This window comes from Streptomyces sp. BB1-1-1, assembly GCF_031597775.1.
Lineage (GTDB): Bacteria > Actinomycetota > Actinomycetes > Streptomycetales > Streptomycetaceae > Streptomyces > Streptomyces thinghirensis.
Genome location: NZ_CP134203.1, coordinates 1,025,842 through 1,081,348, shown reverse-complemented (window position 1 = coordinate 1,081,348; position 55,507 = coordinate 1,025,842). Strand labels below are relative to the sequence as shown.

Here is a 55,507-nt window from a genome sequence, read left to right as displayed (position 1 = left end):
TGATGTGCGGGCGACTACTGTCAGTGTCCGTCGGGCGACGTAGACCGGATCCCCCGGTCCGCTCGGTCGACACCGCGACGACGCGTGCCCGCGTGGCGTCGCGTGTCCGCGTGGCATTCGCCACCACGCGCGAGCATCAGGGCCCGATCCGGGCCCGACGGACCAACGGACCAGTACGAGGACCCCCGATGTCTCACCTCCGCGCCCCGGCCGCGCGAGCAGACCGCCGCGAGGGCGGGCGGCACGGCCGGCCGGCCTCCCGTACCGCTCCCGCGCTGCCTGAGACCCACATACGCCCCCAACTCCTGCGTCTCGCCGTGCTGCCGCCCGTCGCGGTGGCCCTCGGCGCCTGCGCGGTCGTCCTGTTCACCATCCGGTCCACCGGCGCCCGGCCCGGCCTCGTCCTGTGGGGCGTGCTCGCGGGGGCGGTCTCGGTGACCCTCGCGGCCGTCGTCATCGCCGCCGTCGCCGCCGACCGCGCCGCGCGGTCCGTGCACGACCGCGTCGGCGCCCTGCGCCGCAGCACCGCGCGCTCGGAGGGCGATCTGCGCGCCGTGGTCGAGGCGTTGCGCCGCGGCGATACCCCGCCCCAGCGCAAACCGCGGGGCGGACCGCCGGACGACGCCGACGACTTCGAACTGCTCGCCGCCGACCTGTCCCGCGCCCACGACGGCGCCGTCACCGCCGTCGTCCGGGCCGCCCAGCTCTCCAGCCAGGCGGGCAGCGAACAGAAGCTGGAGGTCTTCGTCAACCTCGCCCGGCGCCTGCAGTCGCTGGTGCACCGGGAGATCTCCATCCTGGACGAGCTGGAGAACGAGATCGAGGACCCCGACCTCCTCAAGGGCCTCTTCCACGTCGACCACCTCGCCACCCGCATCCGCCGCCATGCCGAGAACCTCGCGGTGATGGGCGGCGCCGTCTCGCGCCGGCAGTGGAGCAACCCCGTCGACATGACCGAGGTGCTCCGCTCGGCCATCGCCGAGGTCGAGCAGTACTCGCGCGTCCGGCTGGTCCCGCCGATCGACGGCACCCTGCGCGGCCACGCCGTCGCCGACGTCATCCACCTGCTGGCCGAACTCGTCGAGAACGCCACCCTGTTCTCCGCCCCGCAGACCCAGGTGCTGATGCGCGCCAACCTCGTCACCTCGGGCCTCGCCGTCGAGGTCGAGGACCGCGGACTCGGCATGCCGGTCGGCGAGCAGAGCCGGATGAACGCCCTCCTCGCCGACCCCGACCAGGTCAACGTCGCCCGCCTGCTCGCGGACGGCCGCATCGGGCTGTACGTCGTCTCCCAGCTCGCCAAGAGGCACGGGATCACCGTCCGCCTGCAGACCAACATCTACGGCGGTGTCCAGGCCGTACTGGTCGTGCCGCAGGCCCTGTTGGGCACGGAGCCGGGAGCGCTCCCCGGGGGCGGGGCCCGGCCGGCGGAGGCCGGCGGGGCCGAACCCGTGCCGCTGCCGCCGCCCCGGCAGCAGCCGCGGACCGACGCCCCCGCGACGCCGCCGGCCGCCGCCACGCCCGCAGCCACGCCCGCTCCCGTCCCCTTCGCGCCCGCCCCCACGGTGCCCGCGCCGGCCCCGGCCCGCCGGGCGGACGCAGGCGAACCCGTGCCGCTGCCCGTGCGCGGCGCCCACCGGGACCGGCCCACTCCGGCAGCCGCCGTGCCCGGTGTCCGGCCCGAGGACCGGGGCGTCCTCGCCGAGCACGCGGCCACCCCGCCCGTCCCGCGCCACAGTGCGGTGCGCGGCACCATGGGCAAGCCCCAACTGCCCCGCCGCCGCGCCCAGGAGCACATCGTTCCCCAGCTGCGCGACGGCCCCGCACCGCGCCAGGAACCCGAGCAGCACGTCGGCCACGACCCCGGGCTCATGGCCGCCTTCCAACGCGGCATCGGCCTCGCGGAGGCCCAGCAGCACAGGGAGCCGACCCCCATGGAACCGACCCGCCTCGATCCGCCACCGGCCTCCATGGAACCTGCCCCCGTGGAGCCGATCCACATGGAGCCCACCCCCACGGAGCCCACCCCCATGGAACCGACCCCCATGGAACCGACCCACAGGGACCCGGCCGGATGAGCAACCCCGTGACCACCCCCCGCTTCCTCTCCACCCCCATCCCTACCCCCACCACCACGACCAGCGCTCCCGCAGACCTTCGCACCCCAAGGAGTCGATCCACCATGGCGAGCGACGCGCCGACCGGCCATGTATCCGACCTCGACTGGCTGATGAGCGGCCTCGTGCAGCGCGTGCCGCACACGTCCAGCGCGGTGCTCCTGTCCTGCGACGGACTGGTGAAGTCCGTCCACGGCCTCGACGCGGACAGCGCCGACCACATGGCGGCCCTGGCCTCCGGCCTGTACTCCCTCGGCCGCAGCGCCGGTGTCCGCTTCGGCGACGGCGGGGACGTACGGCAGGTCGTCGTCGAACTCGACTCGACCCTGCTCTTCGTCACCACCGCCGGCTCCGGCACCTGCCTCGCCGTGCTGGCCGGCCGCGAGGCCGACGCGGCCGTGCTCGGCTACGAGATGGCGATGCTGGTCAAGAGCGTCCGCCCCTACCTGGTCACCGCGCCCCGGCAGCACGCCGTCGAACCCCCGGCGATGAGGCCTTGAGGGTGGCCGCGGCCGGCGACGGGCCCTGGCTCGACGACGCGGCCGGACGGCTGGTGCGCCCCTTCACCGTGAGCAACGGCCGTACCCGGCCCACCGTCGAGCTCGACCTGATGTCCCAGGTGATGGCCACGGGGGCGACCCCCCTCGGTTACCTCGGTCCCGAACACGCGCAGGCACTCGACCTGTGCCGGGCGCCCCTCCCGGTCGCCGAGCTCGCCGCCCATCTGAGGCTTCCGGTGGCAGTCACCAAGGTGCTGCTGTCGGACCTCGTCGACTGCGGCGCGCTGACCACCAAACCCCCCGCCTCGTTCCACCACAACCCCACGGACCGGGCCCTTCTGGAGGCAGTGCTCGATGGACTACGACGACAGCTCTGACTACGGCCACGGACCCGTCCCGGGATCCGGCCACGACACCACCGACCCCTTCCCCACCGCGCTGAAGATCCTCGTGGCGGGTGGGTTCGGGGTGGGCAAGACGACCTTCGTCGGCGCGGTCAGCGAGATCGCACCGCTGAGCACGGAGGAACTGCTCACCACGGTCAGCGCCGCGACCGACAACCTCGACGGAATCGAGAACAAACTCGAGACGACCGTGGCCATGGACTTCGGCCGCCTCACCCTCGACCCGGAACACGTGCTGTACCTGTTCGGGACGCCCGGCCAGGAACGGTTCTGGTTCATGTGGGACGAGTTGTGCGAGGGCGCGCTCGGTGCCGTGATCATCGCCGACACCCGCCGCCTGGAGGAGTCGTTCGCCGCCGTCGACTTCTTCGAGGAGCGCGGACTCGGCTTCATCGTCGCGATCAACGAGTTCGACGGTGCGTACCGCTACGACCCCGAGGAGGTGCGCGCCGCCATGGACCTCCATCCCGAGATCCCCATCGTGCGCTGCGACGCCCGGATCTCCAGTTCCGGCGTACAGACCCTGCTCACCCTCGTACGCCACCTCATCGCCCACACACCGGCCCCCACGACGGGGCACGGCGCCCACAGGTGATCCCCAGGTGACCCCAGGTGATTCCCGTACCCACCGCCACGGAGCCGCACATGACGCACGCCCACAGCGACGGAGCCCGCCCATGAGCTATGACCCGCCGCGCCCGGTCGGACGGCTGCTGCTCACTCCCGAGGACCGGGAGGCCCCCGCACGGGTGCGACGGCTGCGTCGGCTCGGGCTGGCGGAACGCCCGGATCCGGCCCTCGACGCCTACGCGGCCCATCTCGCCCATCTCGCCGAGGCGCCGTACGCGATGGTCAACTTCCTGGTCGAGGGCGGGCAGTTCTTCGCGGGCCTGCGGGTGCCCGAGATCGCGCCGGTGACGCGGGGGGACGGCACCAGTCCCGAGTTCGCCCGGGTCCAGCCGCGCGACCACGGCTTCTGCCCCCATGTGGTGGTCCGGCGCAAGGCCCTGGTCCTGGAGGACGTGCGCGACTATCCGCGCTTCGCGGGCAACCCGGTCGTCGACGAGTTCGGCATCCGCTCCTACCTGGGAGCCCCGCTCATCGACAGCACGGGGACGGTGCTGGGCGCGGTGTCCGCCGCCGACGTGAGGCCTCGGACCTGGGGGAAGGCGGGCCTGGCGACGATCAAGTCGACGGCGGCCGATCTCGTACGGCGCATCGAACGCAGCGCGGAGGACGGGCTCCCGCTGTGAGCCGACGGGCGCGACCGGTGTGAGGGCGTGAAGGAAAGCTGCGACCGGGCTTAAGAAAGGCTCGATGGACCCGGGGCGGTGTCGTACGGCAGATTGCTGTGCGATTCCCCTCCCCTTCCCGGACGCGGGCTGCCTCTGCATGCCCGGTGCCGGGACCTCACCGTCAGGAGCCGTAGCGTTGAAGGCGCTGGTCAAGGAGAAGGCGGAGCCCGGCCTCCGGCTCGCGGACGTACCCGAGCCCGTCATCGGACCCGGTGACGTGCTCATCAAGGTGCTGCGCACCGGCATCTGCGGCACCGACCTGCACATCCGGGCCTGGGACGGCTGGGCCCAGCAGGCCATCCGCACCCCGCTCGTCGTGGGTCACGAGTTCGTCGGCGAGGTCGTCGACACCGGTCGGGACGTCACCGACACCAAGGCCGGTGACCGGGTCAGCGGCGAAGGACACCTGGTCTGCGGCAAGTGCCGCAACTGCCTGGCCGGCCGGCGCCACCTGTGCCGCGCCACCGTCGGGCTCGGCGTCGGCCGGGACGGGGCGTTCGCCGAGTACGTCGCCCTGCCCGCCACCAACGTCTGGGTGCACCGCGTCCCCGTCGACCTCGACGTCGCCGCGATCTTCGACCCGTTCGGCAACGCCGTGCACACCGCCCTGTCCTTCCCGCTGGTCGGCGAGGACGTCCTCATCACCGGCGCCGGGCCGATCGGCCTGATGGCGGCCGCCGTCGCCCGGCACGCGGGGGCCCGCAACGTCGTGATCACCGACGTGAGCGAGGAACGCCTGGACCTGGCGCTCAAGGTCGGCGTGAGCCTCGCCCTCGACGTGTCGAAGTCGACCATCGCCGACGGACAGCGCGAACTGGGCCTGCGCGAGGGCTTCGACATCGGCCTGGAGATGTCCGGCCGCCCCGAGGCCATGCGCGACATGATCGCCAACATGACGCACGGCGGCCGGATCGCCATGCTCGGCCTGCCGTCCGAGGAGTTCCCGGTCGACTGGGCCCGGATCGTCACCTCGATGATCACCGTCAAGGGCATCTACGGCCGCGAGATGTTCGAGACCTGGTACGCCATGTCGGTGCTGCTCGAAGGCGGCCTCGACCTCGCCCCCGTCATCACCGGCCGCTACAGCCACCGCGACCACGAGGCGGCGTTCGAGGACGCGGCCGGCGGCAAGGGCGGCAAGGTCATCCTCGACTGGACCGCGTAAGTCACCGCGTAAGCCAACTGCCTTCCTAGGAGCTACCGATATGTTCGACTCCGTGCGCGACGACCTGCGCGCCACCCTCGACGAGATCCGCGCCGCCGGCCTGCACAAGCCCGAGCGCGTGATCGGCACCCCGCAGTCCGCGACCGTGAACGTCACCGCGGGCGGCCGTCCCGGCGAGGTCCTCAACTTCTGCGCCAACAACTACCTCGGCCTCGCCGACCACCCCGAGGTCGTCGCCGCCGCCCACGAGGCGCTGGACCGCTGGGGCTACGGCATGGCGTCCGTGCGCTTCATCTGCGGCACCCAGGAGGTGCACAAGGAACTGGAGGCCCGGCTCTCCGCGTTCCTCGGCCAGGAGGACACGATCCTCTACTCCTCCTGCTTCGACGCCAACGGCGGCGTCTTCGAGACCCTCCTCGGCCCCGAGGACGCGGTGATCTCGGACGCCCTGAACCACGCCTCGATCATCGACGGCATCCGCCTCAGCAAGGCCAGGCGCCTGCGCTACGCCAACCGCGACATGGCCGACCTGGAGGCGCAGCTCAAGGCCGCGGGCGACGCGCGCCGCAAGCTGATCGTCACCGACGGCGTCTTCTCCATGGACGGCTACGTCGCCCCGCTCCGCGACATCTGCGACCTGGCCGACCGCTACGACGCCATGGTCATGGTCGACGACTCGCACGCCGTCGGCTTCGTCGGACCCGGCGGGCGCGGCACCCCCGAGCTGCACGGCGTCATGGACCGCGTCGACATCATCACCGGCACCCTCGGCAAGGCCCTCGGCGGCGCCTCCGGCGGCTATGTCGCCGCGCGCGCCGAGATCGTCGCCCTGCTGCGCCAGCGCTCCCGGCCGTACCTCTTCTCCAACACGCTGGCCCCGGTGATCGCGGCCGCCTCCCTCAAGGTGCTCGACCTGCTGGAGTCGGCCGACGACCTGCGCGTCCGGCTGGCCGAGAACACCGCCCTGTTCCGCCGCCGGATGACCGAGGAGGGCTTCGACATCCTCCCCGGCGACCACGCCATCGCGCCGGTGATGATCGGCGACGCGTCGAAGGCGGGCCGCATGGCCGAGCTGCTGCTGGAGCGCGGGGTGTACGTGATCGGCTTCTCCTACCCGGTCGTGCCGCAGGGCCAGGCCCGCATCCGGGTGCAGCTGTCCGCCGCCCACTCCACGGAGGACGTGAACCGCGCGGTGGACGCCTTCGCGGCGGCGCGCAAGGAGCTGGACGCCTGACGCGGGCGTGACCTGCGGCCACGGGCGCGGCGGGTGCGGCGGGTGAGAGAATCGATCCCGTGATCGAAGCGCGGCGGCTGCACATCCTCCGAGCGGTGGCGGACCACCGCACCGTGACGGCGGCTGCCGCCGCGCTGTACCTCACCCCGTCGGCGGTCTCCCAGCAGCTGGCCGCCCTGGAGCAGGAGACCGGCCACCGCCTGGTCGAGCGCGGCGCCAAGGGCGTACGGCTGACCCCGGCCGGCGAGATCCTGCTCAGCCACACCAACGCCGTCCTCGCCCAGCTGGAGCGGGCCGAGGCGGAACTCGCCGCGTACAGCTCGGGCGACGCGGGCACGGTCACGGTCGCCTCCTTCGCGACCGGTATCGCACTGGTCGTCGCGCCCGCGCTGGCCCGCCTCGCCGAGTCGGCGCCCGGCATCCGCATCCGCGTCCAGGACGCCGAGGGCGACGCCAGCCTGCCGATGGTCCTCGACCGGCAGGTCGACGTGGCCGTCGCCGTCGAGTACCGGGGGGCGCCACCCGCCGACGATCCGCGCCTGACCCACGTCCCCCTGTACGCCGAGCCCTTCGACGCCGTCGTCCCGCTCGGCCACCGGCTCGCCGATGCCGACGAGGTGCCGCTCGGGGAGCTTGCCAAGGACGCGTGGATCGGCCCCTACCCGGGCAACCCCTGCCATGACGTGGTGGTCCTGGCCTGCGAGCACGCCGGCTTCCAGCCCCGCATGGAGCACTCCTCGGACGACTTCCGCGCGGTCGTGTCGCTCGCCGCGGCCGACGTCGGCGTGGCACTCGTCCCGCGCTCGGCCCTGCACGGCACGGACCTCACGGGCGTGGTCGTCCGCCCGGTCGACGGGGTCGCGCCCACCCGCCGCGTCTTCGCGGCGGTGCGCCGGGGAGCCGAGGAGCACCCGCTGATCCGCCCGGTCCTGGACGCGCTGGACGAGGCGGCCCGGGCGTGAGGTCTCCGTAACACGGCCGTCTCATATCCGGGATAGCGTCCCGAATATGAGAGACACGGATGAGGAGCCGAAGGCTCCCGACCTCGTGGACGCCCGGCTCGCCGCCCGGCTGGCCGAGCTGCGCGCCGAACGCGGCTGGTCGCTAGGGGAATTGGCGGAGCGCAGCGGAGTGAGCCGGTCCACCCTGTCCCGCGCCGAACGGGCGGAGATCAGCCCCACCGCCTCCCTGCTGAACCGCCTGTGCGCCGTCTACGGACGAACCATGTCCCGGCTGCTCAGTGAGGTCGAGGCGGAACCCGCGCTGCTGGTGCGCGCCGGCGAGCAGCCGCTGTGGGAGGACCGGGCCGCCGGATTCGTACGCCGCTCCGTGTCCCCGCCGCACGCCGGGCTGCGCGGCGAACTGGTCGAGGGACGGCTCGCCGCAGGCGCCGACCTCGCCTACGACCGGCCGCCCGTGCCCGGCCTGGAACAGCACATCTGGGTCCTGGACGGAGCCCTGGAGGTGACGGCCCAGGACGTCGAGCACCACCTCGGCACCGGGGACTGCCTGCGGATGCGGGTGTGGGGGCCGACGAGGTTCCGGTGCGCCGGCCCCGAGGACGCGCGCTATGTGCTGGCGGTGGTGCTGCCGTGATCGTGACCCAAGTGGACGAGGGGCGGCTCACGGCCCTGCTGGAGGAGCTGGCCGACCTGCTGACCGACACCGTCGAGGGCGGCGCGTCCGTCGGCTTCCTCGCGCCGCTCGACCGGGCGGACGCCGTCGCCTGGTGGCGGGAGCGGGCCGCGGCCGTCGCCGCCGGGCGACTCGCCGTCTGGGTCGCGCACGACGGGGACCGGGTGCTCGGAACGGTGAGCCTCGCCCTGCCCGACAAGCCCAACAGCCGCCACCGCGCCGAGCTGGTCAAGCTGATGGTCTCGCGCGCGGCGCGCGGCCGGGGGCTGGGCCGCCGGCTCCTGACCGCCGCCGAGGAGGCGGCCGCGGCGGCCGGCCTCACCCTGCTCCACCTGGACACCGAGACCGGCAGCCCCGCCGAGCACCTCTACCGCTCCACCGGGTGGACCCGCGCCGGTACGATCCCCGACTACGCGGCGGACCCGGGCGGGCAACTGCGGCCGACGACGCTCTACTTCAAGCAGGTCGGCGGGGAGGCGGGCGCCCCGGCCGGCGCCGGGTGAATGTCAGTGGCGGCGGCTACCGTGCCTGACATGCCGGACGCAGAAGACGTACGCCGTATCGCCCTGTCCCTGCCGGAAACGACGGAGAAGGTCGCCTGGAACATGCCCACGTTCCGGGTCGCGGGGAAGATGTTCGCCACACTGCCCGAGGACGAGACCTCCATCGCGGTGCGCTGCCCCAAGGAGGAGCGCGACGAACTCGTGCTGGCCGAGCCGGGGAAGTTCTGGATCGCGGGCCACGAGGCGCAGTTCGCCTGGGTGCGGGCCCGCCTCGCCGCCCTGGAGGGCGAGGACGAGCTGCGCGACATCCTCGCCGACTCCTGGCGCCAGGCGGCCCCGACCCGGCTGCTGGAGGCCCACCCCCGGCTGGGGCTGCCGGCCGGGGGCTGAAAACCCCTCGGGCGTTGTCAGTGCCCCGTGGCATGATCCGGGGCGTGCGTGGCAGCCGGGGCCGGAGGGGGGCTCCGGCTGTCGGACGTACGACGCGCGCGGGGATCAGCAGGGGCCGCACGGGGCGGGTGGCCGGCGGGGGCCGGCCGTGGAGGGGAGAGCGCGGGATGGCCGGGACGTCGTCGCAGCCCAGGCACGAGCGGGCGGCCGGAGTGGGCGCGGCGCGAGCCGTCTGGTCGCGGGACTTCGGGCTGTTCTTCGTGGCCCGGGCCATCGCCCGGCTGGGCGACACCATGCTGCCCGTCGCGCTCGCCGCCGGTCTGCTCCAGCACGGGTATGGGGCGGGCGCGGTCGGTCTCGCCATGGCCGCGACGGCCGCCGCGTTCGCCGGCCTGGTCGTCTTCGGCGGGGTCCTCGCCGACCGCTTCAGCACCCGCAAACTGATGATCGGCGCCGACCTGGTGCGGCTCGGCACCCAGGCGCTGGCCGCCGGCCTGTTCTTCTCCGGCCACGTCGTGCTGTGGCAGATCTGCGCCATCGGTTTCGTCAACGGCGTCGCGGGCGCCGTCTTCCAGCCCGGCGTCGCCAGCACCGTGCCCCGGCTCGCCTCCGACATCCAGGGCGCGAACGGCGCGATACGCGTCGCCGAGTCCGCCGCCCAGCTCGCCGGACCCGCCGTCGCCGGCCTCCTGGTCGGCTTCGCCTCACCGGGCGGGGTCTTCGCCGCCCACGCGACCACGTACGGAATCAGCGCCCTGTGCCTGCTGCTGCTCCGGCTGCCCCCGCTCGCGCCGGGCGGCCGAGTGATGGTCGGCGGCGGGACGAAGGCCTTCCGCGCCGACCTGGTCGAGGGGTGGCGGGAGTTCCGCTCCCGGCGGTGGCTGTGGAGCGTCATCGCCGTCTGGTGCGTCTACATGATCGCCGTGTGGGGCCCGACCGTCCCGCTGGTGGCGACCGAGGTGGTGCAGGAGCACGGCCCACGCGCGTACGGCCTGGTCAACTCCGCCCTGGGCGCGGGCACCGTCGTCGGCGGGCTCCTCGCGCTGCGGCTGCGCCCCCGCCGCATGCTCCGCGCCGGCGCGATCGCCCTCGTCGGCTTCGCCGCCTTCCCCGCGAGCGTCGGAGCCGGGCTCGGCGTACCCGCCATGGCGGCCGGAGCCGCCGTCGCCGGGGCCGGGATGTCCTTCTGGGGCGTCATGTGGGCGACCAGTGTGCAGACCCAGGTCCCGCCGGACGTCCTCAACCGCATCCACGCCTACGACGTGGCGGGCTCGCTGGCCATGATGCCCGTCGGCCAGGCCCTCGCGGGACCGGCCGCCTCGGCCATCGGCGCCGACCACGTGCTGCTCGTCGCCGGCGCGACGAGCTTCGCCGTCTGCGCCGCGCTGCTGCTGATACCGGCGGTACGCGGACTGGTGCGGGTCGACGCGGCCGCGGCCGGCTCCGAGCGCACGGCGGCCACGCCCGAACCGTCCCGTGCGGAGAAGTGCTGACGGCGGACCGCGCCCCGGAAAGCGATGCGCGACCACCGGCCCGAGTGCGGTATGGTTTTCCTGCGCGTTCGGCCGGGGGAAACCCCAGGTCAGACGGGCAACGGGACGTGGCGCAGCTTGGTAGCGCACTTGACTGGGGGTCAAGGGGTCGCAGGTTCAAATCCTGTCGTCCCGACTGGAGACAGTCGTTGATCGAGGGGCGGTTTCGGAGAGATCCGAAACCGCCCCTCGATTGTCTGCCCTGCGGCGTGGCTGGGCGCGCAGGCGAGATGCCCGATATATCACTGTCGAGTGTCCGCGCTCATCCTCTGCCACTTCGCGCTCGCGCTGTTCGCCGCGCCGCTGGTGAGGTGGTGCGGGACCCGTGCCTTCATCGTGCTGGCCCTGCCGCCCGCCGCGACGGCCGTCTGGGCGGCCACCCGGTGGAGCACCACGGCCGCGGGCGGCGCCGACACCACCGAGTGGGCCTGGCTTCCCGCCTACCACGTGGACTGGGCGCTGCGGCTGGACGCCCTCGCCGAACTCATGGTGCTGCTCGCCGCGGGAGTGGGCGCCCTCGTCCTGGTCTACTGCGCCTCCTACTTCGACGACCGGTCGCGGCAGCTGGGCAGGTTCGCCGGGAACCTCCTCGCCTTCGCCGGGGCGATGCTCGGCCTGGTCCTCGCCGACGACCTGATCCTGCTCTACATCTTCTGGGAACTGACGACCGTCTTCTCCTACCTGCTGATCGGCCAGACCAGCGACCACAAGCGCAACCGGCGCAGCGCCCTGCAGGCCCTGACGGTCACCACGCTCGGCGGACTGACCATGCTCGTCGGTTTCCTGATCCTGGGTCACGAGGCGGGCACCTACCGGATCTCGGCGATCCTCGCCGACCCGCCGTCCGCGTCGGCGGCGCTGTCCACGGCGATCGTGCTGATCCTCGTCGGCGCCCTGTCCAAGTCCGCGATCTGGCCGTTCAGTCTGTGGCTGCCCAACGCCATGGCCGCCCCCACCCCGGTCAGCGCCTATCTGCACGCCGCCGCGATGGTCAAGGCCGGCGTCTACCTCATCGCCCGGCTCGCTCCCGCGTTCGCCGAGGTCACGCCCTGGCGGCCGCTCCTGCTCGTCCTGGGCTCCGCGACGATGCTGCTGGGCGGCTGGCGGGCGCTGCGCCTGAACGACCTGAAACTCGTCCTCGCGTACGGCACGGTCAGCCAGCTCGGCTTCCTCACCGTCCTGGCCGGCGCGGGCCGCCACGACACCGCCATCGCCGCCACCGCCATGATCCTCGCCCACGCCCTGTTCAAGGCCCCGCTCTTCCTGGTAACCGGGATCGTCGACCACGCCACCGGCACCCGTGACCTGCGAAGACTCTCCGGGCTCGGGCGGCGGCTGCCCGTCGTGTGCGCCGTCGCCGTGGTCGCCGCACTGTCCATGGCCGCCGTACCGCCGCTGCTCGGCTTCACCGCCAAGGAGGCCGCCTTCCAGTCCCTCCTGGACGGGGACACCGCCGACCGCTGGGCGCTCGCCATGACCGTCGTCGGCTCGGCCCTGACCACCGCCTACACCCTGCGCTACCTCTGGGGCGCCTTCGCCCGCAAGCCCGGTGTCCCGGACACCGACGCGCACGCCGTGCCGCCCGCCTTCCTCGCGCCGCCCGCCGTGCTGGCCCTGGCCTGCCTCGCCCTCGGACCCGGCGTGTCCTGGCTCCAGGGGCTCCTCGGCACCTACGCCGGGCAGTTCCCCGTGCCCGCCCACTCGTACCGCCTGGCGCTGTGGCACGGGGCGGGTCTGGCCCTCGGGCTGTCCTGCGCGGCGTGGGCGGGCGGTGTCCTGCTGTTCCTCGCCGCGAGCCCCGTCGGGCGTGTCGGGCAGGCCCTGGCCTGGCGCTCCGCCGACCGCATCTACGGACGGTTCCTGCTCGGCCTCGAACGCACCGCCCTGCAGTGCACCGGTTTCGTGCAGCGCGGCTCGCTGTCGGTGTACCTCGTGACGACCATGAGCGTGGTCCTCGCCGGGCAGATCGCCGTGCTCCTCGCGGACGAACCCTGGTCCGGAGTACCCGCCCCACGGCTGTGGGATCACCCGGCCCAGGCCGGTGTCGCGCTGCTGACCTGTGCCGCCGCCGTGCTGTGCCTCGGTGTGCGGCGCCGGATGAAGGCCGTCGTGCTCGCCGGGCTCACCGGATACGGCACCGCGCTGCTCTTCGTCGTGCAGGGCGCACCCGACCTCGCGCTGACCCAGTTCTGCGTGGAGACCGTCTCGATGATCGTCTTCGTGCTCGTGCTGCGCCGGATGCCGGTGCACTTCGAGGAGAACTACAGCCGGTCGCGGCGCGCACTGCGGATGCCGGTGGCGCTCGCGGGCGGCGCCGCCGTCGCCCTCGTCGTCTGGATCATGGCGGGGCACCGCCGGGCCGACAGCGCCGGGGCGGCGATGGTCGAGGAGACCGCCCACCACGGCCTGAAGGACGTCGTCGCGACGATCCTCGTCGACCTGCGGGCCTGGGACACGATGGGGGAGTCCGCGGTGCTCGCCGCCGCCGCGATCGGTGTCACCAGCCTCATCTACCTGCACCGCCGCACCGACAGCGCCGAGCAGCCCGTACTGCCGCTGCCCGGGGACCACCCGCACGCCGGCCTGCGCACCGCCTGGCGGGCGACCTCGTACGAGTCGGCGGGCCTGCCCAGCGGCGACGAGGGCGCACCGGAGCGGACCTGGCTCGCGGCCAGCTCCACCCTCGCCCCCGAGCGCCGCTCCGTGGTCCTGGAAGTGGTCGCGAGCCTCATCTTCCACCCCATCCTCGTCCTCTCCGTCTACCTGCTGATGTGCGCGGAGAACCTGCCGGGCGGCGGCTTCGTCGCGGGCCTGACCGCCGGCGTCGCCTTCATCGCCCGCTATCTCGCGGGCGGACGGCACGAACTCGCCGACGCCGTGCCCTTCAAAGCGGGCGTTTTCACCGGGCTCGGCCTGTTCCTGTCCACCGGGGTCGCACTGGGCGGCCTGGCCGAGGGCACCGTGCTGCACGGCTGGACCTGGCACGGCCACCTGCCCGTGTGGGGCGAAGCCCACCTGTCCACCGCCGTCCTCTTCGACTGCGGCGTCTACCTCCTCGTCCTCGGCGTGGTCCTGGACATCGTGCGGGCCCTCGGCGCCCGGATCGACCGGCAGATCGAACGGGCGGCCGCCGGCCGGACCGCCCCGCGCGGTGAGGCGGGCCCCGCATGACCGTGAGCCTCTCCCTCCTGGTGGCCGCGGCCGTCCTCAGCGCCGTCGGCGCCAGCCTGCTGCTGACCCGGTCCCTGACCCGGATCCTGCTCGGCGCGGTCGTCCTCGGCAACGGCGTCAACCTGCTGATCCTCGCCTCGACGGGCAGCGCGGGCGCCGCGCCGCTGCTCTACCCGAACGTCATCCGCAACCGGGTCACCGACCCGCTGCCCCAGGCCATCGCCCTCACCGCGATCGTCATCACCCTCGCCACCACCGCGTTCCTGCTCGCCATGGCCTACCGCAGCCACCAGGTCACCGGCTCCGACGAGATCAGCGACGACACCGAGGACCGACTGGTCGCCCTGCGCGCAGAGTTCCTCGACCGGCGCGGCGAACTGCGCGACCGCTACCGCGAGGCGCGCGCCGAGCACGGCACCGACCCCGAACTGGGCGCCCGCTACCGCGCCGCACGCAAACGGCTGCGCCGGCGGGTCCGCGAGGAACGCGCCTACCAGGCCCGCGCCAACGACGTCTCCGGCAACCTGTGGAACGACATCCTCGGCGCCGACCCCGAGGACTACCGCGAGGGCCGGGAACTGGGCTCCATCGACGCGGCGGGCCGTCCCGGACCCGCACCGGCCCGTGTCGCCGGGCCCTCCAACGACCCCGAGGAGTCCGGCCGCGAGCCCGACTCCCGCCCCGGCGAGGACTCCGGCCACCCGCCGCCCGACCAGCCCGACGACCCCGAGGGCGCCGGCACGGAAGGAACCAGGTGAACGCGCTCGTCCCCCTCCCCGTCCTGCTGCCCCTGTGCGCCACCGGCCTGAAGCTGGCCATCGGCCCCCGGCTCCAGCGGTTCAAGAACTTCATCACCCTCGCCGTGCTCGGCGCGGTCCTCGTGCTCTCCGTGCTCCTCATGGTGGCCGCCGACCGCCACGGTCCGCTCAGCGTGCACCTCGGTGACTTCCCCCCGCCGGTCGGTATCACCCTCGTCGCCGACCGGCTCGCGGGCCTGATGCTCACCGTGTCCAGCGCCGTCACCCTGCTCGTCAACCTGTACTCGCTGGGCCAGGGCATGGCCGACCGCGACGACCAGACACCGGTCGGCGTCTTCCACCCCGCCTACCTCATCCTCGTGGCAGGCGTCTCCTGCACCTTCCTGTCCGGAGACCTCGTCAACCTCTACGTCGGCTTCGAGATCATGCTCGTCGCGAGCTTCGTCCTGCTCACCATCGGCGGCACCGCGACCCGGATCCGGGCCGGGTCGACGTACGTGATCATCTCGCTGTTCTCCTCGGTGCTGTTCCTCGTCGCCATCGCCATGACGTACTCGGTCGCCGGGACCGTCAACTTCGCCCAGCTCGCGGGGCGGCTGCAGGAAGTCCCGGTCGGAGTGCGCACCCTGCTGGAGGCCATGCTGCTGACGGTCTTCGCGATCAAGGCGGCGGTGTTCCCGCTCGCGGCCTGGCTGCCCGACTCCTACCCGACCGCGCCCGCACCGGTCACCGCGGTCTTCGCCGGCCTGCTCACCAAGGTCGGCGTGTACTCGATGCTGCGCACCCAGACCCTGCTCTTCCCCGGCCACCGCCTCGGCGACCTGCTGATGCTCGCCGCGCTCGCCTCCATGGTCATCGGCATCCTCGGCGCGGTCGCCCAGACCGACCTGAAACGGGTGCTCTCCTTCACCCTCATCAGCCACATCGGCTACATGGTCTTCGGTATCGCACTCGCCGGGCGCGGCTCGATCGCCGGGGCGATCGTGTACGTGGCCCACCACATCACGGTGCAGACCACCCTCTTCCTCGTCGCCGGGCTCATCGAGCGGCGCGACGGCACCACGGAACTCACCCGCCTCGGCGGCCTGGCGAAGACGGCGCCACTGCTCGCCGTGCTGTTCTTCGTGCCCGCCATGAACCTCGCGGGCATCCCGCCGTTCTCCGGGTTCATCGGCAAGCTCGGCCTGATGCGGGCGGGCGTGGACAACGGCGGCGGCTGGGCCTGGGCGCTGGTCGCCGGGTCCGCCGCCACCAGCCTGCTCACCCTCTATGTCATGGCGAAGGTCTGGAACCTCGCGTTCTGGCGCGACGCTCCGCCCGGGTCCGAGGGTGAGGGGAGGGTGCTGGAGTCCGCCGAGGACGAGCCGGGCGACGACGGGGGCGGCGGGGACGGCGGGAACGATAAGGACAGCGCGGCGACCGCCTCCGGGAGCGGCCTGCCGGAACCGGCGGGTGCCGTGGTCTCCGCCGGCTTCCTCGGGCAGTCCATCACCACCACCAAGCGGCTGCCCTGGCCGATGGTGGCGGCGACCGGCGCCGCCGTCGCCCTCGGCCTGCTCTACACCGTGCTCGGCGGCCCCCTCACCACCTTCACCGAGGCCGCCGCCACGGAACTCCTCGCCCGCACCCCCTACATCGAGGCGGTGCTCGGCCGATGAGCAACCTCTTCCGCGACCGTTCCCCCTACAGCTGGTCCTTCCGCGTCGGCAGCGGCAGACGCGTTCTCGACCTGCCGCTCACCGCCTGGCTCACGGTCATCTGGATCCTGCTGTGGGGCACCCTGTCCTGGGCCAACCTCGTCAACGGCGTCATCGTCGCGGTGTGCCTGTGCCTCGCCTTCCCGCTGCCCGCCGTCGACCTCGGTCTGCGACTGCGTCCGCTGGGCATCCTGCGGCTCACGGTCTACCTGCTGTACGACATGTTCTCGTCGAGCGTCGAGGTCACCCGGCAGATCTTCGCCAAGGGCCCGTACCCCGCCGCGGTCGTCGCCGTCCCGCTGCGGGTGCGCAGCGACCTCATGCTCACGGCCACCGCCGTCGCCGTCTCCAACGTCCCCGGCGGTTCCGTGATCGAGGTGCGCCGGTCGACGGCCACCTTGTTCCTGCACGTCCTCGACGCCGACGATCCGGGCGAGATCGAGAGCGCCCAGCGGTCGGTGTGGCGCATGGAGGAACTCGTGGCCCGCGCCTTCGGCACCGCCGAGGACATCGCCCTCGCCGCCCAGCCCGTACCGGAAGGGGACCCCTCGCCGTGACCACCCTGCGCGCCGTCGAAGAGGCCGTGCTGGCCGCCTCGGCCGTGATGATCCTCGTCGCGGGCGCCCTGCTGCTGTACCGCGTCTGGTACGGGCCCTCGATGCTGGACCGCGCGGTCGCCCTGGACGTGGCGGCGGCGTTCATCATCGCCGGCCTCGGCGTCAAGGCCGCCCACGACGGCGACTCCTTCTACTTCCCGGTGATGCTGGTGCTCGCCTTCCTCGGTTTCACCGGCTCGGTGGGCATCGCCAGGTTCATCGCCGTACGCGACCGGCCCTCGGTGCGCGCGGACGGCACGGAGGACCACCGGTGAACGCCTGGGCCGAGGCCGCCGATCTGATCGGGGCGGTCCTCCTGTTCCTCGGCTGCCTGCAGTGCCTGCTCGGCGTGATCGGGATGCTCCGCTTCCCCGACGTGCTCTCCCGCAGTCACGCCGCCACCAAGCCGCAGACCCTCGGGATGCTTCTCGTCCTCGTCGGGGTGGCGCTGAGGCTGCGCCACGGCATCGACCTGGGCACCCTCGCCCTCATCGTCTTCTTCCAGTTCCTCACCGGCCCGGTCGCCTCCCACCTGGTGGCCCGCTCCGCCTACCGCACCGGCCAGACGGGGTCCCGGGGTCTGCTCCGGGACGACCTGGACCCGCAGTTGAGCGACGGGGAGCGGCCCGGGGAGTAGCTCCGGGGGGGCGGGACGGCCACCGGGCCCTCAGACCACGCAGGCCCCTCAGACCACGCAGCCCACATGCGCCAGCGCCTGCTTCAGCAGCACCCCGTGCCCGCCCGGCATCTCGCTCTGCACCGCCGGTGACAGAGCCTCCTGCGGGCTGAACCAGACCAGGTCCAGCGCGTCCTGGCGCGGCCGGCAGTCGCCGGCCACCGGCACGACGTAGGCGAGGGAGACCGCGTGCTGCCGCGGATCGTGGTACGGCGTGACGCCGTGCGTGGGGAAGTATTCGGCCACCGTGAACGGCTGGAGCGAGGACGGCACCCGGGGCAGCGCCACCGCGCCGAGGTCCTTCTCCAGGTGACGCAGCAGGGCGTCCCGGACCCGCTCGTGGTGCAGCACCCGGCCGGAGACCAGCGTCCGGCTGACCGTCCCGTCGGGACCGATGCGCAGGAGCAGGCCGACGCTGGTGACTTCTCCGCTGTCGTCGACGCGCACGGGCACGGCCTCGACGTAGAGGATCGGCATGCGGGCGCGTGCCATCTCGAGTTCGTCGGTCGACAGCCAGCCCGGCGTGGTTTCGGTCATGTCAGACATCGCGCGATCATACTTTCAGCCGTTCCTGCTTCCCGGGCGGCGCTCCGGGACTGTGACCGGTCCCACGTCGCTCAGCCGTCGTCCACCAGGCCCCCCGGCAGTCGGTAGACCCGGCGCGCGTTGTCCCGCCCCGCCCAGCGCGCGATGCGCAGCGCGTCCGGCAGGGCCAGTTCGTCGGCGTCCACCCGCTCCTGCAACAGCCCGGCCAGCCCCTGCCGGAAGGCCAGTGCCCCGAGGTGGTGGAACTCGGCCACACCGTAGGCGTCGGAGCTGTACAGCAGCTTGCGGAACGGGGTGATCTCCAGCGCCTCAGCGAGGATCGCGCCCGCCCGGGCGGGGCCGACGTGGTGCAGGGTGAGGCCCACGTCGAGGTGCACCCGCTCGAAGACCGCCGACAGGTAGGCCGCCTGGCGCTGGTAGGGCCAGCAGTGCAGCAGCAGCACCGGGATCGTGCCGGCGGTCAGATGCAGCCAGTCGGTGAGGTGGGTGGGGTCCACGCGGTGCATGCGGATGTCGCTGTCCCCGAACCCGGTGTGCAGTTGCAGCGGCCGCCCCAGGTCCACGGCGGTCCACAGCAGATGCCGCACGAGCACCGGGTCGTCGAGCCGGCCGCCGCGGGCGAGCCAGTGGCGGGCGGCCTCGGTGACCTCCGAGGGCGAGGGGCGGGCCGGGTCCAGGTCGAAGCCGGTGCGGTAGGCCGCCACCGACTTGACGCCCACCACGCCCGGCCGCCGCACCGCCTCCCACGCGGCGGTGCGGAACGCCGCCGCGTACGCGTCCGGCTCGACGCCCCCGGCCGCCACCGCCTCCGCGACGGCCTCCAGCCGGACCACCTCGTACGCCGTCGCGCCCGCCGCCCGGGCCAGCTCCGCGGGCGCGGTCACCTGGTGCGGCGCGTGTCCCGTGTCGACGCAGAACACGCCCGTGCCCGCGGCGCGCAGGAACCGCCGGTTCACCTCGTCGGCGCCCAGCTCGGCCCGCCGGGCCAGATACACGTCGGGCGGGGCGTGGCGCGGCAGGTCCAGCAGGGGAGCGCAGTGGCGGCGGACGGCGACGCCGACGGGGCTGTCGAAGGGGGAGACGCCGGTCCACGGCTCGCCCTCGGTGAGGAGGGACTCGAAGCCCGCCCGGTCCAGGCCGGTGGTGACGGCGCCGTGGCAGTGGTGGTCCACCAACTCCAGCGCGGCGAGCCGCTCGTGGACGGATCCGGCGGCCATGTCAGTACTTCCAGCGGTAGGCCGCCGCAACCCGGTCGTCGTCCAGCCCGTCGACCGCTGCGATCTCGCCTCGTCGTACGGCGGTCACCGCGTCGGCCAGGACCGGCCCCAGCGCGGTCCGGAGCACGTCGTCGGCGCGGAACGCCTCGACCGACTCCGCGAGCGAGACCGGCAGCCGGCGCACACCCCGGGCCGAGGCCTCGGCCGCGTCGAACCGGGCGGGGTCACCGGTGATCTCCGCCGGCAGGGACGCGGACGACGCGAGCCCGTCCAGCCCGCAGGCGATCACCGAGGCGAGCGCGAGGTAGGGGTTGGCGGCCAGGTCGACCGGCTTCACCTCCAGGTTGGCCGCCCGGTCGCGCACGCCGGTGGTGCCGGTGACGATCCGCAGGGCGGCCTCGCGGGTCTCCCTGCCCCAGGCGGTGAACACCCCCGCCCACTGCGAGGGACGGAGCCGCAGGTGACTGGCCGGGCTCGGCGCGGTCATCGCCGTGAGCGCCGGGAGGTGGTCCAGCACCCCGGCCACGAAGGACTCGGCCTCGGCGGTCATGCCGTGCCGGCCAGCGCCACCCGCGTGCAGGTTCCTCCCGTCGCGCCAGGCGGAGAGGTGGATGTGCCCGCCGTTGCCGACGCCCTGCCCGAGGACCGCCGGGGCGAAGGAGACCCGCAGCCCGTGCCGCCGGCACACCGCCCGGACGGTCTGCCGCACCAGCACACTGCGGTCCGCCGCCGCCACCGGGTCGAGCGCGCCCACCGAGACCTCGAACTGCCCCGCCGCGTACTCGGGATGGAGCTGGTCCACCTCCACGCCCTCGGCCGCGAGCGCGGCCAGCAGATCGGCCGCGCAGTCGCTCAGCTCGATCTGCCGGGCGGCACCGTACGCCGGTCCCGACACCGCCGGGACGAAGGCGTCGCCGGGCGCGTCGCCCCGGCCCACCGCCCACTCGATCTCGATGGCGGCCGCGAAGGTGACGCCGTACCGCTCGGCGGCGTCGGCCACGGTCCGGCGCAGGACGGTGCGCCCGCACGCCGGATGCGGCTCGCCCTCCTGTGTGATCCGGTCGACCGGCGCCCATGCCCAGCCGGGCTGCGCCGCCAGCACGACCAGCCGGTCGAGGTCGAGGTAGAGGCGCAGATCGCCGTCGGGGGAGCCGAGGACGTCCGTGGCGACGATCGTGTCGTCGGCGAGAAACGTGTCGAACACCGGCGACATGCCGACGCCCCAGGCCGCGGCCGAGGCGAGCTTCGCGGTGGGAACGGTCTTCACCCTGCCGATCCCCGCCGTGTCGACGTAGGACAGCACGACTCCGTGCACGCCCTGCCCGGACAGCTCCCCGCTCAGTGCGGTGGCCCGCTCGACCTCACCCGGGCGCCCGCCGGGGACGGGGTCGCTCTCGCTCACGTCTCGGCTCCCTCGCGCGTGCGCTGTCCGTCCCGCACCATTGTGCCGTCCGGTGATCACGCTGTCCGGGTTTCGCCCGAGGTGGGTGGAAGACGGGGGAGCCCTCGCGGTCAGTCCAGGTTGGTGGGCCGCGGAGAAGGGGTCCCGCCGTCCAGGATGGTCTTCAGGCGCTCGGTCCCCTGCCGCACCGCCTGCTCCACGGACGCGGCCTCGTCGCCGTCGAGGCCGCCGCCGGTGACGGTGAGGGCGGAGGTGCCGACGCGTACGGCGACGAGGTCCAGGGTGAGCGTGGCCGGGTTGTCGGCCGCGGTTCCTCGCACGGTCACGTGCAGGCCCTCACGCGCGTCGCCGACCTCGGGCACCGAGGCCTCGGTGACCTGGACCGTGCGCTTCTCGCCCGCCTCGTCGGTCGCGGTGAACTGATCGCACTTCTGCGGCAGGGAGTCCATCCACGTCAGGCTGTCGTCCAGACCGGCGCGGTCGTAGGCGGCGACCTGCTCAAGCAGACGGGAGTCGCCCTGCTCGAAGCCGGTGAGCGCCGACGGTCCCGACGGCTCGCCCAGCAGATTGTCGCGGTAGAGGCCGTCGAGGAGTCTCTGGCAGTCCGCCGCGTCGGTCTTGGCGGTGAGGAAGTCGGAGACGTCGACCTCGCCGACGAGCAGCCGGTCGCGCCACTTGTCCGCGTCCTGGACCTGGTTCCAGTCGCCCTCCAGGTCGGCCTCGGTGAGCAGGGCGGCCTTCGCATCGGACTCGGTGAGGGCGGAGGGGGACGCGGTGGGCGAACCCGTGGGCGACGTCGCGGGGGAGCCCGTGGGCTGCTTCTTCGCCGCGTCCCTTCCGGCGTCCTTCTCGGCGTCCTTCTCGGCGGCGCGGGCCTGTGCGGCGGCGGTGTCCGAGGCCGCCCCCGACCCGCCGCCGTCGTCCGAGCAGGCCGCCGTGGTCAGCAGCGCGCCCGCCGCCAGGGCGGAGGCCATGAGACGGACGGGGTGGGACGGACGACGGCTCATCGCGGATGCCTCCTGGGACGTGACACGGTGTCCTCAGCGCATCACCGCACCCGCGGACGCACCAGCGCACGGGGTCGTTCGGGTGACCGGAGGCCGGAACCCGGAAGTCTCATCCGGCGCGTTCGAGGGTGTCCCGCGCGACCTCCTTGTCCAGCGACGCGCGCACCAGCGCCGCCGCGAGGACGGCCGGTTCCGTCGTCCCGGCGAGGCCCAGGAGCCGGTCGGGGTCGCCCGGCAGGCCGAGGCGTTCCGCGCCCTGGAGGGCCTTGCGGTCCAGGTAGGGAGCCGCCTCGGGCCAGACGCGCTGCGCCTCGCGCAGGAAGATGTCCGCGCCGGTCGGGCCCACCCCGGGGAACTCCTGGAGCAGCCGCCGCTCTTCGGGCACCTCGCCGTCCGCCTCCTTCCGGAGCCGGCGCAGGTCCCCGCCCCACCGCTCGGTCAGCAGATCGGCCGCGTCGCCCAGCTGGGTGGCGGTGCGCTCGTCGTAGCGCCGGTAGCCGCCCCGGCCCAGCGCGTCCACCCGCTCCTGCCAGTCGGCGGCGGCCATGCGGCGCGGGTCGCGCAGCCCCGCCTCGTGCAGGGCACGGGCGGTGGCCACGGCGATCGAACCGCTGATGCGGGCGCTGAGCAGATGGGCGAGGACGAGCAGCCGGTACAGCGGCTGCGGGGTGTCCTTCAGCCGGATGCCCGCCTCCTCGGCGTACGTCTGCCCGTGCGCGTCGACGAGTTCCCGTACGACCCGCCGCTGGTCGCGGCTCACGGCTACGGTTTCAGCGGGTCGTGACCGACCGTCATGAGCCGGTGCCTGAGCCGGGTGTCCTCGGACCGGGGCTCGTTCTCCAGGTCGGTCTGCGAGGTGACGGTGTCCACGACCTTGCGCATCGCCCGGAGGTCGTCGTCGGTCAGGTCCGTGCGCCGCTTCTGCAGGATCGCGAGGACGTGCTGCCCCAGTGGTGAGCCGGCGTCGTCCGGCAGCGGCTCGGTCAGCTCGCCGGAGTCGCGCACCCGGAGCCAGTCCGAGAGTTCCGCGGAGGTCATGTTCACCACGCGGTGGAAGTCCTCCCACAGCGCGTCGAGTTCGAGGGCGTCGGCCATGAGTTGCCCCTCATTTCGTCGTGCGTATGTGCGTATGTGCGTAGTCGTGCGCATGTGTGTACTGGGCGGTCGTACGGAGCAGAGCGACGCGCTCCTCCTCGCCGGTGCCTCCCCACACGCCCGACGTCTGCCCCAGCTCCAGGGCGAACGCCAGGCACTGGGCGCTCACCGGGCACCGGGCGCAGACGTCCTTGGCGGCCTCGGTGTCCCGCAGAGCCGGTCCGGCCGTGCCCACCGGGAAGAACAGTTCGGGGTCCTCATCCACGCAGGCGGCGCGGCGCAACCACTCCATGGGGGCGCGGGTGCCCATGGGGCTCCAGGGCAAACGCCCCCGCCGGGGCACCGGGGGCGAGCGCCCGGCCGCTCAGCGGGCGAGTACGCCGTCCAGGAAGCGCGTGACGTCGGTGAACACCTCCGCCCGGTTCGTCTCGTTGAAGATCTCGTGCCGGGCGCCCGGGTAGATCCGCTCGGTCAGGTCGCCGCCGCTGAGCCGTTCGACACCGACGCGGCTGCCGGGCAGCGGTACCAGCCGGTCGTCGTCGCCGTGCGCCCACAGCAGCGGGAGCGGGCCGACGTCGCCGCCCTCGGCCACGGTGTCCAGGGTCCGTACGAACGCCTCCGCCGTCGGCCGCTTCATGGGGCCGTGCCACACCAGCGGGTCCGCCGCGTACGCCGCGCCTACCGCCGGGTCCCGGGAGAGCGAGGACGGGCTGATCGGGGTGTCGGGGATCTCCTGAAGGGCGAGCAGCGTGCGCGGCAGCTCCCAGTCGCCGATGACCGGCCCGGACAGCACCAGCGCGGTCAGCTCGCCGGGGTGGCGCTGGGCGTAGCGGGACGCGATCAGGCCGCCCATGGAGTGCCCGATCATGACGACGGGCAGGTCCGGGTGGGCGGTCCGGGCCCGCTCCGCCACGGTGTGCACGTCGGTGACCACGTCCTCGAAGTCCTCGATCAGCACCCGTTCGCCGTCCGACCGCCCGTGCCCGGCGTGGTCGACGCCGTGGACGGCCGCGCCGTGCCCGGTCAGGACGCCGGCCACCTCGCCGTAGCGGCCGATGTGCTCGCCGTATCCGTGGACCAGCAGCGCCACGTACGTGGGCCGCCCGGCCGGCCACTCGCGGGCGGTGAGCCGTCCCCGTGTTCCGCTCAGGACGTGCTCGCGGGCCTCGGTCATCTCTCCTCCAGCTGCGTCGGTGAAGGTCACCGGAGGATCTTCCCAGGGAGCCGTCCGGCGGTCTATAGTCCAAAACTAGCAGTGCTAATTAAGTGTTCGTCTTGAGTGTTCGTTCGCCGCCCGGCGACCGAGTGACGGTCAGGAGTCCCCCGTGCGTCCCGTCCACTTCGCGGCCGCCCGCCGCACCCCGATCGGCAAGCTGCGCGGCGCCCTGTCCACCGTGCGGCCCGACGATCTCGCCGCCGCCGTGCTCCGGGGCCTGCTCGCCGATGTCCCCGCGCTCGACCCGGCCCGCGTCGACGACGTCTACTGGGGCGCCGCCAACCAGGCCGGCGAGGACAACCGCAACGTCGCCCGCATGGCCGCCCTGCTCGCGGGCCTGCCCGAGTCCGTGCCCGGCGCCACGGTGAACCGGCTGTGCGCCTCCGGCCTGGAGGCCGTCACCACCGCCGCCCGCACCATCGCCGCCGGCGAGGCCGACATCGTGCTCGCCGGCGGCTCGGAGTCGATGAGCCGCGCCCCCTTCGTGCTGCCCCGCCCCGACGAGGCCTTGCCGCACCGCATCGAGACCGTCGACACCCGCCTCGGCTGGCGCCTGGTCAACCCGGCGATGAAGGACTTGCACGGTCTGCTGGCCATGGGCGAGACCGCGGAGGAGGTCGCCGAGCGGTACGGCATCCCGCGCGAACGCCAGGACGAGTTCGCCCTGCGCAGCCACCGCCTCGCCGCCGAGGCCCGGAAGAACGGCCACTTCGACGACGAGCTGCTCCCCGTCGAACGCCCCGACGGCGTGGTCGTCGACGCCGACGAGTGCGTCCGCGAGGACACCTCCGTCGAGAAGCTGGGCCGCCTCAAGCCGGTCTTCCGCGCCGGCGGCACCGTCACGGCGGGCAACGCCTCCCCGATGAACGACGGCGCCGCCGGCCTCCTCCTGGTCAGCGAGGAGGCCCTGAACGACCTGGGCCTGGAGTCCCTCGGCCGCTACGTCGCGGGCGGCTCGGCCGGCGTCCACCCGGACGTCATGGGCATCGGCCCGGTCCCCGCCACCCGCAAGGTCCTCGCCCGCGCCGGCTGGAGCATCGACGACCTCACGGCGGCCGAGTTCAACGAGGCTTTCGCTGCCCAGGCCCTCGCCTGCGTGGACCAGCTCGGCATCGACCCCGAGCTGGTCAACCCCAGCGGCGGCGCCATCGCGCTGGGCCACCCGCTCGGCTGCTCCGGCGCCCGCATCCTCACCACCCTGCTCCACCGCATGCGCCGCACGGGAGCGGCCCGCGGGCTCGCCACGATGTGCGTCGGCGTGGGGCAGGGCAGCGCGGTGCTGGTCGAACGACACCCCTAGCCCGGCCGGACGCACATCATCCGCCCCCGCTGCGGAGCCGCAGCAAGGAAGCAGCAAGGAAACGGAGCAACACCCCATGGCAACCCTCTCCGTCGCCGCCATCCTCGCCGAGAACGCCCGGCGCCGTCCCGACAAGGAGGCACTGGTCGAGGGCGACCTGCGGCTGACCTTCGCCGAGGTGTGGCAGCGGGCCCGGGCCCAGGCCGGCGCCCTCACCGGCCTGGGGGTCCGGCCGGGGGACCGGGTGGCGCTGATGGCGCCGAACACCGCCGAATTCCCGCAGGCGTACTACGCCATCGCCGCGACCGGTGGCGTCGTCGTCCCGGTCCACCTGCTGCTGTCACCGACGGAGGTCGAGCACGTCCTGCGCGACAGCGGCGCCACCCTGCTGCTGTGCCACCCGGCACAGGCGGAGACCGGAGCGGCCGCAGCCCGGGAGGCGGGCGTACGGGTCGTCACCCTCGGCGACGAGCTGGACAAGCTCGCGGCCGACGCCGAGCCACTGCCCTCCTACGTCACCCGCGACGCCGACGACCCCGCCGTCGTCTTCTACACCAGCGGCACCACCGGCGTCCCCAAGGGCGCCGTGCTCAGCCACTTCAACCTGGTGATGAACGCGACCGTCAACGCCTTCGACGCCAACGACATCCGACCCGACGACGTCGCACTCGGCGCGCTGCCGCTGTTCCACGCCTTCGGCCAGACCGTCTCCCTGAACTCCACCTGGCGCGCCGGGGCCACCCTCGTCCTGCTGCCGCGCTTCGACGCCGCGCGCGCGATCGAGCTGATGGTGCGGGAGAAGGTCAACACCTTCCACGGCGTCCCGACCATGTTCGTCGCCCTCGCCGCCGCGGCTGCCGGGGCCGACGCCCTGCCCGGGCTGCGGGTGTGCGTCTCCGGCGGTGCCTCGCTGCCGGTGGCCGTCCTGGAGCGGTTCGAGGAGGCCTTCGGCGCGAAGATCCACGAGGGGTACGGGCTGTCGGAGACCTCCCCGGCGGCGGCCGTGAACCAGCCGGTGTTCGGCGCCAGGCCCGGCACCATCGGCCACCCCCTGTGGGGCGTGGACGTCGAGATCGCCCGCGCGGAGGCCGAGGGCCGCATCGAGCTGCTGCCGCCCGGTGAGCTGGGCGAGGTCGTCGTACGCGGCCACAACGTCTTCTCCGGCTACCTGGGCCGCCCGGAGGCCACCGCCGAGGCGCTCGTCGACGGCTGGTTCCGCACCGGGGACCTCGGCACCAAGGACGACGACGGCTTCCTCCGGATCGTCGACCGCAAGAAGGACATCATCATCCGCGGCGGTTACAACGTATATCCGCGCGAGGTCGAGGAGGTGCTGATGCGGCACCCCGGCATCGCGCAAGCAGCCGTCATCGGCCTTCCGGACGAGCTGCACGGCGAGGAGGTGTGCGCCGTCGTCGTCCCGGCCCCCGACGCGACGCCGGACGCCGCCGAGGTCATCGAGTGGTCCAAGCAGTACCTCGGCAAGTACAAGTACCCGCGCCGCGTGGAGTTCGCGGACGCGCTGCCGCTGGGCCCGAGCATGAAGGTGCTGAAGCGGGAACTGCGGGTGCGGTACGCGGCCGGCTAAGGGGCCACCTGGCGAGACGGTGCTTACGGGCACCGGACAGGTGCACATAGCATCGGTGCCCGCAATGGACACCATGACGCTGTGGCACCTCACCGGCTGGGAATTCGCCGCACTCGCCTTCGCGGCCCTGCTCGTCGGCTTCTCCAAGACCGCCGTGAGCGGGGCCAACACGGTCAGCCTCGCGATCTTCGCGGCGGTTCTGCCCGCCCGCGCCTCCACCGGCATCCTGCTGCCGGTGCTGATCGCCGGTGACATCCTGGCCGTGCTCACCTACCGGCGCCACGCGCACTGGCCCACGCTGTGGCGGCTGTTCCCGGCGGTGGCGGTCGGCGTGGTCGCGGGCACCCTGTTCCTGGTGTGGGCCGACGACGCGATCGTCCGGACGTCGATCGGTGTGATCCTGCTGTTCATGGCCGGGGTGACGATGTGGCGCCGGCGGCAGGCCGCCGACGCGGAGGGGCAGCTCGACGAGGTCACCTCACGGACCGGCCGCGTGAAGGCCCGCTCGTACGGCGTCCTCGGCGGCTTCACCACGATGGTCGCCAACGCGGGCGGCCCCGTGATGTCGATGTATCTCCTCTCCGCGGGCTTCCGCAAGCTCGGCTTCCTGGGCACGTCGGCCTTCTTCTTCCTGATCGTCAACGTCTCCAAGCTGCCCTTCAGCGCCGGCCTCGGCCTGATCGACGGCCGCTCGCTGCTTCTCGACGCCGCGCTCGTGGTCTTCGTGGTGCCCGGGGCGTTCATCGGCAAATGGGCGGTGAGCCGGATCAATCAACGTCTGTTCGAGCGGCTGGTGATCGCGGCGACGGTGGTGGGGGGCCTCCAGCTCCTGCTGCCCTGACGGACCGTAGTCTCGACGCCATGTCCCGCCTGACCCCGTCCCCGCACGTGCTGATCCTCGGCGGCACCACCGAGGCCCGCCGCCTGGCCGCCGATCTGGCGGCGCGATCCGGCGTCCGCGTCACCACCTCCCTCGCGGGACGCGTGACCCGGCCGGGCTCCCTCGCCGGGGAGGTGCGGACCGGCGGCTTCGGCGGACCCGAGGGGCTGGCCGCCTGGCTGCGCGAGCAGCACGTGGACGCCCTCGTCGACGCGACCCACCCGTTCGCCGAGACGATCACGGCGAACGCGGTCCGCGCCGCGGCGGCCACCGGCACCCCCGCGGTGGTCCTGCGCCGCCCCGGCTGGCAGGCCGGACCAGGCGACCGCTGGCATTCGGCCGCCTCCCTCGCCGAGGCGGCCGACCTGCTGCCGGGCCTCGGCCGCCGCGTCTTCCTGACCACCGGCCGACTGGGCCTGGCGGCCTTCGCGCACCTGTCCGACCACCACTTCGTCGCCCGCTCGGTGGAGCCCCCCGAGCCACCCCTCCCAGCGGACACACGCGTGCTGCTGGCCCGCGGCCCGTTCACCGAGGCCGACGAGAGGGTCCTGCTGCGCGAGCACCGCATCGACGTACTGGTGACCAAGGACAGCGGGGGAGCGGCCACCGCGGCCAAACTCACGGCGGCCCGCGAGCTGGCTCTCCCGGTGGTGGTCGTCCGCAGGCCTCCGCTGCCGCGGGGCGCGGACGTGGTGCCCGACGTGCCGGCGGTCCTGGAGCGGCTGGAGCGGCTGGGGCTCAGCGGACCGCCGTGACCGGCTGCCGCACGCGCTCCGGCAGACCGCTGCTCAGGTCCTCGACCAGCAGACGCTTGGCGATCGAGTCGACCGCGGCACGCAAGTCCGTGTCCGAGGGCCGGCCGATGTCCTGCTCCACCCGGTCCTCCAGCCATGCCGACCAGGCCCGGCCGATGACCAGGGCCTCACGGGCACCGGCGTCGGTGTGGGAGAGCAGGGAGCCGTGGCGGGTCAGGAAACCCTCCTCGACCATGCGGTCGAAGACCGGCAGCAGCACCTCCGGCGGCAGCCGGCGGCGAGCCGCGATCAGGCCGAGGCTGGCGTGCCCGACCAGCCGCGTGAACAGGTCGACCTGCATGACCGCCCAGGCACCGGCGACGTCGAGCCGGGTGTCGCTGTCCGCGATGATCCGGCGCGCGGTGTCCAGCTCCGTACTGCCGATGATCTTTCCGACGGAGGCCTCCAGCGCCCGCCTGTTGTCGGCGTCGTGCGGTGAGGCGAAGCCCTCGCCCATGTCGGTGGAGCCCAGCCGGGCGCTGTCGCGCAGCTGGACCTGCTTGAGGAACAGCGCGACGAGGAAGCCCAGCGCCGCGACCGGGACCGTCCACAGGAAAACGGTCTGGATGGTGTCCGTGTACGCGCCGACGATGGGCACCGACGCGTCCGGCGGCAGCCGGTGCACACCCTCCGGACTGGTCGCCGCCCTGCTGATCGCGGCCGGATCGGCGGCGCCGGTCCCCACGGCGGCGGACACGCCGTCCCGCAGGTTGGGGCCGAGCGCGTTGGCGTAGATGGTGCCGAAGACGGCGGTGCCGAAGGAACTGCCCAGCGTGCGGAAGAAGGTGACGCCGGAGGTCGCGGTGCCGAGGTCGGCGTAGTCGACGGTGTTCTGCACCGCGATGGTCAGCACCTGCATGGACAGGCCGATGCCCGTGCCGAGCACGAACATGTACAGCGACTCCAGCCAGGCGCCCGTGGACGGCCCCATGAGCGACATCAGATACAGGCCGACGCCCATCACCAGGGTGCCCACGATCGGGAACAGCCGGTACCGTCCGGTCTTGCTGACCACGCTCCCGCTGAAGACCGACGCGATCAGCAGCCCGGCCACCATCGGCAGCGTGCGGACGCCCGAGACGGTGGCCGAGTCGCCGTCGACGTACTGCAGGTAGGTCGGCAGATACGTCAGCGCGCCGAGCATCGCGAAGCCGACGATGAAGCTGAGGATGGAGCAGACCGTGAACACCGGGTTGGAGAACAGCCGCATCGGCAGCATCGGTTCGGCCGCCCGGGTCTCCACCCAGCCGAACAGCCCGAGTGCGATCAGCCCGCCCGCGAACAGGCCGATGATCACGGCCGAGCCCCACGCGTACTGGTTTCCGCCCCAGCTCGTCGCCAGGATCAGCGCGCTCGCGCCGACCGCGACCAGCGCGATGCCCAGGTAGTCGATGACGGGCCGGGCGGCCGACTTCACCACCGGGATGGTGCGCGCGGCGGCGATGACGACGACGATCGCGATGGGCACGTTGACGTAGAAGGCCCAGCGCCAGGACAGGTGGTCGGTGAACAACCCGCCCAGCAGCGGGCCGATGACCGTCGCCACCCCGAACACCGCGCCGATGGCGCCCTGGTACTTGCCGCGCTCCCGCAGCGGGATGACGTCCGCGATCAGCGCCATCGACGTGACCATCAGGCCGCCCGCGCCGATGCCCTGCATCGCCCGCCAGATGATCAGCAGCGGCATGCTGGTGGCCAGCCCGCACAGGAACGAGCCCGTGATGAACACGATCGCCGAGACCTGGAAGACGACCTTGCGGCCGAACATGTCGCCGAACTTGCCGACCAGCACCGTGGCCACGGTCTCGGCGAGCAGGTACGAGGTCACCACCCACGACATGTGCTCGCCGCCGCCCAGATCCGACACGATCGTCGGCAGCGCGGTGCCGACGATTGTCTGGTCGAGGGCCGCGAGGAGCATGCCCAGCATGATCGTGACGAAGACGACGTTGCGGCGGCGCTTGTCGAGCACGGGCGGCTGGGCGGTGGCGTTCCGTGGGGTTTCCTCGGCGGCTGTCACACGGTCACGATCACACCGGTGCACCGGCCACGCATGCGGGGACGGTCCGCCCGGGTGCGGCCCTCGGGGTGGCCGGCCGGTCGGTCCGGCTAGCCGTCGCCCGGGTTGCGCCGCAGCAGATACGTGTCCATGATCCAGCCCTTGCGTTCCCGCGCCTCGGCGCGCAGCCGCTCGATGCGGGGCGCGGCCTCGGCGATCGGGCCGGAGGCGAGGATCTCGTCCGGGGTGCCTATGTAGGCGCCCCAGTAGATGTCGATGTCCTGGTCCGCGTACCGCCGGAAGGCCTGGTGGGCGTCGAGCATCACCACGACGTCGTCCACCCCTTCCGGGAAGCCCTCGGCGAGCCGCCGCCCGGTGGTGATCTGCACCGGCCGCGCCACCCGGTTCAGCCCGGTCCGGTGCCGGGCGACGAGTGAGGAGACGCTGCTGATGCCCGGCACGACGTCGTACTCGAAGGCCACCGCGCCGCGCTCCAGGATCTCCTCCAGGATGCCCAGCGTGCTGTCGTAGAGCGCCGGGTCGCCCCACACCAGGAAGGCACCGCTCTCGTCCTCGCCCAGCTCCTCGGCGATCAGCCGCTCGTAGATGCCGGCGCGGGCACTGCGCCAGTCCCCGACGGCGGGGGAGTACGCCGTGCCGCCCGCGCTCCGGTCCCGCTCCGGGTCGCGCGCCTCGACGACCCGGTACGTCCCCTCCGGTATGTGCGTCTCCAGCATGTCCCGGCGCAGCCGCACCAGGTCGGCCTTCACCTCGCCCTTGTCCAGGACGAAGAACACGTCCGTGCCGCGCAGCGCCCTCACCGCCTGCAGGGTGAGCTGGTCGGGGTCGCCCGCGCCGATACCGATCACATGAATCTTCCGCACGCCACGAGTCTGCCGTACGCCACTGACAACGCCCCGGCCGGGCTGCCCTCAGCCCCGCAGCCGAGGTGCCCGCGCCCCCGCGTCCACGGTCGCGCCGCCCTCCACGTCCTCCGCCAGCTCCCGGGCCCAGCCGGCGACCCGGTCCAGGTCCATCCCGTACGGCCGTCCCCGCCCGGACGTCGAAGCCGCCCACGCGGTCACCGCCCCGGCCCCGCGCCGCAGCAGCCTGGCCCCGCCGGTGACGTTGCCGCGGGCCGCGTGCGTGAGTCCCACGGCCAGCTGGGCCATCCCCCGCCACAGCTCCCGCTCCTCCTCGGGGCCCGACTTCCAGGCGTCCTCGAACACCTCGTGCGCGTGGAACGGCCGCCCCGCGTCCAGCAGCCGCTGCGCCTCGGCGACCGTCTCCTCGGGGGCCCGTACGACGCCTTCCGGCTGGCGGGGGACGCCGTCCGTGCCGTACGGCAAGGGGCGGCCGAGGCCGTCCCGGGGCCGGGCGTTGCGCGCCCGGCCCTCCTCGTCGCGGTCCCGCGCGTCCGCCGGCCGGTTCGAGGCTGTGCTGTCCATGGGGCTGTCGGCAGGGCTGTCCATGGGACCGATTGTCCCGCCCGTGCCCGCTTAGGCGTGGTCCGGGGTGTGAGGTAAAGTTCTGTCCGCGTGATCGCGCGGTTCGCCGCGTGTGAGCGGACCGGGACGTGGCGCAGCTTGGTAGCGCACTTGACTGGGGGTCAAGGGGTCGCAGGTTCAAATCCTGTCGTCCCGACGGTGTGAAGGGCCTTCACGGGCGAGAATCCGTGGAGGCCCTTTTCTGTGCCGCTCCGTGCCGCGGGGTGCCGCCCTTCCCGCCGTGGTCACGAGCGCGGGCGTGCCCCCGCCGCGACGAGCAGGTCCACCGTCTCCGGATACGGCCCCTTCGAGGCCCAGTCGAGCGGTGCCCAGCCCGTGCCGTGGTCCTCCCGGAGGTTCGGGTCGGCGCCGTGTTCGAGGAGTGCGCGTACGGCCTCGGTGTGGCCCCAGCAGGCGGCCCCGCACAGCGGGGTGCCCTCCGAGCCGATCCCGCTCTCCGTGTCGGGCGAGGCGCCGGCCGCCAGCAGCACGCGGACGATGTCGGCGGCGCCGTTCACGGAGGCCTGGTACAGCGGTGTGGTGCCCGCGGCGTCGGCCGTCTCGGCCGGCGCTCCGGCTCGCAGTACCGCTCTCACCAGCGCGATGTCGCCGACCAGCGTCGCGTCGACGAGGCGCCGGGACAGCTTCTTGTGCCGTCGCCTGTTCACGGGGCCTCCACGACCGGCGGCTCGCCGCGCGGCAGGGTCAGGGCGGTCCGCAGTGCCGTGGCCTGCGCGACGCCGATGCGGTCGGCCAGCACGCCCTCGATGACGTCGAGGGTCGCCTGGGCGCGTCGGTGGACGCGGGTGCCCTCCGTGGTGATGCGGATCAGGCGGTTGCGTGCCGAGGAGGGGTCCGGCACCTGTTCCAGCAGACCCAGGGTGAGCAGCCCGTGCACGGCCTGGTGGGCGGTCTGACGGGTGACGCCGAGGCGGCGGGCGAGCTCGGCGACCGTGGTGCCCTCCGGGTCCAGGAGGGCGAAGATCTGTCCCTGGGCGCTGCTCAGCGGCTGTTCGCCGGCTGCCCGCATGCTCGCCGTCAGCGCTTCGTCGAGCCAGCGCTTGGCCCCGGCCAGCAGCAGGGGCAGGTTCTGTACGGTTTCCGTCATGTCTCCTCGGGTTCCTCCGGCTCCGAGCATACGGGCAGCCTCGCCAGGCGTTCGGGTCGGTCCGCGGGGCGCCGTCCGGCTTTTCGTCACTACTTCGTGCGCGGCCGGACCAGGTGGTAGAAGCGGGCATGACCAACTCGCCCCACCCCACGCCGCCGAAGCGACCGAGTCCGGACGGCCGCCGATGACCGCCGGCATCGACACCCCGGACCGCCGGGGCCGCACCGGACTCGACCGGGCCGGCCGGGACCTGACCGGCAACCCCCGGGTGAAGGTCCGGGACGTACGGCTCCTCTCCAGCCACTGGTACGTCGAACGCACCACGACCTTCGACTTCCGGCGAGCCGACGGCACCTGGAGCACCCAGGAGCGCGAGACCCACGACCGCGGCAACGGCGCCACCGTCCTGCTCTACGACACGGAACGCGAAACCGTGCTGCTCACCCGCCAGTTCCGCCTCCCCGTCTACGTCAACGGCCATCCCGACGGCATGCTGATCGAGACCCCCGGCGGGCTGCTCGACGACGAGGACGAGCACCCCGAGGTCGCCGTGCGGCGCGAGGTCGTCGAGGAGACCGGGCACACCGTCGGAGAGGTCCGGCACGTCTTCGACGTCTACATGAGCCCCGGCTCGGTCACCGAACGCGTCAGCTTCTACGCCGCCGCCTACGGTCCCGCCACCCGCACCCACCAGGGCGGCGGCCTGGACGAGGAGGGCGAGGACATCGAGACCCTCGAACTGCCCTTCCGCCGGGCCCTGGAGATGATCCGCACCGGCGAGATCGCCGACGCGAAGACCATCATGCTGCTGCAGTGGGCGGCGCTGGAAGGCCCCTTCGCCCGCCCTGCCGGAAAGGGCTGACGCCGAAGCCGCTTGACTTGAAGCGCACTTCAAACTGAAGACTCCCTCTCGTGCCCGGACGACCGGGTACGAAGGGGAGGAACTCCATGAAGTACCGCACTCTCGGCACCGACCCGGCCCACCGCCGTGAGGTGAGCGTGCTCGCGCTCGGCGCGATGCTGTTCGGCTCGCTGACCGACGAGAAGACCTCCTTGGCCGTCCTCGACCGCTACGTCGAGGCCGGCGGGAACTTCATCGACACGTCCGACAACTACGCCTTCTGGACGGACGGCGGCCAGGGCGGCCAGAGTGAGGAACTCCTCGGCCGCTGGCGGCGCAGCCGCGGTATCGGCGACGAGATCGTCATCGCCACCAAGCTCGGCGCCCGCCCCCTGGCCCCCGGCACCAGCTACACCGACAACCCCGAGGGTCTGTCGGCCAAGGTGATCCGCGAGGCCGCGGACCGCAGCCGGGAGCGGCTCGGCGTCGACAAGCTGGACCTGCTGTACGCGCACATCGACGACCACACCGTGCCGCAGCGCGAGACCGTCGAGGCGTTCGGTGAGCTGGGGACGGAGGGCACGGTCGGACTGCTCGGCGTCAGCAACCAGGCGATATGGCGGGTGGAGCGGGCCCGCGCCCTCGCCGCCGCGGCCGCACTGCCCGGCTACGAGGTGCTCCAGTACCAGCACAGCCACCTGCGCCCCCGCTTCGACGTGCCCGGCGACTTCTCCCCGGACGGCAGCCTCGGCCACGCCGGCCCGGAACTGCTCGGCTACCTGCGGTCCGAGCCCGCCCTGACCCTGGTCGCCTACTCACCCCTCCTGGCCGGCGCCTACGACCGCGACGACAAGCCGCTGCCCCCGGACTACGACCACCCGGGCACCCCGGCCCGGCTCGCGGTGCTCCGCGACATCGCCCGGGAGACCGGCGCCACCGTGGGCCAGGTCGTCCTGGCCTGGCAGATCGGCGCCGAACTGCCGATCGTCCCGCTCGCCGGAGCGTCGTCGGTGGCCCAACTGGAGGCGAACCTGGCGGCCGTGGACCTGGACCTCACCCCGGAGCAGCGGACCCGACTGGACACGGTCCACTAACTCCTGACCAGCAGCTGGAAGTCGAACGCGTACCGGGACGCGCGGTATATGTGCGTCCCGTACTCGACCGGGCGCCCGGTGTCGTCGTACGCCGTGCGCTGCATGGTCAGCAGTGCGGCGCCCTCCTCCTCGTCCAGGCGGTCCGCCTCCTCGCGGGTGGCCGAGCGGGCGCCCACGGTCTGGCGGGCGCTGTGCAGGGTGATGCCGGACGCGCGCATCATCCGGTACAGGCCGGTCGACTCCAGCCGGGCGTCGTCGAGGTCCAGCAGCGTCGCCGGCAGGTAGTTGCACAGCAGCGCCACCGGCTGGCCGTGGGTGAGGCGCAGCCGCTCCAGGACGGTGACCTCGCCGCCCTCCGCGACGCCGAGGGCCGCCGCCACGTCGGCCGGGGCGGGCACTCCCTCGTTGCGCACCACCCGCGTGGTGGGTCCCTGCCCGGCCGCCTCCAGGTCGTCGTAGAGACTGCTCAGCTCCAGGGGACGTTTGACCTGGCTGTGCACCACCTGCGTGCCGACCCCGCGCCGTCGGACCAGCAGCCCCTTGTCGACCAGGGACTGGATGGCCTGACGGACGGTCGGCCGGGACAGGCCGAGGCGCACGGAGAGGTCCACCTCGTTGCCCAGCAGGTTCCCCGGGGCGAGGACGCCCTGTTCGATCGCCGCCTCCAACTGCTGGGCCAGCTGGTAGTACAGCGGCACCGGACTGCCCCGGTCCAGGGCGAAGTCCAGGGTGCTGAGCGCGGGGGCGGTCACGGCACGTGCGGGGACGCCGGTCTTCGCCATGGACGTACCTCCCTTGGATAGGTGACGGAGCGTCATGGAGGACGGTTCGTCAGAGGTGACGGCGGCGGTCGGCGACGGCGCGTTCGTACTCCGCGCGGGCGCCGGTGGCGGCCTCGCGGGCGGACACCTCGGCCACCGGCACGTCCCACCAGGCGGCGGCCGGGGGAGCGGCCTGCGGCGCCGGGTCGGTCTCCACGTACACGCATGTCGGACGGTCCGCCGAGCGGGCCGTCCGCAGGGCCTCGCGCAGTTCCCCCACCGTCTTGGCGCGCAGTACGTCCATGCCGAGGCTGGCCGCGTTGGCGGCGAGGTCGACGGGGAGCGGGGCGCCGGTGAAGGTGCCGTCGGCGGCGCGGTGGCGGTAGTCGGTGCCGAAGCGCTCGGCGCCGACCGACTCGGACAGGCCGCCGATGGAGGCGTAGCCGTGGTTCTGGACCAGGACCAGCTTGACCGGCAGGTTCTCCTGGACGGCGGTGACGATCTCCGTCGGGTTCATCAGGTACGTGCCGTCGCCGACCAGCGCCCACACCGGCGTGCCGGGCGCGGCCTGCTGGACGCCGAGCGCGGCCGGGATCTCGTAACCCATGCAGGAGTAGCCGTACTCCAGGTGGTACTGGCGCGGCGAGCGGGCCCGCCAGAGTTTGTGCAGGTCGCCGGGGAGCGAGCCGGCCGCGTTGATCACCACGTCCTCGTCGCCGACGACCGCGTCCAGCGCGCCCAGCACCTGCGTCTGGGTCGGCACGGTGCTGTCGTCGTCGGCGCGGTAGGCCGCCTCCACCGCCTCGTCCCAGCGGGCCCTGCCGGCGCGGTACTCGGCCTCGTACGCCGCGTCCACCCGGTGGCCGGACAGCGCATCCGTCAGCGCCGTGAGCCCCGTCCGGGCGTCGCAGACCAGGGTGCGGGCGGCGAGCTTGTGGGCGTCGAAGGCGGTGATGTTGAGGTTCAGGAAGCGGACGTCCGGGTGCTGGAAGAGGGTGCCGGAGGCCGTGGTGAAGTCCGAGTAGCGGGTGCCGACCCCGATCACCAGGTCCGCTGTGCGGGCGAGGTCGTCGCTGGCGGCGGTGCCGGTGTGGCCGATGCCGCCCAGGTCGGCCGGGTGGTCGTGGCGCAGCGCGCCCTTGCCCGCCTGGGTGGAGGCGACCGGGATACCGGTGGCGTCCACCAGGGCTACGAGGGCCTCCTCCGCCTCGCTGTGGTGGATGCCGCCGCCCGCGACGATCAGCGGGCGCCCGGCGGCCCGGATCGCCCGGACCGCCTCGGTCAGCTCCACCGGGTCGGGCGCCGGACGCCGTACCCGCCAGACCCGGTCGGCGAAGAACTCCTCCGGCCAGTCGTACGCCTCCGCCTGCACGTCCTGGGGCAGCGCGAGGGTGACCGCGCCGGTCTCGGCCGGGTCGGTGAGCACGCGCATTGCCTGGAGGGCGGAGGCGACGAGGGCCTCGGGGCGGGTGACGCGGTCGAAGTAGCGGGAGACGGGGCGCAGGGTGTCGTTGACGGAGACGTCGGCCTCGATCGGGTGCTCCAGTTGCTGGAGCACCGGGTCGGCGGCGTGCGAGGCGAAGTAGTCGCCGGGCAGGAGCAGGACCGGCAGGCGGTTGACGGTGGCGAGGGCGGCGCCGGTGACCAGGTTGGTGGCGCCGGGGCCGATGGACGTCGTCACCGCCTGCGCGGACAGGCGGTTCAGCTGGCGGGCGTGGCCGACGGCGGCGTGCACCATCGCCTGTTCGCTGCGTCCCTGGTGGTACGGCATGACGTCGGCGTACTCGACGAGGGCCTGGCCGAGGCCGGCCACGTTGCCGTGGCCGAAGATGCCCCAGGTGCCCGCGATCAGGCGGTGCCGTACACCGTCGCGTTCGCTGTACTGGGCGGCCAGGAAGCGCACCAGGGCCTGGGCGGTCGTCAGTCGGCGGGTGGCGGCGCTCATGCGGACCTCTCCGGTGCGGTGTAGAGGGGGAGTCGGGGGTCGACCGGCTGGTCCGCCCAGGTGTCGCGGACCCAGGCGTGGTCGGGGTGGTCGCAGATCAGCCAGGCGCGTTCGGCCTCCGGGCCGGCCATGACGTTGAGGTAGTACATGTGGTGGCCGGGGGCGGCCATCGACGGTCCGTGCCAGCCGTCGGGGATGAGGACCACGTCGCCGTCGCGGACCTCGGCCAGCACGTCCGTGCCCTGCCCCCGGCCGGACGGGGAGACCCGCTGGTAGCCGAGGCCGGGGGTGCCTTCGTGGTCCGCGAACTCGAAGTAGTAGATCTCCTCCAGTACCGACTCCTCGCCGGGGCGGTGCTCGTCGTGCTTGTGCGGCGGGAAGGAGGACCAGTTGCCGCCCGGGGTGATGACCTCGACCGCGATGAGACTGTCGCACTCGAACACCCCGGCCGCACCGAAGTTGTTGACCTGCCGGGAGCAGTTCCCCGTGCCCCTCAGCTCCACCGGAACCGACGACGCCGGGCCGTAGCGGCTGGGCAGGCGGCGGGTGCAGCGGGCGCCGGTGAGGGCGAAGCGGCCACCGCCGGTGGAGGTCACGGTCGTGCGGGCGTCGCGCGGTACGTACGCGAAGTCGCTGACGCCGCTGAACACGTCGGCGCGGCCGGTGAGTTCGAAGGTGTCCCGGCCGAAGTCGTCGGCGGTGGCGACCGTGCAGCCGCCGCTGAGCGGGAGGACGATCCACTCGCTGCCGCCGCTGTCGAAGGTGTGGGTGCCGCCGGGCGGCAGTTCGAGTACGCGCAGGGCCGAGTGGCCCCAGCCGGCTTTCTCGGGCGTCACGTCCACGGCGTAGGCGCCGCTCGCCGTCTTGCCCGCCGGAAGGTGGTACGTCATCTCCTCGTCCTCTCCTGGTAGGTCACAGCAGTCCGACGGCCGTGTCCACCGCCTGTTCCACGCTGCCCTCGGCCGGGTAGAGCAGCGAGCGGCCGACGACCATGCCCTGCACGGTGGGCAGCCTGAGTGCCTTGCGCCAGCGTTCGTAGGCGGCGACCTGGTCCGCGGGGGAGCCCCCTATGTCACCGCCGAGCAGGACGGCGGGCAGTGTCGAGGTCTCCAGGACCTCGCCCATGTCGTCCGGGTCGTGGGTGACGGGCAGCTTCAGCCAGGTGTAGGCGGAGGTGCCGCCGAGGCCCGAGGCGATGGCGACGGACCGGGTGACCGCGTCGGCGGACAGGTCGTTGCGGACCCGCCCCTCGACGCGGCGCGAGATGAACGGCTCCACGAAGACGGGCAGTTCCCGCTCGGCCATGGCGTCGACCGCGCGCGCCGTGGACTCCAGGGTGGCCAGCGAACCGGGGTCGTCGTAGTCGATGCGCAGCAGCAGTTTGCCCGCGTCGAAGCGCAGGCGGGCGATGTCCTCGGCGCGGTGACCGGTGAAGCGGTCGTCCATCTCGAAGGCGGCGCCCGCGAGGCCGCCGCGGTTCATCGAGCCCATGACGACCTTGTTCTCCAGCGCCCCGAGCAGCAGCAGGTCCTCCAGCACGTCGGCGGTGGCGAGCACCCCGTCGACGCCGGGCCGGGACAGCGCGGTGCACAGGCGCTCCAGCAGGTCGGCCCGGTTGGCCATGGCGAGCCGGCGGTCGCCCACGCCGAGCGCTCCGCGCGCCGGATGGTCGGCGGCCACGATCATCAGGCGGCCGGAGCCGCCGATCAGCGGGCGGCGTACCCGGCGGGCCGCCGCCTCGGCGATCGCCTCCGGGTGCCGGGCTCTGACCGCGGTGAGGTCGGGGATGCTGAGGGACAAGACGAAGCTCCGTTCAGGGAGTGGCTCGCGCGAGGAGGTCGTCGACCTCGGCCTCGGTGGGCATCGCGGAGGAGCAGGCGAGACGGGAGGCGACGAGGGCGCCGGCCGCGTTGGCGTACCGCATGGTCCGCTCCAGCTCCCAGCCGGAGAGCAGACCGTGGCAGAGCGAGCCGCCGAACGCGTCGCCCGCGCCGAGGCCGTTGACGACCTCGACCGGCACCGGCGGAACCTCGGCGCTCCGGCCGTCGCGGTGCACGGCGAGGACGCCCTTCGGGCCCTGTTTGACGACGGCCAGCTCCACACCGGCCGCCAGGAGCGCCTCGGCGCAGGCGTGCGGCTCGCGTACGCCCGTGGCGATCTCGCACTCGTCGAGGTTGCCGACCGCGACGGTCGCGTGCCGCAGCGCCTCGGTGTAGTACGGGCGGGCCTGGTCGGGGTCGGCCCAGAACATCGGGCGCCAGTCCAGGTCGAAGACCGTGGTGCCGGCCTTGGCGCGGTGGGCGAGGGCGGCCAGGGTCGCCGTACGGCTCGGCTCCTCGCTGAGCCCGGTGCCGGTGATCCAGAAGATGGCGGCCGCCCGGATCGCGTCGAGGTCCAGCTCCTCCGGGTGGATCTCGAGGTCGGGGGCCTTGGGACGGCGGTAGAAGTACAGCGGGAAGTCGTCCGGCGGGAAGATCTCGCAGAAGGTGACGGGCGTCGGGTACGCGGCGACCGGGGCGACCCAGCGGTCGTCGACACCGAACTCCTCGAGCGCCTGGTGCAGATATCCGCCGAACGGGTCGTCGCCCGTGCGGGTGACGACGGCCGTGCGGCGGCCGAGACGCGCGGCGGCGACGGCCACGTTGGCGGCCGAACCGCCGAGAAACTTGCCGAAGGTCTCAACCTCCGCCAGGGGTACGCCCGTCTGCAAGGGATAGAGATCGACCCCGATGCGGCCCATCGTGATCAGATCGAAACGCGGGACTGACTCGGCCATGTGCGACGCTCCTCGGGCTGGGCGGGGGCCTGCCGCCTCCCAGGTGTATGACTCCGAGGCGACCGTGTCAATACTTTGTACTTACATTCGGACCTGTGAGTGAAATGATGTCTTGACAAAGTATTGACAGCGGGCGTCCCAAGGACTTGTATCCGGTCCCAGCGCAACAGCCGTTCTTCTCTGGTCTGGCACACGGCTCCCCCGTCGCACAGTCGCACAGTGAGGTGCAGGAAAGATGGACCGCTCTTCGCACGCCCGCTCCCGCAGATTCGCCCCCGCCGTGGCCCTCGCCGCCGCCGCGGCCCTGACCCTCGCCGGCTGCTCCAGCGGCTCCGGGGGCAAGAAGGCCGACGAGGAAGGGGACTCGGGCGCCTCCGCGGGCAAGGCGAACACCCCCCGCATGACCGTCGCCCTGGTCACCCACCAGGCACCCGGCGACACCTTCTGGGACATCGTCCGCAAGGGTGCCGAGGCGGCCGCGGCCAAGGACAACATCAAGCTCGTCTACTCCGCCGACCCGAACGCGGGCAACCAGGCCAACCTGGTGCAGAACGCGATCGACCAGAAGGTCGACGGCATCGCCGTCACCCTCGCCAAGCCGGACGCCCTCCGCGGCGTGCTCGGCAAGGCCGAGAAGGCCGGCATACCCGTCGTCGGCCTCAACTCCGGACTGGCGGACTGGAAGAAGCTCGGCCTGATGTCGTTCTTCGGGCAGGACGAGACCGTGGCCGGCGAGGCGCTCGGGAAGCGGCTGAACGAGGACGGCGCCAAGAAGGCCGTCTGCGTGATCCACGAGCAGGGCAACGTCGGCCTGACCCAGCGCTGCGACGGTGTGAAGAAGACCTTCGAGGGCTCCATCGAGAACCTCTACGTCAACGGCACCGACATGCCCTCGGTGAAGTCGACCATCACCGCCAAGCTCAAGCAGGACGGCGAGATCGACCGCCTCGTCACGCTCGGCGCCCCGTTCGCCATGACCGCCGTGCAGTCGGTGGACGAGACCGGCAGTGAGGCGAAGATCGCCACCTTCGACCTCAACAAGGAACTGACCGGGGCCATCGAGAAGGGCGACATCGAGTTCGCCGTCGACCAGCAGCCCTACCTCCAGGGCTACCTGGCGGTCGACGGCATGTGGCTCTACAAGAACAACGGCAACTACAGCGGCGGCGGTGAGCAGCCGGTGCTGACCGGCCCGGCCTTCGTCGACAAGTCCAACGTGAAGGCCGTCGCCGAGTTCGCCGCGAAGGGCACCCGGTGATGAGCATGACCCAACAGGCTGAACCGGCGGTGACCACACCGCCGGTCCCCGGCCCGGGGCAGACCGACGGACGGACCCGGCAGCGCTCGCTGGCGCTGCGGCTGCTCGCCCGGCCCGAGGTCGGGGTCTTCCTCGGCGCCGTCGCCGTGTTCGTGTTCTTCCTGATCGCCGCCCCCTCGCTCCGCGAGGGCGGCTCCATGGCGACGGTCCTGTACCAGTCGTCCACCATCGGCATCATGGCGCTGCCCGTCGCCCTGCTGATGATCGGCGGCGAGTTCGACCTGTCGGCCGGTGTCGCCGTCATCACCTCGGCGCTCACCGCCAGCATGCTCAGCTACCAGCTGACCATGAACGTCTGGGTGGGCGTGATCGTCGCCCTCGCCGTCTCCCTCGCCGTCGGCGCGTTCAACGGCTGGGTGCTGATGAAGACCGGCCTGCCGAGCTTCCTGGTGACGCTCGGTACCTTCCTGATCCTCCAGGGCGTCAATCTCGCGGTCACCAAACTGGTCACCGGCAACGTTGCCACCGACGACATCAGCGACATGGACGGCTTCGACCAGGCCAAGGCCCTCTTCGCCTCGTCCTTCGACGTCGGCGGCGTCCAGGTGAAGATCACGGTCGTGTGGTGGCTCGTCTTCGCCGCCCTGGCCACCTGGGTGCTGCTGCGCACCAAGTACGGCAACTGGATCTTCGCGGTGGGCGGCAACAAGGACAGCGCCCGCGCGGTCGGCGTCCCCGTCGCCTTCACGAAGATCACGCTGTTCATGCTGGTCGGTTTCGGCGCCTGGTTCGTCGGCATGCACCAGCTGTTCTCCTTCAACACCGTGCAGTCCGGCGAGGGCGTCGGCCAGGAGCTGATCTACATCGCCGCGGCGGTGATCGGCGGCTGTCTGCTGACCGGCGGTTACGGCTCCGCCATCGGCCCGGTCTTCGGCGCCTTCATGTTCGGCATGGTGAACCAGGGCATCGTCTTCGCGGGCTGGAACCCCGACTGGTTCAAGGCCTTCCTCGGCGTGATGCTCCTCGGCGCCGTCCTCATCAATCTGTGGGTCCGCCGCGCGGCGACCCGGAGGTGATCGGAAAATGACCAGCAAGACCGCCGGCACCCACGGGGCCGTCCTCGCCGACATCGTGCCCGAGGCGGACCGGCCGATCGTCCAACTGCGCGGCGCCGGCAAGGCCTACGGCAACATCCGCGCCCTGCACGGCGTCGACCTCGCGGTCCATCCCGGCCGGGTGACCTGCGTGCTCGGCGACAACGGCGCCGGCAAGTCCACCCTCATCAAGATCATCTCCGGGCTGCACCAGCACACCGAGGGCGAGTTCCTCGTCGACGGCGGGGCCGTGCGCTTCACCACCCCGCGTGACGCCCTCGCCCGGGGCATCGCCACCGTCTACCAGGACCTCGCCACCGTGCCCCTGATGCCGGTGTGGCGCAACTTCTTCCTCGGCTCCGAGATGACCAAGGGCCCCTGGCCCGTGCGCCGCCTCGACATCGCCCGCATGAAGCGGACCGCCGACGAGGAACTGCGCAACATGGGCATCGTCCTGGACGACCTGGAACAGCCCATCGGCACGCTCTCCGGCGGCCAGCGCCAGTGCGTCGCCATCGCCCGCGCCGTCTACTTCGGCGCCCGCGTCCTCATCCTCGACGAGCCCACCGCCGCCCTCGGCGTCAAGCAGTCCGGCGTGGTCCTCAAGTACATCGCCGCCGCCCGCGAACGCGGCCTCGGCGTCATCTTCATCACCCACAACCCCCACCACGCGTACATGGTCGGCGACCACTTCAGCGTGCTGCGCCTGGGCACCCTGGAACTCAGCGCCGCCCGCGCCGACATCACCCTCGAAGAACTCACCAACCACATGGCGGGCGGTGCCGAACTCGCCGCCCTCAAGCACGAACTGGCGCAGGTCGGCGGGGTCGACGTGGAGGCCCTCCCGGACGAGGAGCCGGAGGTGTCCGCGCCGGACACCGCGGCGCCCCACTCCGCCGCACGGGACTCCGCGGCGCCCCACACCGCCGCACCGGACTCCGTGGCGCCCGACACCGCCGCCCCGGACTCCGCCGCACCCGCTGAAGGGAAGGCCTGACATGCCCGCTGCCCTCAACCGCATCCGCGTCGGCTCGGCCCCCGACTCCTGGGGCGTCTGGTTCCCCGACGACCCCCGGCAGGTGCCCTGGGAGCGTTTCCTGGACGAGGTCACCGAGGCCGGCTACGAGTGGATCGAGCTGGGCCCCTACGGCTACCTCCCCACCGACCCGGCCCGCCTCACCGACGAGGTGACCCGGCGCGGCCTCAAGGTCTCCGCGGGCACCATCTTCTGCGGCCTGCACCGCGGCCCCTCGGAATGGGACGCCACCTGGGAGCAGGTCAGCCGCGTCGCCGCCCTGACCCGGGCCATGGACGCGAAACACCTCGTCGTCATCCCGTCCTTCTGGCGCGACGACAAGACCGCCGAGATCCTGGAACCGCCGGAGCTGACCGGCGAGCAGTGGGCGCACCTGACCAAGGGCATGGAACGCCTCGGCCACGAGGTGCGGGAGACCTACGGCCTCGACATCGTCGTCCACCCGCACGCCGACACCCACATCGACACCGAGGAGCACGTCGAGCGCTTCCTCGACTCCACCGACTCCGACCTGGTCAACCTCTGCCTGGACACCGGCCACTACGCCTACTGCGGCGGCGACAGCGTCAAGCTGATCGAGACGTACGCCGAGCGCATCGGCTACCTGCACCTCAAGCAGGTCGACCCGGAGATCCTCGCCGAGGTGCGGGCGGGAGGGGTGCCGTTCGGGCCGGCCGTGCAGCGCGGGGTGATGTGCGAACCGCCCACCGGCGTACCCGAGCTGGGTCCGGTGCTCACGGCGGCCCAGAAACTGGGCGTGGACCTGTTCGCCATCGTCGAGCAGGACATGTACCCCTGCGAGCCCGACAAGCCCCTGCCCATCGCCGTCCGCACCCGCAGGTTCCTGCGCTCCTGCGGCGCCTGAGACGTCGGAGGCGTTCGAGGCCCCGAGGCTCCGAGACTTCCGAGACCGAGGCTGCTGACCGTGCCGGCGGGGCGGGTCCCGCCGGCGCGCCGCTCGGCGGGCCGTTGTCAGTGGGGCGCGCTAGCGTGCACAGCACTGGCACTTCGTCCCGTTCCGGGAGGCAGTCATGTCCTCACGTCTCAACCCCTACCTCAGCTTCGACGGCGATGCCCGACAGGCGATGGAGTTCTACGAGCAGGTGTTCGGCGGCACGCTGGCGCTGAACACCTTCGGCGCGTCCGGCATGGCCGACAGCCCCGACGCCGACAAGATCATGCACGGCATGCTGGAGACACCGAGCGGCTTCACCCTGATGGGCGCCGACACCCCGCCCGGGATGGAGTACAGCCCGGGGAACACCTTCTCGGTGAGTCTCAGCGGCGACGACGAGACCGAGCTGCGCGGCTACTGGGAGCAGCTCTCCGCCGGCGGCTCCGTCGCCGTGCCGCTGGAGAAGCAGATGTGGGGCGATGTCTTCGGCATGTGCACGGACCGGTTCGGCGTCCCCTGGATGGTGAACATCAGCGAGCCGGCGAGCTGATCGCGCCGCCCGCCGACCCGCACGCCCGTCTCACCCCCGCCGTACCTCCTCGATCGTCACCGGCCGGTGCTCGTGCAGCGACAGCGTGCAGGCCTCGGCGATCCAGCCCGCCTCCAGCGCGTCCTCGATCGTGCAGGGGGAGGTGCGGTCACCGGCGACGACCTCGGTGAACGCGGTGAGTTCGGCGCGGTAGGCGGCGGTGAAGCGGTCCATGAAGAAGTCGTGCGGAGTGCCGGCCGGGAAGGTCACGCCGGGCTCGACCGAGCGCAGCGGCAGCTTGTCCTCCAGGCCGACGGCGATGGAGTCCGCGAAGCCGTGGATCTCCATGCGTACGTCGTAACCACGCGCGTTGTGGCGGCTGTTGGAGACCACGGCGATCGTGCCGTCGTCCAGGGTGAGAATCGCTCCGGTGGTGTCGGCGTCGCCAGCGTCCTTGATGAAGTCGGCGCCGCGGTTGCCGCCGACGGCGTACACCTCGGTCACCTCGCGGCCGGTCACCCAGCGGATGATGTCGAAGTCGTGCACCGAGCAGTCGCGGAAGATGCCGCCGGAGGCGGCGATGTACGCGGCGGGCGGTGGCGCCGGGTCCAGCGTGGTGGACCGCACGGTGTGCAGCTTGCCCAGCTCACCGCCCCGCACGGCCGCCCGCGCGGCGACGAACCCGGCGTCGAAGCGGCGGTTGTAGCCGATCTGGATCGGCACGTCGTGACCGGCGACCGCCTTGAGCACCTCGACGCCCTCCGCCATGGTGCGGGCGACGGGCTTCTCGCAGAAGACGGGGACGCCGGCCTCGACGGCGGCCAGGATCAGCCCCGGGTGGGCGTCGGTCGCCGCCGCGACCACCACTGCGTCCACCCCGGCGGCCAGCACCGCCTCGGGGGAGTCCGCGACCTCGGCGCCGAACCGCTCGGCGGCGGCCTTCGCGGCGTCCGCGAACGGGTCGGCGACGACCAGCGAGTCGACGGACTCGAGTCCGGAGAGGGTCTCGGCGTGAAAGGCGCCGATGCGGCCGAGGCCGAGGATTCCGATACGCATGTGCTCCGCTGCTCCCTGTGTGTGGTTGCGGTGGTGAGAACTCAGTCCAGGCCACCGAGGACGTTCTGGTCCCAGTCGATCACCGAGCCGGTGACCACCCCGGACCGGTCCGACAGCAGCAGGACCACGAAGTCGGCGATCTCGTCCGGCTGCCCGAGCCTGCCCATCGGCAGCCGGGCGGCGGCCTCCTCGCGCCAGCCGTCCCCGGCACCGTGGAAGGCGCGCTGGGTCGCGTCCTCGCCCTCGGTCGCCGTCCAGCCGATGTTCAGGCCGTTGATCCGCACCCGGTCCCAGCGGTGCGCGTGCGCGGCGTTCCTGGTGAGACCCACGAGCCCCGCCTTCGCGGCGACGTACGGCGCGAGGAACGGCTGCCCGCCGTGCGCCGAGGACGTGATGATGTTGACGACGGTGCCGGGCGCTCCCCGGCCCACCATGTCCGCGACCGCGGCCTGCATCGCGAAGAACGGCGCCTTGAGGTTGATCGCGATGTGCTGGTCGAACAGCTCGGGAGTCGTGTCCAGCAGCGTCCCCCGCGAGGTCAGCCCGGCCGAGTTCACCAGGCAGTCGACACGGCCGTACGCCTCCACCACCCGGGCCACGCAGGTCTTCGCCTGCTCCGCGTCCGCCAGGTCGGCCCGTACGAACATCGCCGTGCCGCCCGCCGCCGTCAGCTCGGCCACCAGGGCGTCACCGGGCTCCGGGCGCCGTCCGGTGACGGCCACGACCGCGCCCTCGCGGACGGCGGCCCGCGCGATGGCGGCCCCGACGCCCTGACTTCCGCCGTTGACCAGGACGGCCTTGTCGTCGAGAAGTCCCCTCATGCCCGTCACCTCCCTCGGCTCTCCCGGCGTTCCCGGCCGGCCCGCAGCACCTCGCGCAGTGCCTCCGGCGTCCACTCCTCGCGCAGCGCCCGCCGTACGACATCCGCCTGGGAGGGCGGGGCCAGACCGTCGACCGGTGGATCGCTGTCGAGGTTGGTGGGGAAGGGGTAGCCCTCGGCGCTCGCGGCGATCACGTTCTCCAGCCACCGCTCGTCCACGCCCTCGCCCCGGCGCTTGAGCAGCACCGGGTAGACGGCGTTCGCCATCGCCTCCCGGTCCACGGTCTCCATGGCGCGGCCGAACGCGGAGGAGACCTGGAGCAGGTTGGCCATGCGACGGATGTCCGCGGAGCGGTTGGTGCCGGCCGCGTGGAAGAGCGCGGGGTTGAAGAAGACCGCGTCGCCCTTGGCCAGGGGCAGTTGAACGTGGTGCGCCTCGAAGTAGGCCCGGAACTCCGGGAGCCGCCAGGCCAGGTAGCCCGGCTCGTACTTCTGGGAGTGCGGAAGGTACATCGTGGGCCCCGACTCCACGGGCATGTCGCGGTGCGCGACCGCACCCTGCAGCGTGAGCACGGGGGAGAGGCGGTGCACGTGCGCCGGATAGGCGGCGGCGACCTCGTTCGAGAGGAAGCCGAGGTGGTAGTCCCGGTGCACGGTCTGGGCCGTGCCGCCCGGGTTGACCACGTTGATCTGGGAGGTGACCTGGTAGCCGGGGCCGAGCCAGGCCCGGGCGACCAGGGCCAGCGCGTCGTTGGCGTAGTAGTCGGCGAAGGCCTCGGCGTCGTGCAGGGCCGCCTTCTCCAGGGCGTTCCACACCCGGTCGTTGGCCCCGGGCGCCGCGAAGTGGTCGCCGGCGTTGGTGCCCGAGGCGCGCTGCTCGGCGATCAGGGCGTCGAACACGGCGGTGGCCCGGTCGACGACCGACGGGTCCGGGAACGCGCCCTCCAGGACGACGATGCCGGGGCCGTCGGCGAGGGCGCGGACCAGCTCGGCGGCCGTCTCGCGGTCGTCGCGCAGGCGGCCGGCCTCATAGACCGGGACGTTCCGCTCCATGGCGCGGGCCCGCGGATGATCGGCGGGGTCGGTGGGCCGCTCGACGAGCGCGCGGAACGTGTCGAGGTCGCAGTCCCGCTCGGACAGCCAGGCGCGGCGGGAGGGGACGGGGGACAAGGACATCGTCGTCCTTTCGGTGGCCGGTGGCCGGTGGCCGGTGGCCGGGGACGGGGAGGGGGGGACGGGGACGCGGCGCGAGCGCGCCGGCCGGTGCGGGGACCTACGGGCGTCTGCGGGTGTCCCGCTCTCACCCCTCCGGCCGGACCTCGGTCCAAGCCCCCCGCTCCGCCGACCGCGCCATCGCGTCCAGTACGGCCGCGCTGCGCACCGCGTCCGGCAGGGTGGCGCCGTACGGGGTGCCCTCCGCGATCGAGCGCAGGAAGCGGTGGGCCTCCACCACCTTGAGGTCGTCGTAGCCCATGGCGTTCGCGGCTCCCGGCTGGAAGGCGGCGAACTCGCCGTGCGCGGGGCCGACGTAGACGGTACTGACCGGCTGGTCCTGGTAGGCCGTGCCGCGGCTGACGCCCAGTTCGTTCATGCGGCGGAAGTCCCAGAACACCGCGCCCTTGGTGCCGTGCACCTCGAAGCCGTAGTTGTTCTGCTCGCCGACCGAGACCCGGCAGGCCTCCAGGACACCGCGGGCGCCGGAGGCGAAGCGCAGCAGGCAGCTGACGTAGTCCTCGTTCTCGACCGGGCCGGGCTCGCCGCCCGCGGCCAGGGAGTGACCGGCGGTGGCGGCGGCCGGGCGGGCCCGCTCGGGCAGGAAGATCGCCGTGTCGGCGGTCAGCGACGCGATGTCGCCGAGCAGGAAGCGGGCCAGGTCGGCGCCGTGCGAGGCCAGGTCGCCGAGCACCCCGCTGCCGCCGCGCTCCCGCTCGTAGCGCCAGGTGAGCGCGGACTCGGGATGGGCCGCGTAGTCGCTGAAGAGCCGGATGCGGACATGCGTGACGGTGCCGATCTCCCCGGACGTGATCAGCTCGCGGGCGGCCTCGACGGCGGGCGCGTTGCGGTAGTTGAAGCCGACCGCGCCCTGGACACCGGCCTTGGCGACCGCGTCCGCCACCGCACGGGCGTCGCCGGCGGTCAGGCCGACCGGCTTCTCGATCCAGATGTGCTTGCCGGCCTCGGCCATCGCTACGGCGATCTCGCGGTGCAGGAAGTTCGGGGCGGTGATGCTGACCGCCCCCACCCTCGGGTCGGCGGCCACGTCGCGCCAGTCCCGGGTCGTCGACGCGAACCCGAACTGCGCGGCGGCCTCCTCCGCCCGCCCCGGCACCTCCTCGGCGACCGTCACCAGTTCCGGGCGCAGGGCGAGTTGCGGGTAGTGGTGCCGGACACGGGCGTACGCCTGGGTGTGCACCCGGCCCATCCAGCCGAAACCGACGACGGCGACACCCAGCGCGTCCACCATGAAAGCCCCTCTTCGGACCGGTCCCTGCTCTGTCCCGCCCACCCTCGGCGAGCGCAGGCATCATGTCAACCTTTTGACAGGACAAAGGTACGGAGGGGAGGGGAGGGACGGGGGTAGGGGTCGAGGACGTCCGGCCGAGGCCGTCGGCCCGCGGGTGCTAGCCGACGTTGATCGCGTACGCCTTGCGCAGCGTCTCGTGCACCGTCCACGTCGTACGGTCACCCTCGCGCAGCACGGCCAGGTCGCCCGGCCCCACCGTCAGCGTCGGGCCGCCCTCCACCTCGATCGTGGCCGACCCGCTGAGCACGACGAACATCTCGTCCGCCTCGGTGTCGGTGACGACGCCCGGGGTGATCTGCCAGACGCCGCGCACCTGTCGGCCGTCCGCCGACTCCCAGACCACCTTTCCGGTCACCTCCGGGGTGCCGGACACGATCTGCGCGGGGGAGAGGGGCTCGGGTGCGAGCTCGGCGTCGGGGACGCGGACAACGAAGCTGTGGGTCATGCGGTGACGTTAACCGGGGCGCACGGTGCGTCGGGGGCGACAGGGTGTGGTGTATCCGTCGGGGCGTGCGGACACTTCGTCGCGCGTACGGCGACCAGGTGGCCGCCGCGTGCCGGCCGCCGCGTCCGCGCGGTGACTGGCGTACATGGGAACCGATATCCGCCCGGCACCGGCGGCGCCCGGCCGGTAACCTGCCGATCATGGTGGAGTGGGGGCTGAGGCCGGCGTCGACGTCGGACGTGGAAGCCGTCGCCGAGTTGCGGGCCGTGGTACTGCGGACGGATCTGGAGCGGCTCGGCCGGTACGACGAGCGGCGGGTACGGCAGCGGCTGAGGGACGGATTCGACCGGACGCACACCTGGGTGATCGAGGTGGAGGGCGGGTTCGCCGGCTGCGTGGCGCTGCGACCGGCCGGGAACGCCCGGTGGCTGGAGCACTTCTACCTCGCCCCGAGCCTCCAGGGCGCGGGCATCGGCTCGGCCGTGCTCCGCGCGCTGCTGGCCCGGTGCGACCGCGACGGCGACCTCGTCCGGTTGAACGTGCTGCGGGGCAGTGCGGCCCGACGGCTGTACGAGCGGCACGGGTTCACCGTCGAGACCGAGGACCCCGTGGACGTGTTCATGGTGCGCGAGCCGGTCCGGACCTGACCGGCGGCGGAAGCGCGCGCCGGGCCCGCGTCGGAGAACCCGACCCCCGCGCGTCCGATCGCGGGTCACCGCCCCCGGCGCGACAGCCAGGCCGCGGTGACCGCGCCGGAGACGTTGTGCCAGACGGAGAACACCGCGGCCGGCAGGGCCGCCAGCGGGCTGAAGTGGGCGGTGGCCAGGGACGCCGCGAGGCCGGAGTTCTGCATGCCGACCTCGAAGGCCATGGCCCGGCTCGCCGGTTCGCCGAGCCGGCCGATCCGCCCCGCGCCGTAACCGAGCGCCAGCCCCAGGCCGTTGTGCAGCACGACGGCGACGAACACCAGCCCCGCGGCCGACTTGATCGCGTCGGCGCTGCCCGCCACCACCACCGCCACGATCACCGAGATCGTCAGCGCGGACAGCCAGGGCAGCGCCGGCAGCGCCCGCTCCACGAACCGCCCCGCCAGCAGCCGTACGGCCAGGCCGGCGAGGACCGGCAGCAGCACCGTCTTGAGGATGTCGGTGACCATGGACCCGGCGTCCACCGGGAGGTACTCACCGGCCAGCAGCAGCGTCAGCGGCGGCGTGACCAGCGGGGCGACGAGCGTCGAGACGGTCGCGACGGAGACCGACAGGGCGACGTCACCCCGGGCCAGGTACGTCACCACGTTGGAGGCCGTGCCGCTGGGCGCGCAGCCGACGAGGATCACGCCCGCGGCGAGTTGCGGGGGAAGGTCGAGCAGGTGGGCGATGGCCCAGCCGAGCCCCGGCATGATGACGTAGTGCGCGACCAGCCCGAGGGCCACCGCCCAGGGCCGCTTGGCGACCCCGCGGAAGTCCTCCGGGGTCATGGTGATGCCCATGCAGAACATCACGACACCCAGCAGGTACGGCACCGACTCGCTCCACCCGGTGAAACTCCCGGGGAGCAGCAGGCCGAGGGCGCCGGCCGCGAGGACGAGGATCGGGAAGACGGTCACGGCGCGCCGCGCGGAGCGGTCGCCGGTGGCGTCGTCGCTGAGGTGTTCGGGTCGTTCGGTTCGCACCGTGCGAGGTAACGCCTGGTGGGCGGCGTGACGCAAAGCCGTCTCGCGATGTGATCATCGGGGTGGCTCGCGGCACGCCGCCACCGGTCTGCGGATGGGGTAGGGTTGACCTGCGCGATCACACGGAACGTGGGCCGCGCACCGGGACGTGGCGCAGCTTGGTAGCGCACTTGACTGGGGGTCAAGGGGTCGCAGGTTCAAATCCTGTCGTCCCGACTTGCGTTTTCGCAGGTCATAGGCCGTTTCCGCCGAACAGCGGGAACGGCTTTTCTGTCGTTGCACCGTTCACACGCCGCCGACCCGTCCTGGCCGGCGGCGTCGCCGTGTCCGCCGCCCCCTCGCGGCGGACACGGCGTAGCCGGGACCACGTCACCCTCCCCCGAAGGCGACGTGGCCCCGGCCGTCCCCCGGCGCCGGTCTGTGGCCGTGGCGCCCGGGTGCTCTGGAGCCGCGCGGTCACCAGCACATGACCGCCGTCTCGCCCGCACCCCACGAGGAGTACAGACGCACCCGGACGACATAGCGGCGGCCCTTGACGAAACGGGCCCTGATCGTGGCGTTGCGGGGTGTTCCCCCGTCGTCCAGACCGGCGAGGTAGCGCGGCACGCCGTCCCGCTCCTCGAAGATCACGACGACGGCGTCGCTGTCACCGAAGGTGCCCACGGTGTACTCCCGGGTCTCCGGCGGATCCACGCGGAAGTCGGCCTGCTCGCCCGGCCCGAGACCGAGCGGCACCGAACGGAACGGCACCAGCGGCCCCGGCCGGCTGGTGGGCGGATACCAGCGCAGGGCGAACTCCTTGTCGGCGGCGGAGAGGGTGCCGGGCGGGTGCAGACCCGAACGGTAGTGCTCCGGCTCCAGTATCAGCCCCGACGGGAAGGGGTACTCCATGATCGACTGCGGGTCCCAGACCGGGTTGTTGGCCTCGTCCGTGTCGAGCTTGCGCAGGATGTTGTGGAACGTCCGCTCCCGGCTCCAGTGGTTCGGCGGGCCCGCCAGTTCGGCGTAGACGGCCTCGTCGTCCCAGAGGATGCCGGCGAACGGGCTCTGGTGCTCGTGCAGCATGCCGAGCGCGTGCCCGATCTGGTGCAGGGCCGTCGCACGCTCCCCGGACGCGGTAAGGTCCCAGCCGAAGTTCATCGTACGGTCGTTCAGACCGACCCGGAGCGCGTCCTTGCCCACCGCCGACCAGGAGCCGTCACCGGGCTGGAAGCCTATCCGCAGCTCGGCCTCCGAGCGGTCGCCGACCTCGGCGAGGACGAGTCCGATGCCGAGGTCCTGCCACTCCCGGAAGCAGTCGCGGACCACGTCCCGCTGCTCGTCGGTGCCCACCCACGACCCCCGCCGAGGCCGGCCGGTGCCCGGCATGGGGACGACGGACGAGTCGGTGTCGCCACCGAGGAAGCAGTAGTGCAGAACCGTGCCGTTGACCCACATCCGCTGCCCGCCGACGAGCGCGGCGAGGCGCTCTGCGGCCAGCCCCGGCGCGAACACGGGGGCAGGCTGCTGCGCGAGCGAGCAGTAGCGTGCGGTCATGACCCCCAGACTGCCGTCCGGGCCGGTCCGGGCGCCTGAGTCGGGGGCTACTCAAGTCACCCTGTATCAGGGATGAGTATGCCGACTCATGTTGCCGTGACGACTTCTCCGCGGGACCCGAAGACCCTTCAGACGCCCTGGCCGTTCACCGGACGGGCGGACGAACTGGAACTGGTGCGCCGGTCCCTGACCGCCGGACGCGGCGGCATCGTGGTGACGGGCCCGGCGGGCCGCGGCAAGAGCAGGCTCGTGACGGAGGCCGCCCGGGGCACGGACTGCGCCAGGGCGGCCGGGACGCCCGAGACCCGGGAGATCCCCTTCGCCGCGTTCGCCCACCTGCTGCCCGAGACCGTCACCCTGAACCGTGCGGTACAACTCCTGTCCGGCGTACGGCTGCTGCTGGTCGACGACGCCCATCTGCTCGACGACGCGTCCGCCGCCCTCGTGCACCAACTCGCCGTGCACGGCCGCACCCGGCTCCTGGTCGTCGCCACGGAAGGCGTCCCCGTGCCGGGCGCGGTGTCCCGGCTGTGGTCCGGTGAGCTGCTGCCGCGCCTCTGCCTGGAGCCGCTGCCCCGCGAGGAGACCGCCGACCTGCTCACGGCCGGTGCGGGCGCCGTCGTCGAGCCGCTCACCGTCGACCGGCTGCACCGCCTGTGCCGGGGGGACCTGCGGCTGCTGCGCGAGCTGCTGACCGCCGTGCGCGAGCGAGGGCTGCTCGCCCGGGTCCCGGACACGGACCAGCGGGAGTGGCGGGGACCGGTCCCGATCACCGCGGCCGTACGGGAGCGCACCGCCCACGTCCTCGACCGCGCCCGCGTCGAGGAGCGCGAGACGCTCGAACGCCTCGCGTTCGCCGAGCCCCTTCCTCTCGGCCTGGACGCCTTGGACGTATGGACCCTGGAGCGGCTGGAGGCCGAGGGCCTGGTCGCCGTCGACGACCACGGTGCCACCCGGCTCGCCCACCCCCTGCACGGCCCCGTCCTGCGCGCCGCCGCCGGCCGGCTCCGGGCCCGGCGGCTGGCCCGCACCCCGGACCAGTGCGCGCCCGCCCTGGCGGCGGAGCGGGCCGCCCTGTCCCTGCGCATCGAGCAGGCCGACGTACGGGCGTTGGAGACACCGGTGGGGGAGTGGCTGGTGGCCGAGGGAGCGCCCCTGCCGGTGGAGTACGCGGCGCTCCGCGCCCGGTTCGCACGCCTGCGCGGCCGGCTGGGCGAGGCCGCGGCCTGGGCCCGTGAGGGCCTGCGCGCCGACCCCGACGACGCGTGGTGCCGCGAGGAACTCGCCCTGGCCGCCGCCCAGTCGGGCGACGCGACGGCGGAGAGCCACGGGGCGGCCGCGGCCTGGGCCGCCGCCGCACGCGGAGACCTGGACGAGGCGGTCCGGGCGGCCGCTCGCACCGGGGACCCGTACGACGCCGTCCGGCTCGGCGCCCCCGAGGGGTCGGCCGGCCGACTGACCGGAGTCTTCGCCGCGCACGCCGACGCTCTCCTGCGGGGCGACGGACCGGCGCTGGACCGCGTGGCCGAGGAACTGGAACGACGCGGCTTCCTGCTCTTCGCGGCCGAGGCGCAGGCCCAGGCGGTACGCGCCCACCGCGCCCCGGGCGCCGCCCGCACCGCCCGCACCCGCGCCCTCGCCCTCGCCCGGCGCTGCGAGGGCGCGCGCACCCCCGCCCTGTCCGGTCTGGTGCTCGGCGAACTCACCGCACGTCAGCGGCAGATCGTCACCCTCGCCGCCGCCGGTCTGAGCAACCGGCAGATCGCGGAGAGACTCACCCTCTCCGTCCGCACCGTCGGCAACCACCTCTACGGCGCCTACACCCGCCTCGGCGCGGGCGACCGGGGCGCCCTGCCCTGGCTGATGGAGCTGCCCGAGCCGCAATCCGCCTGACGCACGGAGAAACCACGGAG

General features: G+C 72.9%; 56 protein-coding genes and 3 tRNA genes. 34 read left to right on the top strand and 25 right to left on the bottom strand.

Annotated elements, in window-relative coordinates:
* Positions 1–188: 188 nt before the first annotated feature.
* The 19 genes from RI578_RS04925 to mnhG all read left to right on the top strand — a co-directional run bounded on the left by RI578_RS04925 (position 189) and on the right by mnhG (position 17,634).
* Positions 189–2,078 carry an ATP-binding protein gene (locus tag RI578_RS04925; protein ID WP_310869908.1) on the top strand — a complete coding sequence of 630 codons (1,890 nt, stop codon included), beginning with the start codon at positions 189–191 and terminating at the stop codon, positions 2,076–2,078.
* A 104-nt stretch (positions 2,079–2,182) separates the two neighbouring features.
* The gene (locus RI578_RS04920) at positions 2,183–2,617 is read left to right on the top strand and encodes a roadblock/LC7 domain-containing protein (protein WP_279560566.1); all 435 of its coding nucleotides are present in this window, start codon (positions 2,183–2,185) and stop codon (positions 2,615–2,617) included.
* Between the two features lie 2 nt (positions 2,618–2,619).
* Entirely contained in the window at positions 2,620–2,994 is a 375-nt protein-coding gene (locus RI578_RS04915; RefSeq protein ID WP_193776113.1) for a DUF742 domain-containing protein, read from the top strand.
* Positions 2,972–3,616 (top strand): ATP/GTP-binding protein, encoded by a 645-nt coding sequence (locus RI578_RS04910; protein WP_310869907.1) that lies wholly within the window; start codon positions 2,972–2,974, stop codon positions 3,614–3,616. Before RI578_RS04915 ends, RI578_RS04910 begins: the two co-directional genes overlap by 23 nt.
* 82 nt (positions 3,617–3,698) lie before the next feature.
* Positions 3,699–4,274, top strand: coding sequence for a GAF domain-containing protein (locus RI578_RS04905; protein WP_310869906.1), 576 nt, complete (start codon positions 3,699–3,701; stop codon positions 4,272–4,274).
* A 178-nt stretch (positions 4,275–4,452) separates the two neighbouring features.
* Positions 4,453–5,481, top strand: coding sequence for an L-threonine 3-dehydrogenase (gene tdh, locus RI578_RS04900; protein WP_310869905.1), 1,029 nt, complete (start codon positions 4,453–4,455; stop codon positions 5,479–5,481).
* A gap of 40 nt (positions 5,482–5,521) precedes the next feature.
* The gene (locus tag RI578_RS04895; protein WP_310869904.1) at positions 5,522–6,715 is read left to right on the top strand and encodes a glycine C-acetyltransferase; all 1,194 of its coding nucleotides are present in this window, start codon (positions 5,522–5,524) and stop codon (positions 6,713–6,715) included.
* Between the two features lie 59 nt (positions 6,716–6,774).
* On the top strand, positions 6,775–7,677 hold the full coding sequence (locus tag RI578_RS04890; RefSeq protein ID WP_310869903.1) for a LysR family transcriptional regulator: 903 nt from the start codon (positions 6,775–6,777) through the stop codon (positions 7,675–7,677).
* A 46-nt stretch (positions 7,678–7,723) separates the two neighbouring features.
* Positions 7,724–8,311 carry an XRE family transcriptional regulator gene (locus RI578_RS04885; protein WP_310869902.1) on the top strand — a complete coding sequence of 196 codons (588 nt, stop codon included), beginning with the start codon at positions 7,724–7,726 and terminating at the stop codon, positions 8,309–8,311.
* On the top strand, positions 8,308–8,853 hold the full coding sequence (locus tag RI578_RS04880) for a GNAT family N-acetyltransferase (protein WP_310869901.1): 546 nt from the start codon (positions 8,308–8,310) through the stop codon (positions 8,851–8,853). Before RI578_RS04885 ends, RI578_RS04880 begins: the two co-directional genes overlap by 4 nt.
* Positions 8,854–8,883: 30 nt before the next feature.
* Entirely contained in the window at positions 8,884–9,243 is a 360-nt protein-coding gene (locus RI578_RS04875; RefSeq protein ID WP_310869900.1) for an MmcQ/YjbR family DNA-binding protein, read from the top strand.
* Between the two features lie 167 nt (positions 9,244–9,410).
* Positions 9,411–10,736: an MFS transporter gene (locus tag RI578_RS04870; RefSeq protein ID WP_310869899.1), complete on the top strand. Its 1,326-nt coding sequence runs from the start codon at positions 9,411–9,413 to the stop codon at positions 10,734–10,736.
* Between the two features lie 101 nt (positions 10,737–10,837).
* Positions 10,838–10,911 (top strand) — tRNA-Pro (locus RI578_RS04865).
* Between the two features lie 116 nt (positions 10,912–11,027).
* Positions 11,028–13,946, top strand: a complete 2,919-nt coding sequence (locus RI578_RS04860) for a Na+/H+ antiporter subunit A (protein WP_310869898.1) — start codon at positions 11,028–11,030, stop codon at positions 13,944–13,946.
* Positions 13,943–14,704 (top strand): Na(+)/H(+) antiporter subunit C, encoded by a 762-nt coding sequence (locus tag RI578_RS04855; protein WP_310869897.1) that lies wholly within the window; start codon positions 13,943–13,945, stop codon positions 14,702–14,704. The genes RI578_RS04860 and RI578_RS04855 overlap by 4 nt, the downstream gene beginning before the upstream one ends.
* A complete protein-coding gene (locus tag RI578_RS04850; RefSeq protein WP_310869896.1) occupies positions 14,701–16,362 on the top strand; it encodes a Na+/H+ antiporter subunit D in 1,662 nt (553 codons plus the stop codon). The genes RI578_RS04855 and RI578_RS04850 overlap by 4 nt, the downstream gene beginning before the upstream one ends.
* Positions 16,359–16,958, top strand: a complete 600-nt coding sequence (locus tag RI578_RS04845) for a Na+/H+ antiporter subunit E (protein ID WP_310869895.1) — start codon at positions 16,359–16,361, stop codon at positions 16,956–16,958. The genes RI578_RS04850 and RI578_RS04845 overlap by 4 nt, the downstream gene beginning before the upstream one ends.
* A complete protein-coding gene (locus RI578_RS04840; protein ID WP_310869894.1) occupies positions 16,955–17,272 on the top strand; it encodes a monovalent cation/H+ antiporter complex subunit F in 318 nt (105 codons plus the stop codon). Before RI578_RS04845 ends, RI578_RS04840 begins: the two co-directional genes overlap by 4 nt.
* Positions 17,269–17,634, top strand: a complete 366-nt coding sequence (mnhG, locus tag RI578_RS04835; protein ID WP_310869893.1) for a monovalent cation/H(+) antiporter subunit G — start codon at positions 17,269–17,271, stop codon at positions 17,632–17,634. The genes RI578_RS04840 and mnhG overlap by 4 nt, the downstream gene beginning before the upstream one ends.
* Before the next feature lie 48 nt (positions 17,635–17,682).
* Here mnhG and RI578_RS04830 read toward each other — a convergent pair whose 3' ends face one another.
* The 8 genes from RI578_RS04830 to RI578_RS04795 form a co-directional block, all read right to left on the bottom strand.
* Positions 17,683–18,210 carry an NUDIX hydrolase family protein gene (locus RI578_RS04830; RefSeq protein WP_310875668.1) on the bottom strand — a complete coding sequence of 176 codons (528 nt, stop codon included), beginning with the start codon at positions 18,208–18,210 and terminating at the stop codon, positions 17,683–17,685.
* Between the two features lie 80 nt (positions 18,211–18,290).
* Entirely contained in the window at positions 18,291–19,436 is a 1,146-nt protein-coding gene (locus RI578_RS04825; protein ID WP_310869892.1) for an amidohydrolase family protein, read from the bottom strand.
* Between the two features lies 1 nt (position 19,437).
* Positions 19,438–20,838 carry a glutamine synthetase family protein gene (locus tag RI578_RS04820; protein ID WP_310869891.1) on the bottom strand — a complete coding sequence of 467 codons (1,401 nt, stop codon included), beginning with the start codon at positions 20,836–20,838 and terminating at the stop codon, positions 19,438–19,440.
* 110 nt (positions 20,839–20,948) lie between these two features.
* Positions 20,949–21,845: a hypothetical protein gene (locus RI578_RS04815; protein ID WP_310869890.1), complete on the bottom strand. Its 897-nt coding sequence runs from the start codon at positions 21,843–21,845 to the stop codon at positions 20,949–20,951.
* Positions 21,846–21,954: 109 nt separating this feature from the next.
* Positions 21,955–22,605, bottom strand: a complete 651-nt coding sequence (locus RI578_RS04810; protein ID WP_310869889.1) for an endonuclease — start codon at positions 22,603–22,605, stop codon at positions 21,955–21,957.
* A 2-nt stretch (positions 22,606–22,607) separates the two neighbouring features.
* Positions 22,608–22,940 (bottom strand): DUF3140 domain-containing protein, encoded by a 333-nt coding sequence (locus RI578_RS04805; protein ID WP_310869888.1) that lies wholly within the window; start codon positions 22,938–22,940, stop codon positions 22,608–22,610.
* Between the two features lie 10 nt (positions 22,941–22,950).
* Positions 22,951–23,250: a WhiB family transcriptional regulator gene (locus RI578_RS04800; RefSeq protein ID WP_399059472.1), complete on the bottom strand. Its 300-nt coding sequence runs from the start codon at positions 23,248–23,250 to the stop codon at positions 22,951–22,953.
* 54 nt (positions 23,251–23,304) lie between these two features.
* Positions 23,305–24,114: a lysophospholipase gene (locus tag RI578_RS04795; RefSeq protein ID WP_310875666.1), complete on the bottom strand. Its 810-nt coding sequence runs from the start codon at positions 24,112–24,114 to the stop codon at positions 23,305–23,307.
* Between the two features lie 151 nt (positions 24,115–24,265).
* On the opposite strand from RI578_RS04795, the gene RI578_RS04790 reads away from it, so the two are divergent.
* From RI578_RS04790 to RI578_RS04775, 4 genes are all read left to right on the top strand, one after another.
* On the top strand, positions 24,266–25,456 hold the full coding sequence (locus RI578_RS04790; protein ID WP_310869887.1) for a thiolase family protein: 1,191 nt from the start codon (positions 24,266–24,268) through the stop codon (positions 25,454–25,456).
* Between the two features lie 76 nt (positions 25,457–25,532).
* Complete coding sequence (locus RI578_RS04785; protein WP_310869886.1) at positions 25,533–27,044, top strand: long-chain fatty acid--CoA ligase; 1,512 nt, start codon at positions 25,533–25,535, stop codon at positions 27,042–27,044.
* Positions 27,045–27,108: 64 nt separating this feature from the next.
* Positions 27,109–27,885 carry a sulfite exporter TauE/SafE family protein gene (locus RI578_RS04780; protein WP_310869885.1) on the top strand — a complete coding sequence of 259 codons (777 nt, stop codon included), beginning with the start codon at positions 27,109–27,111 and terminating at the stop codon, positions 27,883–27,885.
* A 20-nt stretch (positions 27,886–27,905) separates the two neighbouring features.
* Positions 27,906–28,679 carry a cobalt-precorrin-6A reductase gene (locus RI578_RS04775; RefSeq protein ID WP_310869884.1) on the top strand — a complete coding sequence of 258 codons (774 nt, stop codon included), beginning with the start codon at positions 27,906–27,908 and terminating at the stop codon, positions 28,677–28,679.
* Here the strand turns inward: RI578_RS04775 and RI578_RS04770 are convergent.
* The 3 genes from RI578_RS04770 to RI578_RS04760 form a co-directional block, all read right to left on the bottom strand.
* Positions 28,663–30,738: an MDR family MFS transporter gene (locus RI578_RS04770; protein ID WP_310869883.1), complete on the bottom strand. Its 2,076-nt coding sequence runs from the start codon at positions 30,736–30,738 to the stop codon at positions 28,663–28,665. The genes RI578_RS04775 and RI578_RS04770 overlap by 17 nt on opposite strands.
* Before the next feature lie 89 nt (positions 30,739–30,827).
* Positions 30,828–31,601 carry a precorrin-6A synthase (deacetylating) gene (gene cobF / locus RI578_RS04765; protein WP_310869882.1) on the bottom strand — a complete coding sequence of 258 codons (774 nt, stop codon included), beginning with the start codon at positions 31,599–31,601 and terminating at the stop codon, positions 30,828–30,830.
* A 48-nt stretch (positions 31,602–31,649) separates the two neighbouring features.
* Positions 31,650–32,189, bottom strand: a complete 540-nt coding sequence (locus RI578_RS04760) for a DUF309 domain-containing protein (RefSeq protein ID WP_310869881.1) — start codon at positions 32,187–32,189, stop codon at positions 31,650–31,652.
* Between the two features lie 98 nt (positions 32,190–32,287).
* On the opposite strand from RI578_RS04760, the gene RI578_RS04755 reads away from it, so the two are divergent.
* A tRNA-Pro gene (locus RI578_RS04755) sits at positions 32,288–32,361 on the top strand.
* Positions 32,362–32,449: 88 nt separating this feature from the next.
* Here the strand turns inward: RI578_RS04755 and RI578_RS04750 are convergent.
* Complete coding sequence (locus RI578_RS04750) at positions 32,450–32,872, bottom strand: ankyrin repeat domain-containing protein (protein WP_310869880.1); 423 nt, start codon at positions 32,870–32,872, stop codon at positions 32,450–32,452.
* Positions 32,869–33,312, bottom strand: coding sequence for a MarR family transcriptional regulator (locus RI578_RS04745; RefSeq protein ID WP_310869879.1), 444 nt, complete (start codon positions 33,310–33,312; stop codon positions 32,869–32,871). The genes RI578_RS04750 and RI578_RS04745 overlap by 4 nt, the downstream gene beginning before the upstream one ends.
* Positions 33,313–33,496: 184 nt before the next feature.
* Between RI578_RS04745 and RI578_RS04740 the strand changes: the two genes are divergently transcribed.
* Together RI578_RS04740 and RI578_RS04735 are read left to right on the top strand one after the other, a co-directional pair.
* Positions 33,497–34,174: an NUDIX domain-containing protein gene (locus tag RI578_RS04740; RefSeq protein ID WP_310869878.1), complete on the top strand. Its 678-nt coding sequence runs from the start codon at positions 33,497–33,499 to the stop codon at positions 34,172–34,174.
* A gap of 86 nt (positions 34,175–34,260) precedes the next feature.
* Positions 34,261–35,247, top strand: coding sequence for an aldo/keto reductase (locus tag RI578_RS04735; protein WP_310869877.1), 987 nt, complete (start codon positions 34,261–34,263; stop codon positions 35,245–35,247).
* Here the strand turns inward: RI578_RS04735 and RI578_RS04730 are convergent.
* Genes RI578_RS04730 through iolC form a run of 5 tightly spaced genes read right to left on the bottom strand, consistent with a single transcriptional unit; the run spans position 35,244 to position 40,729 of the window.
* Positions 35,244–36,029 (bottom strand): GntR family transcriptional regulator, encoded by a 786-nt coding sequence (locus tag RI578_RS04730; protein ID WP_310869876.1) that lies wholly within the window; start codon positions 36,027–36,029, stop codon positions 35,244–35,246. The two genes, RI578_RS04735 and RI578_RS04730, sit on opposite strands and share 4 nt — an antisense overlap.
* 49 nt (positions 36,030–36,078) lie before the next feature.
* On the bottom strand, positions 36,079–37,953 hold the full coding sequence (iolD, locus tag RI578_RS04725) for a 3D-(3,5/4)-trihydroxycyclohexane-1,2-dione acylhydrolase (decyclizing) (RefSeq protein ID WP_310869875.1): 1,875 nt from the start codon (positions 37,951–37,953) through the stop codon (positions 36,079–36,081).
* On the bottom strand, positions 37,950–38,843 hold the full coding sequence (gene iolB / locus RI578_RS04720; RefSeq protein WP_310869874.1) for a 5-deoxy-glucuronate isomerase: 894 nt from the start codon (positions 38,841–38,843) through the stop codon (positions 37,950–37,952). Before iolB ends, iolD begins: the two co-directional genes overlap by 4 nt.
* A 22-nt stretch (positions 38,844–38,865) precedes the next feature.
* Positions 38,866–39,753 (bottom strand): deoxyribose-phosphate aldolase, encoded by an 888-nt coding sequence (locus RI578_RS04715; protein WP_310869873.1) that lies wholly within the window; start codon positions 39,751–39,753, stop codon positions 38,866–38,868.
* A 13-nt stretch (positions 39,754–39,766) separates the two neighbouring features.
* Positions 39,767–40,729, bottom strand: a complete 963-nt coding sequence (gene iolC, locus RI578_RS04710) for a 5-dehydro-2-deoxygluconokinase (RefSeq protein ID WP_310869872.1) — start codon at positions 40,727–40,729, stop codon at positions 39,767–39,769.
* A gap of 235 nt (positions 40,730–40,964) precedes the next feature.
* Between iolC and RI578_RS04705 the strand changes: the two genes are divergently transcribed.
* The 5 genes from RI578_RS04705 (at position 40,965) to RI578_RS04685 (ending at position 45,562) form a co-directional block, all read left to right on the top strand.
* The gene (locus RI578_RS04705; protein WP_310869871.1) at positions 40,965–41,987 is read left to right on the top strand and encodes a sugar ABC transporter substrate-binding protein; all 1,023 of its coding nucleotides are present in this window, start codon (positions 40,965–40,967) and stop codon (positions 41,985–41,987) included.
* Positions 41,987–43,063 (top strand): ABC transporter permease, encoded by a 1,077-nt coding sequence (locus tag RI578_RS04700; RefSeq protein ID WP_310869870.1) that lies wholly within the window; start codon positions 41,987–41,989, stop codon positions 43,061–43,063. The genes RI578_RS04705 and RI578_RS04700 overlap by 1 nt, the downstream gene beginning before the upstream one ends.
* Before the next feature lie 7 nt (positions 43,064–43,070).
* Entirely contained in the window at positions 43,071–44,078 is a 1,008-nt protein-coding gene (locus RI578_RS04695) for an ATP-binding cassette domain-containing protein (protein ID WP_310869869.1), read from the top strand.
* Between the two features lies 1 nt (position 44,079).
* Positions 44,080–44,982, top strand: a complete 903-nt coding sequence (locus RI578_RS04690) for a sugar phosphate isomerase/epimerase (protein WP_310869868.1) — start codon at positions 44,080–44,082, stop codon at positions 44,980–44,982.
* A 166-nt stretch (positions 44,983–45,148) separates the two neighbouring features.
* Positions 45,149–45,562: a VOC family protein gene (locus tag RI578_RS04685; RefSeq protein WP_310869867.1), complete on the top strand. Its 414-nt coding sequence runs from the start codon at positions 45,149–45,151 to the stop codon at positions 45,560–45,562.
* A 30-nt stretch (positions 45,563–45,592) separates the two neighbouring features.
* Here RI578_RS04685 and RI578_RS04680 read toward each other — a convergent pair whose 3' ends face one another.
* From RI578_RS04680 to RI578_RS04660, 5 genes are all read right to left on the bottom strand, one after another.
* Positions 45,593–46,597 (bottom strand): Gfo/Idh/MocA family oxidoreductase, encoded by a 1,005-nt coding sequence (locus tag RI578_RS04680; RefSeq protein WP_310869866.1) that lies wholly within the window; start codon positions 46,595–46,597, stop codon positions 45,593–45,595.
* A 41-nt stretch (positions 46,598–46,638) separates the two neighbouring features.
* A complete protein-coding gene (locus RI578_RS04675) occupies positions 46,639–47,418 on the bottom strand; it encodes an SDR family oxidoreductase (protein WP_310869865.1) in 780 nt (259 codons plus the stop codon).
* A gap of 5 nt (positions 47,419–47,423) precedes the next feature.
* Complete coding sequence (locus RI578_RS04670) at positions 47,424–48,593, bottom strand: phytanoyl-CoA dioxygenase family protein (protein ID WP_310869864.1); 1,170 nt, start codon at positions 48,591–48,593, stop codon at positions 47,424–47,426.
* 124 nt (positions 48,594–48,717) lie between these two features.
* The gene (locus RI578_RS04665) at positions 48,718–49,881 is read right to left on the bottom strand and encodes a Gfo/Idh/MocA family oxidoreductase (protein ID WP_310869863.1); all 1,164 of its coding nucleotides are present in this window, start codon (positions 49,879–49,881) and stop codon (positions 48,718–48,720) included.
* A gap of 157 nt (positions 49,882–50,038) precedes the next feature.
* A complete protein-coding gene (locus tag RI578_RS04660; protein WP_310869862.1) occupies positions 50,039–50,386 on the bottom strand; it encodes a cupin domain-containing protein in 348 nt (115 codons plus the stop codon).
* 200 nt (positions 50,387–50,586) lie between these two features.
* Between RI578_RS04660 and RI578_RS04655 the strand changes: the two genes are divergently transcribed.
* Positions 50,587–51,033 carry a GNAT family N-acetyltransferase gene (locus RI578_RS04655; RefSeq protein WP_310869861.1) on the top strand — a complete coding sequence of 149 codons (447 nt, stop codon included), beginning with the start codon at positions 50,587–50,589 and terminating at the stop codon, positions 51,031–51,033.
* A gap of 65 nt (positions 51,034–51,098) precedes the next feature.
* Here RI578_RS04655 and RI578_RS04650 read toward each other — a convergent pair whose 3' ends face one another.
* Positions 51,099–52,058 (bottom strand): bile acid:sodium symporter family protein, encoded by a 960-nt coding sequence (locus RI578_RS04650; RefSeq protein WP_310869860.1) that lies wholly within the window; start codon positions 52,056–52,058, stop codon positions 51,099–51,101.
* A gap of 142 nt (positions 52,059–52,200) precedes the next feature.
* On the opposite strand from RI578_RS04650, the gene RI578_RS04645 reads away from it, so the two are divergent.
* Positions 52,201–52,274 (top strand) — tRNA-Pro (locus tag RI578_RS04645).
* A gap of 240 nt (positions 52,275–52,514) precedes the next feature.
* Here RI578_RS04645 and RI578_RS04640 read toward each other — a convergent pair.
* Positions 52,515–53,594 carry a hypothetical protein gene (locus tag RI578_RS04640; RefSeq protein ID WP_310869859.1) on the bottom strand — a complete coding sequence of 360 codons (1,080 nt, stop codon included), beginning with the start codon at positions 53,592–53,594 and terminating at the stop codon, positions 52,515–52,517.
* A gap of 72 nt (positions 53,595–53,666) precedes the next feature.
* Here RI578_RS04640 and RI578_RS04635 point away from each other — a divergent pair, with 72 nt between their 5' ends.
* A complete protein-coding gene (locus tag RI578_RS04635; protein WP_310869858.1) occupies positions 53,667–55,487 on the top strand; it encodes a LuxR C-terminal-related transcriptional regulator in 1,821 nt (606 codons plus the stop codon).
* Positions 55,488–55,507 lie beyond the last annotated feature (20 nt).

Bases quoted from the DNA above. Each gene is read 5' to 3' on its own strand.
- RI578_RS04925 (WP_310869908.1), top strand. From the start codon at position 189: ATGTCTCACCTCCGCGCCCCGGCCGCGCGAGCAGACCGCCGCGAGGGC.
- RI578_RS04920 (WP_279560566.1), top strand. From the start codon at position 2,183: ATGGCGAGCGACGCGCCGACCGGCCATGTATCCGACCTCGACTGGCTG.
- RI578_RS04910 (WP_310869907.1), top strand. From the start codon at position 2,972: ATGGACTACGACGACAGCTCTGACTACGGCCACGGACCCGTCCCGGGA.
- RI578_RS04905 (WP_310869906.1), top strand. From the start codon at position 3,699: ATGAGCTATGACCCGCCGCGCCCGGTCGGACGGCTGCTGCTCACTCCC.
- RI578_RS04895 (WP_310869904.1), top strand. From the start codon at position 5,522: ATGTTCGACTCCGTGCGCGACGACCTGCGCGCCACCCTCGACGAGATC.
- RI578_RS04885 (WP_310869902.1), top strand. From the start codon at position 7,724: ATGAGAGACACGGATGAGGAGCCGAAGGCTCCCGACCTCGTGGACGCC.
- RI578_RS04875 (WP_310869900.1), top strand. From the start codon at position 8,884: ATGCCGGACGCAGAAGACGTACGCCGTATCGCCCTGTCCCTGCCGGAA.
- RI578_RS04870 (WP_310869899.1), top strand. From the start codon at position 9,411: ATGGCCGGGACGTCGTCGCAGCCCAGGCACGAGCGGGCGGCCGGAGTG.
- RI578_RS04855 (WP_310869897.1), top strand. From the start codon at position 13,943: ATGACCGTGAGCCTCTCCCTCCTGGTGGCCGCGGCCGTCCTCAGCGCC.
- RI578_RS04845 (WP_310869895.1), top strand. From the start codon at position 16,359: ATGAGCAACCTCTTCCGCGACCGTTCCCCCTACAGCTGGTCCTTCCGC.
- RI578_RS04830 (WP_310875668.1), bottom strand. From the start codon at position 18,210: ATGACCGAAACCACGCCGGGCTGGCTGTCGACCGACGAACTCGAGATG.
- RI578_RS04825 (WP_310869892.1), bottom strand. From the start codon at position 19,436: ATGGCCGCCGGATCCGTCCACGAGCGGCTCGCCGCGCTGGAGTTGGTG.
- RI578_RS04815 (WP_310869890.1), bottom strand. From the start codon at position 21,845: ATGAGCCGTCGTCCGTCCCACCCCGTCCGTCTCATGGCCTCCGCCCTG.
- RI578_RS04805 (WP_310869888.1), bottom strand. From the start codon at position 22,940: ATGGCCGACGCCCTCGAACTCGACGCGCTGTGGGAGGACTTCCACCGC.
- RI578_RS04800 (WP_399059472.1), bottom strand. From the start codon at position 23,250: ATGGGCACCCGCGCCCCCATGGAGTGGTTGCGCCGCGCCGCCTGCGTG.
- RI578_RS04795 (WP_310875666.1), bottom strand. From the start codon at position 24,114: ATGACCGAGGCCCGCGAGCACGTCCTGAGCGGAACACGGGGACGGCTC.
- RI578_RS04785 (WP_310869886.1), top strand. From the start codon at position 25,533: ATGGCAACCCTCTCCGTCGCCGCCATCCTCGCCGAGAACGCCCGGCGC.
- RI578_RS04780 (WP_310869885.1), top strand. From the start codon at position 27,109: ATGGACACCATGACGCTGTGGCACCTCACCGGCTGGGAATTCGCCGCA.
- RI578_RS04775 (WP_310869884.1), top strand. From the start codon at position 27,906: ATGTCCCGCCTGACCCCGTCCCCGCACGTGCTGATCCTCGGCGGCACC.
- RI578_RS04760 (WP_310869881.1), bottom strand. From the start codon at position 32,189: ATGGACAGCCCTGCCGACAGCCCCATGGACAGCACAGCCTCGAACCGG.
- RI578_RS04745 (WP_310869879.1), bottom strand. From the start codon at position 33,312: ATGACGGAAACCGTACAGAACCTGCCCCTGCTGCTGGCCGGGGCCAAG.
- RI578_RS04740 (WP_310869878.1), top strand. From the start codon at position 33,497: ATGACCGCCGGCATCGACACCCCGGACCGCCGGGGCCGCACCGGACTC.
- RI578_RS04735 (WP_310869877.1), top strand. From the start codon at position 34,261: ATGAAGTACCGCACTCTCGGCACCGACCCGGCCCACCGCCGTGAGGTG.
- RI578_RS04730 (WP_310869876.1), bottom strand. From the start codon at position 36,029: ATGGCGAAGACCGGCGTCCCCGCACGTGCCGTGACCGCCCCCGCGCTC.
- iolD (WP_310869875.1), bottom strand. From the start codon at position 37,953: ATGAGCGCCGCCACCCGCCGACTGACGACCGCCCAGGCCCTGGTGCGC.
- iolB (WP_310869874.1), bottom strand. From the start codon at position 38,843: ATGACGTACCACCTTCCGGCGGGCAAGACGGCGAGCGGCGCCTACGCC.
- iolC (WP_310869872.1), bottom strand. From the start codon at position 40,729: ATGGCCGAGTCAGTCCCGCGTTTCGATCTGATCACGATGGGCCGCATC.
- RI578_RS04705 (WP_310869871.1), top strand. From the start codon at position 40,965: ATGGACCGCTCTTCGCACGCCCGCTCCCGCAGATTCGCCCCCGCCGTG.
- RI578_RS04700 (WP_310869870.1), top strand. From the start codon at position 41,987: ATGAGCATGACCCAACAGGCTGAACCGGCGGTGACCACACCGCCGGTC.
- RI578_RS04695 (WP_310869869.1), top strand. From the start codon at position 43,071: ATGACCAGCAAGACCGCCGGCACCCACGGGGCCGTCCTCGCCGACATC.
- RI578_RS04690 (WP_310869868.1), top strand. From the start codon at position 44,080: ATGCCCGCTGCCCTCAACCGCATCCGCGTCGGCTCGGCCCCCGACTCC.
- RI578_RS04685 (WP_310869867.1), top strand. From the start codon at position 45,149: ATGTCCTCACGTCTCAACCCCTACCTCAGCTTCGACGGCGATGCCCGA.
- RI578_RS04680 (WP_310869866.1), bottom strand. From the start codon at position 46,597: ATGCGTATCGGAATCCTCGGCCTCGGCCGCATCGGCGCCTTTCACGCC.
- RI578_RS04675 (WP_310869865.1), bottom strand. From the start codon at position 47,418: ATGAGGGGACTTCTCGACGACAAGGCCGTCCTGGTCAACGGCGGAAGT.
- RI578_RS04670 (WP_310869864.1), bottom strand. From the start codon at position 48,593: ATGTCCTTGTCCCCCGTCCCCTCCCGCCGCGCCTGGCTGTCCGAGCGG.
- RI578_RS04665 (WP_310869863.1), bottom strand. From the start codon at position 49,881: ATGGTGGACGCGCTGGGTGTCGCCGTCGTCGGTTTCGGCTGGATGGGC.
- RI578_RS04660 (WP_310869862.1), bottom strand. From the start codon at position 50,386: ATGACCCACAGCTTCGTTGTCCGCGTCCCCGACGCCGAGCTCGCACCC.
- RI578_RS04655 (WP_310869861.1), top strand. From the start codon at position 50,587: ATGGTGGAGTGGGGGCTGAGGCCGGCGTCGACGTCGGACGTGGAAGCC.
- RI578_RS04640 (WP_310869859.1), bottom strand. From the start codon at position 53,594: ATGACCGCACGCTACTGCTCGCTCGCGCAGCAGCCTGCCCCCGTGTTC.
- RI578_RS04635 (WP_310869858.1), top strand. From the start codon at position 53,667: ATGAGTATGCCGACTCATGTTGCCGTGACGACTTCTCCGCGGGACCCG.